Here is a 56,247-nt window from a genome sequence, read left to right on the forward strand (position 1 = left end):
GCTGCAACGCCTGCCCACGCACAAGGCCAGTCAGATTAGCGAGTTGCTGCCGCATCGCTGGGTGCCCGCGAGAAGCTGAATCCGGCGTGTTGACTGCGCGTCAACATGTGTTCGCCGGACGCATACTGAGAGCCTGTGCGCGCACGGCGAGATCTGCGCGGGGGCGGGCTATGGCGTCTACGCGGGCCTGAGCGTGCAGGTGGACAGTTGGGCGGCCAGTGCCCAGGTCATGGCTGCGGCCAAGCCCGAGGGCTTGATGAGCGGTTGCTGGGCGGGGCCGTCGCCGCTGGCGTGAGTGGCGGCGAGCGCGCCCGTGTGGGTGCTCAGCGCGCCTGCAGGAAGGGGTTGTAGCGCCGCTCTTCGCCGAAGGTGCTTTCCGGGCCGTGGCCGGGAGTGAAGGTCACGTCATCGCCCAGCGGCAGCAGCTTGGTCTTGATCGCGTTGATCAGGTCGGCATGGTTGCCTTGCGGGAAGTCGGTGCGGCCGATGCTGCCGGCAAACAGCACATCGCCCACGAAGGCGTGGCGTGTGCCCTCGTGGAAGAACACGACGTGGCCGGGGGTGTGGCCGGGGCAATGCAGCACCTTGAGGGTGTGCTCACCGATGCTCACCTCGTCGCCATCTTTCAGCCAGCGGGTGGGCGTGAACAGCTCGGCCTGCGGGAAGCCGAACATCTGGCTCTGCTTGGGCAGGCCATCGATCCAGAACTGGTCGCCGGGGTGCGGGCCGATGATGGGCAGGTCGAGCTCGCGCGCCAGCGTGCCGGTGCCGCCTGCGTGGTCGATGTGCGCGTGCGTGAGCCACAGGGCCTTGAGGACCAGGCCACGCTCTTCCACCGCTTCGAGCAGCTTGCCCAGGTCACCGCCCGGGTCGATCAGGGCCGCCTCGTGCGTGGCGTCGCACCAGACGAGGGAGCAATTCTGTTCGAACGGGGTGACGGGGATGGTGAGGCGTTGGAACATGGGGGCAGGCGAAGGATTTGGCTGACAAAGTCTCAAAACGCGTTGATCTGAAACGACTTTGGGGAGCGTAGCACCTTCGGACCTTGTGTTCACGTTTGCGTTGAGCGATCAGGGCTGGCTCGGCGCACGGCTTTGAACATTGTTCGCTTTGATGAGGATCTGCAGCGTGTTCATGAAGTCGTTGCGTTGCTCGGCGGTCAGGGGCGCCAACAAGCGCGATTGCGCCTTGTGCACGTGCGGAACCATTTCACGCAGCAGCGCCACACCTGCTGGTGTGATCTTGAGCAGACGGACCCGACGGTCGGAGGGGCGGTTGCTACGTACCACCAGCCCTCGCGCCTCGAGTCGGTCAATCACGCACCCCAACGTGGAGGTATCCAAGCCGATACGCTTGGCCAAGGTGCGTTGATCCAGGCCAGGTTCGCGTTGAATGGCGCTCAGGGTGGAGAACTGCACGGGGGTGATGCCGAACCCCTGTGTCTCTTCCAGGACGATGGCCACTGAAATCAACTGCAAGCGTCGAATGCAAAAGCCGGGCATTTCCTCCAGGCTCAAAGCGTCGAGGGATTCCGTGAGCAATGACATAAAGGGCTGAGCGGTGAGAGGTGGTGCTCCAATGCGTATGGCTGCGGCGGACACCCGCAGACGAGGCTGGGCGGCAGTCAGAATGCCTGGACCTTTAAGCCTCTTGGGCAAGCGTGACCAGACGGTCTGATCCGATCAATGATCTGCTGGTCTGGCGGGCACTGCGCCCCTGCGGAGCACCAAGGGGTGTGCATTCCATTGCTGTTTTGCCAGCCATTGCGCGAGTGACGAATCCAGATGCTGGACGTGGCCGGGGAACCAGTTCGTCAGGGCTTCGATGAGGTGGGGCAGGGCGCGATGGTCACCGTTGACAAGGCGACTGTGCACGTCCTCAAGCGAAGCGAGCACCTCGCCGTGTTCCTTGATGTGGCAGTCTCTGCCGTTGTATTGCGTCTCGCGCATCCAGCGGTCTTCTTGGCCAAAATGATCTTTGCAATGGACGATCAGGGCCATCAGGGCGGCTGCGGCGTCAGCTTGTGTTGACCGGCTCAGTTGCGTGAGCAGTTCATAGAACTCTTCATGGATCAGATCCATTTTCTGATGGCCAATGAGAAATTCATCCCGGGCCATGAATGTGTCTAAATCGGATTTCATGCAGTTTCCTGTTGGCTGCGCTTCATCTGGAAAGATGGCTTGATATATCAAGGCGCCTTTGTTTGAGACTGACATGGTTCCGCTTCTCGGAGCCAGGTGCGCAATAAATTCTACTCACGCGGCACGCTCATGTCGCCAGTGCTGGCGAGAATTGCATTTTCCTGATTGCAGTCTTGCGTGAAGTGGGGTTGCTGGCGTGGTTGGGTTTGATATAGCCGGATGCTTCAATTCAATACATCAGCAATAAATATGCAAAAGATACTCTTCGGCGACAAGGGAGGGCTTGTTGAAGAGGGGGGGGGCTGGGGGCGGCAAACCCCAGTTCATGGTGGGAGAGCGTTGAGCACCGTGGTGGTGGCCTTGCCGTCTCGGCGCGCCACATGGCATCACCATGCCATGCCCGTTTCAGCATCGCACTTTTGGTGTGGTCGGGGTGTCTGAAATGCATGCTGCGTATAGCAGCGTTGTCCGTTTGGCGGTTGCTTGGTGTGGTGGCAGCCATGATCATGGGGTGTTCCGACGCCTTTTCCGATAGGCAGTCTTGGCGACGTTGGAGTGCAAACCCGCTGTGCCGAGCCTCACCTGCGGCGGAGGTGGTTGTGCCGCGTGCGGAACGGCTGAACGGGCCGAGCTGCTTTCCCCGTACTGAGCAACAGATACCAGAAGACATATATGACCACCGACTCCCGAGTTCTCGCCTGGGCTGAGCGCCTTCGAGGCGCAGAAGAAACCCGTCAACCGATTCCACCGCTGCGCGATGAAATGCCTGCCGATGACGAGTCAGTGGCCTATGCCGTCCAGCTCGCCAACGTGCAGCATGCGCAGAGCCAGGGCCGTCGCATTGTCGGGCGCAAGATTGGCCTGACCTCGCCGGTGGTGCAGAAGCAGCTGGGGGTGAACCAGCCAGACTTCGGTACCTTGTTTGCCGACATGGTCTATGGCGACGACGAGACGGTGCCGTTGGCGCGCACCTTGCAGCCCAAGGTGGAAGCCGAGGTGGCACTGGTGCTCAAGCGTGACCTGAACGGTGCGGACACAACCTTGGTCGAGTTGATCAACGCCATCGACTATGTGTTGCCGGCCATCGAAATCGTCGGCAGCCGCATCGCCGACTGGAACATCCGCTTCGTCGACACGGTGGCGGACAACGCATCGAGCGGCCTGGTGGTGCTCGGTGCCGTCCCGGTACGCCTGGACGGTTTGGACCTGAAGCTGGTCGACATGAAGATGACGCGCAACGGCGAGCAGGTGTCCGCAGGCAGCGGTGCCGCGTGTCTGGGGCACCCGCTGAATGCGGCCGTGTGGCTGGCGCGCAAGCTGGCTGCGCTGGGGCAGCCTCTGCGCGCGGGTGATCTGGTGCTCACGGGTGCGTTGGGGCCCATGGTGTCGGTCAACGCGGGAGACCAATTCGAGGCCCACATCAGCGGCATTGGGTGCGTGCGCGCACGCTTCGAGGCGGCTTGATTTGGCCCAATCAAAGGAAGACTCATGACAAGAAAACTCAAAGCCGCCATCATCGGCAGCGGCAACATCGGCACGGACTTGATGATCAAGATCCTGCGCCACGGTCAGCACATTGAGATGGCCGCCATGGTCGGCATCGACCCGGCCTCGGATGGTCTGGCACGTGCGGCACGCATGGGCGTGGCCACCACACACGAAGGCGTCGAAGGCCTGCTGCGCATGCCCGAGTTTGCCGACATCGACTTCGTCTTTGATGCGACTTCGGCCGGCGCGCATGTGAAGAACGATGCCCTGCTGCGCGCTGCCAAGCCCGGCATCCGCATGATCGACCTGACGCCCGCAGCCATTGGTCCGTACTGCATTCCCGTGGTGAACGGTGATGCGCATCTGGACGCGCTGAACCTGAACATGGTGACCTGCGGGGGGCAGGCCACGATCCCGATGGTGGCGGCGGTGTCGCGAGTCGCCAAGGTGCATTACGGTGAGATCATCGCGTCCATCGCGAGCAAGAGTGCGGGTCCGGGTACGCGTGCCAACATCGACGAGTTCACCGAGACCACCTCCAAGGCGATCGAAGCCGTCGGCGGCGCCACCAAGGGCAAGGCCATCATCATCATGAACCCGGCCGAGCCGCCGCTGATCATGCGCGACACGGTCTACACGCTGAGCGACTTCGCCGACGAAGCCGCGATTGCCGAATCGGTCGAGCGCATGGCGGCCGCGGTGCAGTCGTATGTGCCCGGCTACCGGCTCAAGCAAAAGGTGCAGTTCGATCGCATCGAGCAGCCGATCCGCATTCCCGGTGTGGGCAATGCACTCACCGGGCTGAAGACTTCGGTGTTCCTGGAGGTCGAGGGGGCGGCGCATTACCTGCCGGCTTATGCGGGCAACCTGGACATCATGACCAGCGCTGGCCTGCGCACGGCCGAGCAGATCGCCGCTCGCATGATTGCGGCCCAATCCGTTGTCACGGCCTGAGGAAAAGCACATGACCGCCAAGAAAATCTATATCTCTGACGTGACGCTGCGCGATGGCAGCCACGCCATCCGCCACCAGTACAGTGTCGAGCAGGCGCGCCAGATCGCACGGGCGCTCGATGAGGCCAAGGTGGATTCGATCGAAGTTGCGCACGGCGACGGTCTGCAAGGCTCGAGTTTCAACTACGGCTTTGGCGCGCACACCGATCTCGAATGGATCGAGGCCGTGGCCAGCGTGGTCAAGCACGCCAAGATCACCACGCTGTTGCTGCCGGGCATCGGCACCGTGCACGACCTCAAGGCCGCCTACGACGCCGGCGTGCGCGTGGTGCGCGTGGCCACACACTGTACCGAGGCCGACGTGTCGCGTCAGCACATCGAGTATGCGCGGCACCTGGGCATGGAGGCTGTGGGCTTCTTGATGATGAGCCACATGCAGACCCCTCAGGGCCTGGCACAGCAGGCCAAGCTGATGGAAAGCTACGGCGCCACCTGCTGCTACGTGGTCGACTCGGGCGGCGCCCTGAGCATGCAGGACGTGCGGGATCGCTTCCGCGCGTTCAAGGACGTGCTCAAGCCTGAAACGCAGACCGGCATGCATGCCCACCACAACCTGAGCCTGGGTGTGGCCAATTCGATCGTGGCTGTGGAAGAGGGCTGCGACCGCGTGGACGCGAGTTTGGCAGGCATGGGCGCGGGCGCCGGCAATGCGCCGTTGGAAGTGTTCATCGCTGCGGCCGAGCGCATGGGCTGGAACCACGGCACAGATCTGTACAAGCTGATGGACGCGGCCGACGACATCGTGCGTCCGCTGCAAGACCGTCCCGTGCGCGTGGACCGCGAGACCCTGGCGCTGGGCTATGCCGGCGTGTACAGCTCGTTCCTGCGCCATTCCGAAGTCGCCGCTGCCAAGTACGGTCTCAAGGCCGTGGACATCTTGGTCGAACTCGGCAAGCGCCGGATGGTGGGGGGGCAGGAGGACATGATCGTCGACGTTGCGCTCGACCTTCTCAAGAAAGTTGAACATGAGCGCATTCATGCCCAGCCCGTGATGAGCGAAGCGGGATGAGGCCACGATGGCCTGGTGCGGATGACGCACCGGGTCTCGAGCGCCCTCGACGGCTCTGCACGCAAAGCAAAAAACGCCCGGGTGGCGTTTTTTGCGTTTTGGGGGCTTGTTCTCCACCTCCGATATGGCCCCAGGACTGGCCCTGTCCGCCCCTTTGGCGACAGGGCCAGTCCTGGGGCGTTGCGTGCCCTGCAGTTCGCCGCAAAGCCATTCTGTTTTGGCATAGCAGCATTGAAGAACACCGGCTTGTTGCATTCCGGGATGTTGTCGAGAATGAATCCAACACTCAAAGCGACGCCGCTTTCCAAGCAATACAACGCAACACCACATCCATGGACAGACTCAAAGACAAAGTAGCCATCGTGTTTGGCGCGGGCCCCAACATCGGCGGCACGATTGCCCACTTTCTGGCCCGTGAAGGCGCCAAGGTGTGCGTCACGGACATCAAGCTGAGCGCAGCCGAAGAGACGGTGCAGTTCCTGCGCGATCGTGGCTTGGAGGCGTTTGCACTGCAGGCAAATGCGCGCGATCGCGAAGAGGTGGAGCAGGCCGTGGCGGAAACGGTGGCGCGATACGGACGCCTGGATGTTGCCGTCAACATGGCGGGTCGGGTGCACTGGAGCCATGTGCTGGACATGAAGATGGACGACTGGAGCGACTCGGTGTCGAGCTTCGCCACGGCCGGCCTGCTGACCACGCAATATGCGTCGCGCGCCATGATGGCCCACGGTCAGGGCGGCAGCATCGTGCACATCATGTCCACCGCCGCCCACTTCGGCGAAGCCGACGGCGCCGCCTACTGCGCGGCCAAGGCTGCGCTGCTGAACTTCGCGCGCTCTGCGGCGCTGGACCTGGCCCACCTCGGCATCCGCGTGAACACGGTCACACCGTGTTCGATGGAGCACCAACTTTGGACCACCATGCGCGATGAGATGTTTGATCCCAAGTGGCAAAAGCCGGCGCGGGCTGGCTTCTACTCGCGCCAGGAATATCTCGATCAGTTGCCACTGCGTCGTTTCCCGCGCGCTGCCGATCTGGCCTGGGCGACGGTGTTCCTTGCCTCCGATGAGTCGGCCTGCATGACGGGCGCCGACCTGGCTGTGGACGCCGGTTTGCGCCACAAGTACCCCACCTGGACGCCGGGTCGACACCACCCGAAGGACATCAACGATTTCGCACGAGAAGTGCAGTGGACCAAATACGGCGAGCCACAAGGTCCTTTGACCGAGCTTCTCGGTGAACCCATCAATCGCAACCCCCAATAACCCAGCAGGAGACACACATGAGCAATGTTGACGAACGCCGCCAGGAACGTGCGCGCCAGTTTGCGCGCCTGACAGAAACCGGTAAAGACACCGATATGGGCAAGCTCTTGCGCCAGTTCTGGCACCCCATCGAGTTGTCTGCCAACATCGACGTCAATGCCGCCATCCCCGTGAAGGTTTTGGGTGAAGAGCTCACCCTGTACCGCGGTGCGAGTGGTGCACTGCACCTGGTGGGTGGACGCTGTGCGCACCGCCGCACCTTGCTGCACACGGGTTGGGTGGTCGGTGAGGAAATCCGCTGCATCTACCACGGCTGGCAGTTCGATGCCGATGGCGCCTGTGTGAAGCGTCCCGCCGAGAACGACACCGGCATGCCGCGCACCAAGATTGCCGGCTATCCGGTCAAGGAGTACCAGGGTCTGGTCTTTGCCTACTTGGGCGAAGGCGAAGCCCCCGAGTTCGAGCTGCCCAGAAAGCTGCTCACCGAGCGCGAGGGTGCGCTGGTGGCCAATGGCATGGAGCGTTGGGACAACAACTGGTTCCAGCAGGTCGAGAACTCTCTGGATGCGGTGCACGTGAGCTTTGTGCACATGGCGCTGACGGTGGGGCCGTTCGGGCAGGCTGTGACCGCCGCCATTCCCGAGCTGAGCTACGAGGAGACCGACGCCGGCATTCGCCAGACGGCCAAGCGTGCGGAGAACAACATTCGCCAAAGCGATTGGACCTTCCCGAACAACAACCACATCACGGTGCCTGGCCTCACGCCGGAAGATCCCTGGATCGACACCTTCGTGTGGATGACGCCGAACGATGACCTCAACACCACGCGCTTCATGATCTATTGCATGCCGCCGGGTGCCAGCGAAGCGTCCAAGCTCCGCTTCCAGAGCTACTTCGCCAAGTACGGAAAGTACGACCCTGCCGAGCACCACGATGAGCTGTTCTCCTCGCGCACCTGGAAGAACCCGGAAGACACCTATGTGGGTCTGACCGCAGCTCAGGACTACCTGTCCATCCGTGGTCAGGAGCGACTCACCAAGCGCGAAGACGAAATCCTGGGCAAGTCCGACCTGGGCATCGTCACGCTGCGCAAGCTCTTCTGGCGCGAACTCGATCTGGTCAGGGATGGCCAGGCCACGAAGGGCTGGAAGAAGCTGCCGACGCCGCTGGAGTTGCCCCGTCAGCCCGGTGCACAGGCCGCCGCTTGAGCGCAGCGCGCTTTCCCGAACCTACCAGATGAAGGAACCGGTGAGCCGGCTGCTTGAGGCAGCCGTGCCCTCCGGCTCACACACAGACCGATTGTTGATTGGCCGTTCATGCTTGACCTGATCCCCCACGAGGCACTCTCCGAAGAGTTGCTGATGTTCCGCTCATCCATCCGGCGATTTGTCGAGAATGAGCTCATTCCACTGGAGCACGACCTGGGCCCGGACGGGATGCTGCCAGAGCAAAAGGCCGAAAAGCTGCGGGAACGTTCCCGGGAGGCGGGCCTGTGGTTGATGGATGTGCCGGAGGAGCTGGGAGGCATGGGCTTGTCGCTGTTGCCGCTCACCGTGTTCTGGGAAGAAGTGGGGCGCAGCACGACGGCATCGCCGGTGCGCGACCACGGGCTGTTTGGACCCTCCGTCGGCCCCATCCTCTTGGGTCTGAACGAAGCGCAGCGCCAGGAGTATCTCTATCCGGTCGTCGAAGGCAAGAAGCGATTCTGCTTCGCTCAGACCGAACCTGATGCCGGCTCTGACCCCTCGGCCATGCGCACACGCGCTGTCAAGAACGGGAACAGCTACCGGATCAACGGCGTCAAGCGTTACATCACCCGGGCTGCGAAGGCGGACTTTGCCCTCGTCATGGCCGTGACCGATCCGGCCAAGGGCGCGCGCGGTGGCATCTCCTGCTTCCTCGTCGACATGAAGAGCCCGGGCGTCAAGCTGGCCAGCGCGGAGAAGACCATGATGGGGGATTCGCCCTACGAGATCCTCTTCGAAAACGTGGACGTCCCGGCGGAAAACCTCGTGGGAGAGGAAGGCCAGGGCTTCAGCCTGGGCCAGGGCTACATCAACCATGGCCGCGTGCGTCAGGGCGCGCATTCCATCGGCGCCGCCGAGCGCTGCCTGAACCTCACGGCCGCATACGCCCAGCAGCGCAAGACGTTCGGGGAATTCATGTCCGAGCGGCAAGGCGTGCAATGGATGCTGGCCGATGGCTATCGGGACATCTTTGCCAACCGCTTGATGGTCTATGACGCGGCACGCAAGGTCGATGCAGGGGTCGACGCGCGTCTGGAAACCTTCATGATCAAGACGACGACCACGGAAATGGGCTTCCGCGTCATCGACACCTGCATGCAGTTGCATGGCGGTATGGGCCTGACCCAGGACCTGCCCATCGAGCGCTTCTGGCGCGACATCCGCAGCTACCGCATCACCGAAGGTCCAACGGAGGTGCTGCGCACCACGCTGGCACGCAACATCCTCAAACGGCTCTCCTGAGGAGCTTGCAACATGAAGAATGCATTGCAAGGAATCACCGTCATCGAGCTCGGTACGGTGCTGACGGCCCCCCTGACCGGGATGATGCTCGCCGACCTCGGTGCCAGGGTGATCAAGGTCGAACACCCTGAGGGCGGGGACCCGTTCCGTCGTCACGATGGCCGGTATTACAGCCCGCACTTCGCAGCCTACAACCGCAACAAGGAAAGCATCCAGCTGGACCTGCAGTCCGAGGCAGGCAAGGCAGACCTGGCGACGCTGATCAGCCGTGCCGATGTGCTGCTCGACAACTTCCGCGCGGGGGTGCTGCCCCGTCTGGGCTTCACGCAGGATCGGCTCAAGACCCTCAATCCGCAACTGATTCATTGCTCGATCACGGGTTTTGGTGCGGATGGTCCTTATCACGACCGCCCCTGTTACGACGCGGTTGCGGTGGCCATCAGTGGTCTGGGCAGCCAGATGATCGACCCTGAACACCCGCGTGTCAGTGGTCCCTCTTTGTCGGACAACATCACCGGCATGTACGCCGCGTATGGGATCTTGGGCGCTTTGAATGCGCGCAACCGCAGCGGTGAGGGTTCACGTGTCGAGGTGAACATGCTGGAAGCGTCGATTGCCTTCTCGCCAGAAGGCTTCGCGCAGTACACCAGCAAGGGCATCATCCCCACGCCTCAATCGCGCGTGGCGATCTCGCAGTCTTACGCGTTCCGCTGTGCCGATGGCCGTTTGATCGCCATGCACTTGTCCTCGGTCGACAAGTTCTGGAAGGCCTTCATCAAGGCCATTGAGCGCGAGGATCTGCTGGAAGACGAGCGCTTTGCCACGGCACCGATGCGCACCCGCAACTACAGCGTCCTGACCGATGTGCTGGCGCAGACCATGTTGACGCGCCCCCGTGAAGAGTGGTGCCAGCGCCTCGCCACAAGCGACGTGCCGTTTGCCGCCGTCAACAACGTGCCAGAGGTCATGGAAGACCCACAGGTCGCCCATCTTGGCGTGTTCTACGAGGTCGACCATCACATCCAAGGTCGCCAGACGGCCATTCACCGCCCTGTCCGCATCAACGGAGACCGGGGTCCTTCGGACCGCGCTGCGCCCGCACTGGGTGAGCATTCCGACGCCATCCGTCGTGAGTTCGGCCTGAGCTGACACGTCTCCGTCACCCCTGAGGCCCTTCCGCAGAGACACATTCGAGCGAGAGCATGAACAAACTCAATCTTTCCATGGCCATTGGCAACTACGATCGTTGTCGGCCCCTCATCGATGGTGCCGTCCAGATCGACGGTGTCAATCCGGTCATCATGACCTTGTCTCCCGAGGAGATCTTCTTTCGCGCCTTCCGGGGGCAAGAGTTCGACATTTGTGAGCTCTCGCTGTCCAGCTCCACCTTGCAGGCAGCGAACGGTACCTTCCCTTATGTCGGCATCCCCGTGTTCCTCTCACGGGCCTTCCGTCACACGGCCATCTATTGCCGCACCGACCGCATCCAGAAACCTGAAGACCTGCGGGGCCGCAAGATCGGTCTGCCCGAGTATCAACTGACGGCCAATGTGTGGGTCCGCTCCATCCTGCAGGATGACTACGGCGTCGCCCCCTCTGATGTCACGTGGGTGCGTGGCGGCATCTCGCATGCCGGCCGGCCCGAGAAGCTGAAGATCAAGCTGCCGGACAACGTCAAGGTGGAAGATGCGCCGGAAGGTGAAACCATCTCCAGCCTGCTGGCCAAGGGCGAGATCGATGGTTACGTGGCACCGCGCCCCCCTGACGTCCCCAAGGGCACGCCCAACATCGGCTGGCTCTTCCGCGACCCCACGGAAGCCGCCAAGGATTACTACCGCCGCACCCGCATCTTCCCGATCATGCACATCCTGGGCGTGCGGCGCGAGCTGGCCGAGCAGCATCCATGGTTGCCAGGCGCCATCTACAAGGCCTTTGTGGAATCCAAGCAAAAGGCGCTCGACCACCTGGCCGACACCTCCGCTACCAAGATCACGCTGCCCTTCGTGGAAGAGCGCCTGAAGGAAGCCCGCGACCTGATGGGCGATGACCACTGGTCCTATGGCATCGCTCAGAACCGACACGTGCTGGAGCATTTCTTCCGCCATCACCATGAACAGGGTCTGTCGCCCCGCTTGGTGACGCCTGAAGACCTCTTCCATCCCGGCACCTTCGAGAGCTACAGCCTGTAAAGGGGACGAGCATGTCACTCAGCAGTGAAGAGATCCGTCGCCAGTGGCATGGTGCCCAACTGGCACCGCTGTGGGAAAGTCCCAACGCTCACAAGGCGTTGGAAGACCGGGTACCCAGCCACATCTGGCGTTGGAGCGAGATGCGCCCCCTCATCGAGCTGGCGTTCCAGGAGACCTCTCCGGCAGCGGTCCAGCGTCGGGTGCTGCAGATGCTCAGCCCGAAGGCCACGTCCATCGCGGATGAACATACCTGTGGCAGCGTGCTGGCGGCTTTCCAGTGCCTGTTGCCCGGTGAAACCGCGCGCCCGCACCGCCACACCATGAATGCCTTGCGCTTCATGCTGGAGGGCTCGGGCGTGGTCACCCTCGTGGATGGCAAGGAATGCCCCATGGCCTACGGCGATCTGGTCCTGACGCCGGGCATGACGTGGCATGAGCACCGCCATGACGGCGACGTGCCCGTGGTGTGGCTGGACGTGCTGGACGTGCCCTTGCACATGCACCTGGGTTCGGCCATCTTCCAGCCCGGTCCGATCGATCCGCCGCCCGTGACGATGCCCGATGCGGCATTCGCCTCGCCCAACATCGTGCCCTGTGTGACCTTCGGCAGAAACGACCATTCGCCGGTGTTCCGCTATCCCTATGCCGATGCCGTTCGCGCGCTGGCGAGCGCACCGGTATCGCCTGACGGCTTGCGTCGCGTGCGCTACGCCAACCCTCTGACCGGCCGCAATGCCCTGCCGTTGCTGGACTGCGGCATGGTGCAGATCGACGCCAACGTGCAGTCCCTGCCACAACGAACCAATGCGAACTTGCTGGTGGCCGTGGTGGAAGGCGAGGGCGCAAGTGTGGTCGGTGACCAGGTCATCCGCTGGTCCGCCCGTGATGTCTTCACGGTGCCCCAGCACCACTGGGCCCAGCATCAAGCCGTTGGCGGTGATGCCCGCCTGTTTGTGGTGTCCGACGCAGACATCTATCGCCGCCTCAACTTGCTCACCGAAGACGTCCAAGCCGCCAGCGCATCAGGAAAGAAACAGTCATGAAAATTTGTTGGTTCAACGAAGACCGTCTGGGTGTGATCGTCGACGGTGCCCTGCGCGATGTCAGCGCCGCCCTGACCGTGTTGCCCGCCCGCTCATACCCCGCCTATGTGGGCGATCTGCTCATTGCGCACCTCGACGCCGTCCGCAGTGAGATCGAGCGTGTCTTGCCACAAGCCCCCGTGGTCGATCTTCAGTCCGTGCGACTGGGCAGCCCCGTCGCCCAAACCGGCAAGATCATTGGTGTGCCCGTCAACTACCAGAAGCATGTGGAAGAGGCGAACGCTGACGTTGCCACGTTCACAGGCCGCTACACGGGCGGCATCCTGGAGCAAGGTCTGTTCATCAAGGCCAGCAGCTCGCTCATCGGCTGCAGCGAGGCGGTTCGTCTGACCATGCCGGATCGTTTGACGCACCACGAGCTCGAGTTGGGCGTGATCATCGGCAAGAAGACCCGAAACGTGTCTGCCAGCGAGGCCCTGGGCTGCATTGCCGGCTACGCCATCGCATTGGACATGACGGTGCGCGGCCCTGAAGATCGTTCGCTGCGCAAGTCCTTGGACACCTACTCGGTACTGGGTCCCTGGCTGGTCACGGCCGATGAGATCGCGGACCCGCAGGCGCTGAACATGAAGCTGACGGTCAACGGCGAAACCCGCCAGGAGACCAACACGTCGCAGATGATCCTGTACATCGCGGAGCAGATCGAATGGGCATCGCGCTTTTACACGCTCTACCCGGGTGACATCATCATGACCGGTACCTGCGAAGGCGTCGGCCCCGTGGTCGCAGGCGATCTCATGCACGCCGAGATCGAAGGTGTGGGCGCCATGGACGTGCGCGTGCTGTCCGCGGAGGCTTGAGGCGATGACCGCTCATACCCAGCCTGCTGCCAATGAGTTGTTGACACTGCGTGTGCAGTCCATCGCGTTCGCTGCCCGAGATATCCATTTGGTTGAGCTCGTCCGCCCCGAGGGCGGCACACTGCCCGCCGTGACACCCGGCAGCCATGTCGACCTGCACCTGGGCAATGGCATCACACGTTCCTATTCGCTGGTGCATGCCGGCGAGCAACTCGACTCCTACGTGGTGGGTGTCAAGCTCGACCCCAAGAGCCGTGGCGGCTCGCGGTATGTGCACGAGCAACTGCGTGTCGGCACGACGCTGCAGGTGTCCGCACCACGCAACCACTTCCCCTTGCTGGAATCGGCAGCTCACACCGTCCTCATCGCTGGCGGCATCGGCATCACGCCGATCTGGTGCATGGCCCAGCGCCTGGAAGCCATGGGTGCTTCCTGGGAGCTGTGGTACAGCGCCCGTTCGCACGAGGACATGGCCTTTGTGCGTGAGCTCGGCGCGCTGGGTGACAAGGTGCATCTGCATTTTGATGACCAGGCCGGCAGCGTCCTGAATCTGGCCGCCATCATTGAAGCGGCCCCCGAGGGGGCGCATTTCTATTGCTGCGGCCCCGCCCCGATGCTGGATGCCTATGAGGCAGCCGCAGCGGCAGCGGGTCGATCTCCCGAGTGCGTCCATCTGGAGCGCTTTGCTGCGCAGCAGGCCGCCGCAGTCGACGGGGGATTTGTGATTTCGCTGGCCCGTACCGGTGTCGACCTCACGGTGCCCCAGGGCGCCTCGGTCCTCAAGGTCTTGCTTGACCACGGGATTTCTGTGGACTCCTCTTGTCAGGAAGGCATCTGTGGATGCTGCGAAGTCAACGTCCTGGAAGGTGAAGTGGACCACCGGGACGCCGTTCTGACCGACAAGGAAAAGGCCGCCAACAAATCCATGATGGTGTGCTGCTCCGGTGCCAAAAGCTCACGCCTGGTGCTGGACCTCTGATCTGCTCTGCCAACCAATCAGGCCTGTGAACACGCGCTGACGTGTCACTGCCATCCTAGGAGACCCCATGAAACTATTGCGATACGGAGCCCCCGGATCCGAGCGCCCCGCCATGCTCGACGATCAGGGCCGGATCCGCGATCTGAGCGCGCATCTGCCCGATATCGACGGCAGCGCTTTGACGCCCGCCTCTTTGGCGCGCCTGCGTGACATTCCCGTGGACACACTGCCCTTGGTCGAGGGGCAGCCTCGCATTGGTGCCTGTGTGGGCCGTGTGGGCAAGTTGGTCTGCTCGGGTCTCAATTATGCGGACCATGCCGCGGAGTCCAACATGGAGGTGCCCAGCGAACCCTTGCTCTTCATGAAGGCCACCTCAGCCCTGTGTGGTGCCTACGACGACATCCTTCGCCCCCCAGGTGCCGAGAAGCTCGATTGGGAAATTGAGCTCGCCATCGTGATCGGTTCACGTGCCAAGCGCGTCACGGAATCCGAAGCGCTCTCCCACGTCGCGGGGTATTGCGTCATCAACGACGTCTCCGAACGCAGCTATCAGCTGGAGCGTGGCGGTCAGTGGATGAAGGGCAAGAGCAGCGACACGTTTGCCCCGCTCGGCCCGTGGCTGGTCACGGCTGACGAGGTCGGCTCGCCCAATGCCTTGGACCTGTGGCTCGATGTGGACGACGTTCGTCGCCAAACCGGCAACACGCGCACCATGGTGTTTCCGGTGGCCACGCTCGTCTCCTATGTGAGTCATTTCATGACGCTGGAGCCGGGCGATGTGATTGCCACGGGGACGCCACCGGGCGTGGGCATGGGCATCAAGCCGGAGCCTGTGTACCTGAAAGACGGGCAATGGATCCGAGCAGGCATTCGCGGACTGGGCGAGCAGCACCAGCGAGTGGTGAGCGCTTAAGAAGAAGCCGTAATCACTTAATGAGAGTGAGGAGACAAACATGATGAACGACGCAACCAACTTCGCGCCGCCGAAGGTCACTTTGCACGGCATTCACCGGAGCTTCGATCTTGGGCGCAAAAGCGTTGTCGCTGTGGCACCCATCGATCTGGAGATTCGCCAGGGCGAGTTCCTCTGCATCGTCGGTCCTTCCGGCTGTGGCAAAACGACTTTGCTGCGCATTCTGGCCGGGCTTGAAATGGAGTCGGGTGGCCAGATAGATTTTGTGCACGATGGCCGTCTCAGCACCACAGGGAGACCGCGCCGTGAGAACTCAATGGTTTTCCAGGAGCACGGCATTTTCCCCTGGATGTCTGTTCGCGATAACGTGGCCTTCGGCCTCAAGTCCCAGGGCGTGGACAAGAAAACGCGTTATGCGGTCGCGGAGCAGTACATCAACAAAGTGGGTCTGGGCAACTTCATGGATGCATACCCGAATCAACTCTCGGGTGGCATGAAGCAGCGTGTCAGCATTGCCCGCGCCTTTGCCAACGACCCGGAAATTCTGTTGATGGACGAACCGTTTGCGGCGCTGGACGAGCAGACCAAGATCCTCCTCCAGGAGGAATTGCTGCGCATCTGGGAAGAAACGCAGAAGACGGTCGTCTATGTGACGCACTCCATTGACGAGGCCATTGTGCTGTCGGACCGCGTGATGATCATGACCGCACGACCAGGTCGGATCAAGGAGATCATCGACATCTCCCAGTACTTCCCGCGTCCTCGCAATGTGGAGGAGATCAAGGGCTCGGCCACCTACGGCGAGGTTTACGGCCGCATCTGGAGTGCGTTGAAGGAAGAAGTGTTTGCGCATGAGGGCGAAGTCGGAGGTGCCACGAAATGAACCAAGACAAGAAGGAAAAATTAGTCTCGATTGCATCGCCGATTGCGCTGTTGCTGATCTGGGAAGCCGCCGCACGTCTTGGCTGGATTGACACACGTTTCTTCCCGTCGCCTTCGGCCATCTCCGAGTCACTGATTCGCATGCTGGTCGATGGCGAGCTGTGGGCTCATGTGTCGGTGAGCCTGCAGCGCATCATCATCGGTTTCCTGCTGGGCGCGGTGCCGGGCGTGGCCATCGGTTTGTTGATGGGGACACAGCCCATGGTTCGCGCCGCACTGGAGCCGCTGGTTCATGCGACGTTTCCCATCCCGAAGATCGCCGTGTTGCCGTTGCTGATGCTGATCTTCGGCTTGGGCGAAGGCTCCAAATACGCCGTGATTGCGGTGACCGTGATCTACATGGCGCTCATCAATGCCTATGAAGGTGTGCGCGACATTCCACCGATCTACATGGACGTGGGGCACAACTACGGTGCCAATCGCTGGTTGATGTTCAAGGATGTGGCCCTGCCAGGCGCCATGCCGCAGATCATTGCCGGTCTTCGCATCAGCATGGGCGTTTCGCTCCTTGTCATCGTGGCTGCAGAGTTCGTGGGGGCCAGAACGGGGATAGGTTTCCTGATCTGGAACAGTTGGCAGTTGTTCGAGGTGGAGCGGATGTATGTCGGGCTGGCTGTCTCTGCCATCCTCGGTATCCTCAGTGCGTCCATGTTCAACTGGATCGAGAAGGCCGCCGTGCCCTGGCGCAAGCCTACAGGCCGTCGCCGTGCAGCTCGCCTGAAGAGGGCAAGTTGAGGGCGTACATCAGCTGACATGCACTGATGTCATCGTGCTCAAAGGCCGCTTTCACAAGCGGCCTTTTTCTTGTTTGAAGCTCCCCGGTGGCTCGGCGCAACCTGGCACGCCACCAAGGGGGGAATCGATCGAACCGCTTCCCTCACGCACGGGCGCAGCGCCATGCAGCAGAAGGCGCATGCCAGTGCGACATGTGATCAAAGGGCAGGGGGAAATGCTGGGGACAAGAATCGGCCAGAAGCCGTTGTCGCGCCAGTCTCAAGCGCGCGTGATGACGCGAGAGAAGTTGGTGCTGCTGAGCACAGAGGTCAAACGTGCCCGAGGACGCGGGGCCCCCAGGACATGCCAAAGCGCCAGTTGCTGGCGCACCGTGGCATCACATCCTTGCGCCGCACGAACCGCAGGCGCAAGAGGTTGCTTACGCCTCACGGCCCATCAGGATCTTTGCTGGCCAAGACTTCGATCAGCGTGTCTTTGACGATCGCCGAGGCATCTTCAGACAGTCTGCTGCGCGGCTGGCGAGACGGGGTGATGAGGCTGATCGTCGCCTCCAGGTGAGGGCGCACGATCTTTTGCCAAGAAAGATCGGGCAGCCGCCTCAACCTGCGCATGCTGCCAGGCATGATGGAGTAGCCCATACCTTGGGACACGAGCTCAATCGTCGAAAACGTCGCATCCACCTCGGCCACGATGTTGGGCCTGAGGCCCAGCCGGGCGGCCGCAGACTCCAGCGCGGGGCGGGTCCATTGGTTGCTGTGCGGCAGGATCAGGGGCAGCGTGGCCAGGTCCTGCAGGGTGATGGCTGAGCCACCATCGCCCGCAGGCTCACGACCAACGAGGTACAACTGCTCCGTTGCGAGTGGCTCAATGTCCAAACTGGGGGAGCTGGCGGGACTGAGCAAGAGTGCGAAATCAAGCTGGCCCAGGAGGACCCGCTCGTACAGCAAGCCAGACAGACCTTCCGCAATGCTGATGGTCGCCTTCGGAAACTGCTCCTTGAGACGCGGTATCAAGGTCGGGATCACGATGCGCCCGATGCTGGGGGTCATCCCGATCAGCAGGTGTCCGGTGTATTCCGCCTCTGTGTCACGCACCGACAGAATCGCGGTGTCGATCGTGTGCAGCACTGAGCGCGCGTACTCGATGAACTTTTTGCCTCGATCGGTCAGCAGCACGCCTCGTCCGTGACGGTGGAACAGGCTGGCGCGCAGCTCCACCTCCAGTGCACGGACCTGGCGACTCAGCGTCGGCTGTGAAATGAGCAGCAGGTCGGACGCTTTGATATAGCTGCCCGCCTCTGCGACGGCAACAAAGCTGCGAAGTTGAGAAATGTCCACGGAGAGGCTGCCTTGGCAAGAACGTTCGTCAATTTAGCAGAGGCCGCATTGTCCTGTGGACAGAGGGCTGAATGCCCGTTTCACGCGGGCGTGCGTTCAGCCTGTGCGGCGATCAGCTTTTCAATGCGTGAGGCGCAAGCCTCTAGGCGCTGCAGGTAGGCATGCAAGGTGCTGCCCGACAGTTTCGGCGGCAGTGCGCCCATGCGAAGCGTGAGAACGACTTTGCCGCAAGCCTGGCGCACCGGCACGGACAATTGCAGCACATCGTATTCCTCATCCGGACTCAACTGTTCGGGCTCGTGCATGTCGAACATCGCCGAGACACAGGACAGGAAGCTGCGCTCCTGCTCAGGTGTACGTTGGGGGTTGGAGTAAACAATGAGCGCCTGCTCCAACTCCGCGGGTGTCAGATTGCCCACCAGGGCGGCTGACCAGCCTCGGGCACGCACGCGTGCGAGTTTGGCCCTCGCCTGCTCATAGGTCTCGGGACTGGCCTTGCCCAGGCGCGAAAGCCAGGCCTCTTCAGACAGCCCATTGGGCTCGCCTACGAACAGCGTGCCCAAAGGCGGTGTCACCGGCACGCGGGCGCCCAATCGGCTGTTCGCGCGGCGTTGAGGCGAATGATCTGCCACGGCCACATAGACCGCATCATGGCCGACAGGGGCAACCAGACTGCACTCAAGTTGAGAGTCGCTCGCCAGCCTTTCAATCTCTTCGCGGGCGATTTCAGCCAGGCGCGCATAGTGCAGCGTTTCACGTTCGCTGCCGATGACCATCGGGCCGGTGGAAAAGCGGCCATAGCCGCGCTGGAAGAACAGCAGCGGCGTCGTGTCGCGCGACCGGTCCATGGCCTGTACGCTGCCGAGCACGATGTGATGGTCGCCGCCATCGACGACGCTGGCGTACTTGCAGTCGATCCATGCCACGACGCCGTCGATGATGGGATTGCCGCCAGGGCTCTTGTGCCAAGGGACCGTGGCAAATTTCTTGTCGCCTGGTGCGGCCAGCGTGCGGCAAATGTGCTCTTGATCGGCCGCCAGGATGTTGACGCAGAAGGTGTCGGAGTCCTCCCGCAGGGTCTGGAAGGTCCGTGAGGTCTTCATCGGCAAGAACGCCACCAGCGGAGGGTCGATTGACACGGAGGTGAAGGTGCCAACCACCATGCCGATCGGCTCACCTTGCTTGTCAATCCCCGTGACGACCGCCACACCGGTGGGGTAGCTGCCCAGCACGGAGCGGAATCGGTCGTTGTCGATGGGGGGGGGCGTTTGTGCCATGTTCAGGTCTCTAGGTGGGCAGTAAGGGTCGAGTGGGCGCTGATGGGACGCTTGGGCTGGGGGATGTGAAACGCACACCCCGAGGCCCAAGCGAATGAACCATCAGATGATCACGCCCTTGGGGGCAGGGATGCCAAACTGCAACCCTGCATAGGCGGCGTAGACCGGGTCCTCGACGTTGCACGCATGGCCCAGGGCGACCGACAGATCGCGCCATTGACGCTGGATCGGGTTGCTCAGACGGCTGGAGTTGCCCCCGGCGTGCTTGAACAACTGAGAAGCGGCAGCGGTCACGCGGTGAACGGAACGCACCTGGTGGACGCGGGCCTTGGCCTGCATCTCCGGCGTGATGTAGCCACCGCGCTTGACGAATTCGTAGGCCTCGGTGACGTCGTTCAGCACCTGCTGCTTGCAGGCATCGATGTCGGCCAGGGCTGCGCCCAGGTCTGCCATCACCCAGGGGTTCTGCGTGGACTTGACGCCCATGCGCGACACACGGTCACGGGTGTAGTCGGCAATGCATCGGACCACGCCTTCGGCAATACCGATGGACGTGGCGGCAATGGCGCCCGGGAAAATCAGTTCAAAGGGCAGCTGATACAGCGGATTGCCAGGACGATGCTTGGTGGCGTACTCGCGTGAAGTCAGGCGGCTGTATTCCAGGACGCGGTAATCCGGCACGAACGCGTTCGTGACACGCACGTCCTTGCTGCCGGTGCCCAGCAGCCCCATCACCTTCCAGGAGTCTTGCAGGATCTCGTAGTCGGCGCGCGGCAAGATGAAGTGGGTCATCTTCGTGAACGAGTCAGCGGGACCGCCTTCTTCTTCTGCCAGACCGGCGAGCACGACCCACTTGCAGTGGTCTGTGCCCGAAGAGAAGGGCCACTGACCATTGAGGATGTAGCCGCCATCCACACGCTTGGCGCGACCGATGAAGGCGTAGGGCGATGCGATCAGGGTGTCTGGATCGTCACCCCAGACTTCCTCCTGGACACGGCGTTCGCACTGGGCAAACTCGAAGGGGTGCACGCCGACCACGCCTGCCACCCAGGCAACGGACGGGGCGCGGCTGGCCAGGCCCATCAGGACTTCGAGGAACTCGCGCGGGTCTGCTTCCTCACCGCCAAAGTCCTTGGGTTGGAGCATGCGCATGACGCCTGCATCAACCAGCAGACGAATGCCTTCGTCGGAGACGCGGCCCAGTTGCTCGGATGGCTCAACTTCTTTGGCAGCCTGTTCAGTGAGGGTTGCAATGTTTTCGAGAGCGGAATGCATGGTTTTTCCTTGGGGAAAAAAGGGGGTTGTTCAAGTCAAGGAGGAGTGATCAGGCCTTGCTGCCTGCGTCACCCAGTTCCAGGAAGTGCGACAGATGCTTGTTCAGGTGGTGGTGACCCCAGGCGCTGGTGCGGTCGTAGTAGCGAGGCACCCAGAGGTCATCCACTTCCAGCCCGCCCCAGCCGTACTCGATGCGGAATTCGGCAGGCGAATGCAGGTAGAACGACGTCATGCGGTCATTGGTGTGTACGCCGAGCGAGCGGGTCATCGGAACCCCGTGTTGTTCACACAGGTCCATCGCGGTGCCGACATCGTCCAGAGAGTTGGCCTCGAACATGATGTGCAGGAACGAGGACTTGCCGCTGGGCGGACGGGCAATCGCCAGTGAATGGTGACGACCGTTGACGTGGTAGAAGTGAGCGTGGATCGGACCGTCCACCACCGTGTCGGACAGATGGAAGCCCAACACATCGCGGTAGAAGCGATCTGACTCGGCGACGTCCGGCACACCCAGCACCACATGGCCGAGCCCTTGGTCGCCGGTGCGGAAGCCGCTCATGGCGCGGCCGGGACGGAATGGGGTGCGTGGACGCAACTGACCCCAGATCAGCTCTTGCCTGAAGCCGGCCGGATCCAGGAACCAGAAGTAGCCGATGACCGCGCGCGAGGCAGCCTGTTCGGTGGTGGCGCGGTGTACCGCAATGCCTTGTGCCTTGACGCGTTCTGCCAGGGCCTCGGCATCTTTCTCACCCGTGGTGGTCCAACCGATGTAGGCCACGTCATTGCGTTCGCCCGGATGTATCGTAAGGCGGCATTCCATTTCGTCAAAGCGAAGGCGGACGGCGCCATCGGCGCCAGGCTGCACCAACTCGCACCCCAGGATCTCGGGGCCAAAGGTCTCCCAGTCCTTGTGGTTCGGAGAGGTCACGCCAAAGTAGGCAAGAGAGGTGATCACGGTGGTTACCTTATAAAAGTGTCAACGTCATTGACGAACATCAATACTAGAATGGTCGTTCATCAATGAGCGCGGGTCAAGCTAGGGTTCGCCCTAGCAAGGGGCCTTGTTGGGTCTGTAAAGGATCGCGCGATGGGGACGCACCTCGTGCTGAGGCGATGGCCCGCGGTGACTTCAGGAACAGGTGGCGAGCGCTCGCTGTGGCGCTGATCGGTCACATGCTGGGACGCCAGGGGGTGGCGTCGGGTCGGCTGACATCACGTCTGTCGCGGGAGGCGTGGTGTCGTGATGGCAGCTTGCAACACCGCTTCAAGCGCGGCGTCGCAAGCTGCGATGGGCCGATCAGTTGCCCTTGATGAACGAGGTCACCGAGCGGTTGAACTCGTCGGAGTGCTCGAGCTGCACCCAGTGACCGCAACGGTTCACGATCAGCACGCGCGAATTCGGAATCTGGCGTGACAGGTGCAATGCGGCCGTGAAGTTCACGGTGCGGTCATCGCGGCCATGGACATGCAAGGTCGGGATCTTGATCTCGGGCAGCTTGGTCTGATCGATGCGAACCATGGGCTTGCCGTGGCCGCTGATCCAGCCTTTGACATGGTCCATGCGGTCGGTGGTGGCCTTCACGCGCTCGGCGACGAACTCGTCGGTGACGTGGCGCGTGTCGAAAGCCATGGTCGCAATGAAGTTGCGCATGGATTCAGGGCCAGGATTGAAGTAAGCCGCTTCCAGTGCCTTGACACCTTCGGTCAGGCCGGCTGCATCGAACAGGCCTGGTGTGCCCGACGAAGAGCCCAGGGTGATCAGATGGCTGACCAGTTCCGGCCGTTCGTAGGCGAGTCGGATGCAGGACGAGCCGCCCATCGAGTTGCCGATGATCGCCACCTTGCCCAGACCCAGGGTCTCGATGAACTCGGCCAGCACGCCGCTGTTGTCGCGTTGGTCGTACATGACCGATTGCGACTGGCCCCAGCCTGGCAGGTCGATGGCAAACACATGGAAGTGTTCAGACAGGTAGGGAATGTTGGGGTGAAAGTTGCTCCAGCCGCAAGCGCCGGGGCCACCACCGTGAACGAGTACCAAGGGCTGACCTTGGCCGGACTCGTGATAGTGGATATCCCAATTCTTGGTCTTGATGCGCTTGCTGGTGTTTTCTTCGGTCAAAACGGCCATGTGAGTTCTCGTGAAGTGTGCGCCAGGGTAAGCAGGGCGCGGATGGAAAAAAGCAGGCAACGATCTGGCCGAACCCGCGCTGATGCACCAGGTCAGGCCAATCGGCGAAGCGATATTAGGCGAACACAGGTTCTAGAGTTAATGATCGTTAACCCTTGAGTGGCGGGCCGCTTGGCCGCTGTGTGGGCCGGGCCATGTGTCAGTGCGCGCGGCGCAATTCCCTCGATTGCCGCCCTGTTGTGTGTCGGCGCCGGGGTGAAATCACCCCGTTCGACTGTGGCGAACACAGGAAAACGATGCCCTCGGAACCTAGGACTTACGCTTAGAGCGAGGAAACTCGGGGGCGTCTGTCAGCGCCCTTCTCGCTGGGAGAAACGAATTTCGGACGCGAGGTATGCCTCTGCGCCATAGCTGACATGACATGTTCCGTGTTGCTGCGGTGTTGCGCCAACGCAAGAATTCAACAACACACCCGGACTCAAGCATCCAAAAATGGGGTGCCGATGCAGGTCATTTCACCGCCGACTTCACAACATGCCGTGTGGCCATGGTGATGGTGGTCAAGGCGAAATGCGTGCACAGTTGGTGATTCACACGCGACTGCGCGGATGTTCAGGTGTCAAGGTTTAACGCAATGACATCATTGCCTGCGCATGACAACAGTACACATTACAGCGAAGGCCGGCTCAGTTGAGGCAAAGTATGAAGCAAGCAGTAGAGAACATTGATCAGGCGACAAAGCGGCGCAGAGCGGTCTTGGCCAGCTACGTAGGGACCACGCTCGAGTATTACGACTTCCTGCTGTACGGCGTAGCCGCTGCGCTGGTCTTTCCTCACCTGTTTTTTGTCAGCATGGATCCGCTGGCTGCGACGCTTTCCGCGTTCGGGACGTTTGCGGTGGGCTACTTCGCACGCCCCTTGGGTGCTGTGGTGTTTGGGCATTACGGCGACAAGATCGGCCGCAAGAACATCCTGGTCACGACCTTGGTTCTCATGGGCACGGCCAGTGTGCTGATTGGTCTGCTGCCCACATACGCCCAGATCGGCATGATGGCCCCCGTCTTGCTCGTCGTGCTGCGCATCTTGCAGGGCTTCGCCATCGGCGGTGAATGGGGTGGGGCCACCCTGATGTCCATGGAGCATGCCAAACCCAAGGGGCGTGGCTTGGCCGTCAGCATCGTGGCCTCCGGTGGACCGACAGGCGCTGTGTTGGGCACCTTGGTGATGACGCCCTTCTCGATGCTGCCGAGTGAGGAGTTCCTGAGCTGGGGCTGGCGTGTGCCGTTCTTGATCAGTGCCTTGTTGATGGTGGTAGGGCTGATGATTCGCGCCAAGGTGAGCGAGTCCCCTGAGTACGAAGCGGCGCGTCAGGCGCGTGTGCAGCAGGCCAAAAAGGCAGGTATGCCCTTGATGACCATCATCCGGCACTGCAAGAAGCAGGTGTTTTCGGGTGTGGTGGGCGGTATTGCGCCCCTGGCATTCTCAACCTTTGCCGCAGCCTTCCTGCTGAGCTATGCCGTGACGGAGGGCCATACGCGCACCACAGCGTTGGTGGCGATGACGATTGCCAACGTGCTGCACATCTTCACCACGGCCCTGTTTGGCGGACTCTCCGATAAGACCGGTCGCCGTCCCATGATGATGGCGGGCGCCGTGGCTGGCATGGTCTTCATCTGGCCGGTGTTCCTGCTTGTCCAGCAAGGCAGCTTCTCTGCACTCCTGCTTGCCTTTGTTCTGGCGCTGCCGATCGTGCAGGGTCTGATGGGAGGCGCCATGGCAACCTGGATCAGCGAGAAGTTCGAAGCGGAAGTGCGTTACAGCGGTGTTGCCGTCACCTTCCAAATTGCCTCGACCTTGGGCGCCGGATTGTCCCCATTGATCGCATCCAGCTTGCTGGCGGCTTCCGGTGGCACCAGGCCTGAATGGGTCGCCCTCTTCTTTGGCGCTGTGTGCGCGGTGAGTCTGGCAGCGTATGTTTTCAGTCGAGAGCAATCCGGCAACGCCGTCGATGTCAGCGCGGACAAGGATGAGCTGAAAAGGGAACCTCACCGTGCCAATGGCCGAGACAAGCATGCTGGCGGTGGCATCACCGAACCCTTGCGGCCACATCGCAAGTCGCAGGCAGTGATTTGACTCTCACCAAAGGTCTTCCACCCTGATAACGCCGGCGAGCTCCAGCGGCTCCAGCGTTCATGCGTGTTCTGGGTTGACCGACGGTATCGATATCAGACCGCGGCATGTCTTGGTGCCGCACTTCAACCTGGCTCTCCACCCCTGAGGCCTGGTGAGTTGCGGCCATCTGAATGACTTTCGAGGCGAAACCAGCCTCGTGGAGCTTGGCGCAATCCGTGATGTGCGCTGGTGTGCCGATTTGTATCGCGATTGACAGTCAATCGTGACCTGATTCATCAGTAAAGGATATCAAGATGATCAAGGCGGATGATTCTCCGTGGAAATATCTGGTGTTGTGGCTGAGGCTGTACTTTGCCTTCCACTATCTGAAGTCGGGTCTTTACTACGTCATATTCGATTTCGTCCCTGATTTTAGTCGCGCGGGTGCCGTGGGTCCTTATTTGAGCGAGATGACGAATATTGGATTTTATCCGCTCGTGAAGTATCTTGAGGTGATTCTGGGAGCCATGCTTCTTTTCAACTTCATGGTGCCCCTGGCGCTGATCGTGATGGCGGGCATCACCTTTCAGATCGCCTATTTGAATTTGGTGGTATCGCCACATCCCCGGCAGAAGTTCACTGGCACGCAGGAGTTGATGCTGAACGGTAGTCTGCTGCTCGCCTACGGTGGGTATTACGTGGATTTCTTGCGTGCCAAGGTGAAACCCTATTCCTTGTGGGAAGGCTTTCACAAGCGCTCGCCATTGACGAAGACCTGAGAAGGTACTAACCGCTCCTGAGAGGTACTCAATGAAAGAAGCTATTGCCGGCAAGCACTATGTGCTGATTGCCGCGGTTGCGATCGTCTGGACATTGGTCGTGGTTGGGTTTTCCACATCCATGGGTGAGAGGCCATTGCGCATGTATGACTGGGGTCCGCCGGCCTTCGCTGGGCTGATCACGCTGATCGTGATGTTCGTAAGTAACAGGCGTCAGAAATAAGGTTCAGGCGCTGAGGTTGATAGGGACAAATTTCGCTTCACAACAGAGGATGACATAAATGACTGGAGACATGGCAAAAATGAAAAAGCACATGGCATTCGCGATCATGGCGTTGACCGGCAGTGCAATGGCGCAGTCGACCAACGGTGTGCAAATTTATGGGATTGCCGACGTGGCGCTGACCCACATCAGCAACACCGGCGGCAATTCGCGGACCGGTTTGGACTCAGGCGGCGCGTCATCATCACGCATCGGCTTGCGTGGGCGCGAGGACCTGGGGGGCGGGCTTCAGGTTGGCTTCACGCTCGAATCCACGGTGGACCTGACCAACGGCTCGGCCGGCAGATCGACCTCCTTCTTCAACCGTGAATCGACGGTCAGCCTGATCAGCAAAGACTGGGGGACCCTCAAGGTGGGCCGTCAGCTGGACTTCCTGAACGTGGACATCGGCGTCCCTGACGCGGCGCCGATCATTCAAGGTGGCCAGGCAGCCGGGTATGCGGGCATCGCTGGCGCACCCGTCGACGTGCACATCGGGGGCTACCAATTCGACAACACGGTCAAGTGGATGAAGACATTTGGTCGCGTGACGACAGGTCTGCTGTATGGCTTCGGAGCAGGGACAGAAACTAAAGGTAAATATGTCCACGGCGCGATGATCAATTACATCGACGGAGGCCTCTCGCTGGGGGCCGGGTACACCAAGGACAACTTCAGTCCCAGCAATGGCCCGTTTGCCCGTGAGGCGTTCGCTGTCAAGGGCATGTACGTCACAGGTCCGTGGATGTTCCTGGCGAACTACTACGTGGGGAAAGATCCAGAGTCGAAAGCGCAGATCAAGCCGATTGAACTGACGGTGGCCTACAACTTCAGCGAGAAGGTTCGTGTCGGTGGCGGTATCGGCGTCGCCCGTGCGACCAACAAAACAGGTGAAAAGGCCACTCTGACCCAGCCCTTCATCGGTGCGAAGTACAACCTCAGCAAGCGTACCCACCTTTACACGATGGCGTCGTTGAACACGACCAGCGACAAGGATGCCGCCCCATCGACTGTGGGCAAACCAGGCGGTGCGCTGTTCGGCACCTCCACCACAGACCAGCAGACCGTCATTCGCGTGGGTATCCACCACCGCTTCTGATTCCGGTGCAGTTTGCACACCTTTCAAGGCTGGGGCGGCGGGTGCCGCCTCGGCTGTGAAGACCTGTAAAGCCGAAGGAGACAATCATGCACAAGAAAACGAGCCAGTTCTTTTCCAAGACCAAGCGCACGCTGCTGATGGTGGGCGCACTGGCACTGGCCAATGTGGCTGGCGCGCAAGTTCAGAACGCACCGATCACGCTGCGGGTCAACACCGTCGGCCTGACCACGGAGGGCGGGCTCTACTTCGCGATCGAGAAGGGCTACTTTGCCGCAGAGGGTATCAAGATTCAGTTGGTGCCGGGTACGACCTCCAATTCCGACACCATCTCCCAACTCGCCTCGGGTGACATGGACATTGGGGTGATGAACCTGGGCGCAGCGTACATCAATGCCCGCTCGCGCAATGTGCCCATCAAGGCGATTGCGCCGATCTATGTGGTCAACGCCGGTGAGAAGACCACCGGCATCGTGATCCGCAAGGACCTGGTCGACAGCGGCCGTTACAAGAGCACGGCGGATCTGAAAGGCTTAAAGCTTGCTGTCTCGGCGCTGGGCAACACCAGCCATTACAGCCTCATGCGCGCAGCCGAGCGCGCCGGCCTCAAGCAATCGGATGTCGAGGTCATCAACATGCCGCTGCCGGACACCTTGGTGGCCATGGGCAACAAGGCCATCGATGGCTCCTTCCTGGTCGAGCCCTTCATCACCGTGGCGAAGCAACGAAAGATTGCAGACCTGAAGATTCCCGAAGTGGAGACCTCTCAGGGCCTGCCCTCCCTGATGTATGCGGCCAGCGGGAATGCCTGGAAGAACAAGGATGCCATGGTGCGCTTCCTGTCGGCCTTGTTGCGCGGTCAGCGGGACTTCCATGATTCGGTGGCCAATGGCACCAATGCGCAGGCCATGTACGAGATTCTGGCCAAGCATGGGCAAATCAAGGACGTGAACCGACTCAAGGAGATCAGCCTGCCGCTGGTATCCGTCAACGGCACGTTCAGCCCCAAGGTCGTGGAGGATCTGCAGGCCTTCCTCGTGAGCCAGAAGATCATCGCCCGTCCGGTGAAAACCAGCGATCTGATCGACCAGGAGTTTCTGAACGCCGCGCTGGCCAAGGTTGGCCGCGCCAAGGAATGAGCGTGTCACAACACGCTGACCTGAAACTCAAGCAAGGACACATTCAATGAAGATGGCATCTCAATCGCCGTGGTACTACGTCATCCACTGGCTCCGGCTCTATTTCGGCGCGCACCTGTTATTTTCCGGTCTCCGTTTTGCCTTCACCGGCTACGTGCCGGAGATTCCTGGGGTGGGTGGCGAATGGGTGCAGGCGAACGCCAACATCTATCTGTACCAGGCCATCAAGTATCTGGAAATTCTCACGGGCGCCATGCTGTTTTTCAACCGCTGGCCACTGTTGGGTCTGATTATTGAAATGCCGGCCACGGTGAATATTTTCTGGCTCAACACGTTCATCGTTGCCACGCCCCGCCAGTTGTTCACTGGTCCGCAGGAGCTGTTCCTGAACGGGGTGCTGCTGTTGGCCTACAGCGGTTGGATGTATGCCGCGCTCAAGCCCAAGCTGGAGCCCCTCTGGACCTGGGACGGCCAGGAAGCCTACAAGCCCAACATCGGTCGCCGCATTGAAGAGCGAACTGGGCCGCAATGACGGTTGTCATGACTGGAGATTGATCAATATGAACAGAAACAAATGGATCGCAGTGGTCATCTGTCTTTTCTTGACGGCAGCGGCTTACATCGGGTCAACCGGACTTTTCTATACGACCTTCAGGCCCATCCGAAATTACGATTTGGTGGCGTTCGCCGGTTCGTGGATTGGTCTGATTTACATGTTGATCCGCGACAAGAGTCGGAAAGACTGACCTGGCTGTAAAACCTTTTCCCTGACAGCCTGTGCCGGCTGGATGTTGTCTCGCATGGATCCTCGGATACCCATGTACTGGATGGCATCCAGCCGACTGCGCTTTTCGGGGCTCACTTTCTTCTCTTGCCCTGTCGCCCACGCGCTCAGGCACACCAAGTTATGGCTTCAAGCGACGCGATTTATCAACTTGCCGACTTTTGTGTTCGCACCCGTTTCGAACAACTCCCCGAGCAGGTCGTGCAGGTCACGAAGATCCAGATACTGGATACGTTGGGCGGCGCCTTGCCGGCGGCGCACCTGGATGGCATTGTCCAATTGCGCCAATGGACGCATGAAAACGGGGGCGCCGAGCATAGTCTGGTCTGGGGATCGAATCTGCGTGCTCCCGTGGAAAATGCGGCGCGCCTGAATGCCGCCATGGCGCATGCGCTGGAATTCGATGACACGTATGAGCGTTCCTTGCTGCATGCGTCGGTTGTGACTGTGGCCACGGCGCTGTCGGTCGCAGATTGGGTGGGGGGCATCAGCGGGCCGCAGCTCATCACGGCCGTGACCATCGGCACGGATATCGCCTGTCGCATGGCGCGGGCGGGCTCCCCGGGCGTGTCACCATTCGTGGTCGGTTGGGACCCTACGCCCATGTATGGCTATCTGTCGGCATCGTTTGTCGCAGGCAAGCTGCTGGGCTTGTCGCGTGAGCAATTGGTGTCTGCTGCCGGGCTGGCCTATCAGCAGATTGCAGGCAACGCGCAGGCGAGCATCCAGGGCACACATGCCAAGAGAATGGGGCCGGGCTATGCAGCGTCTGCGGGCATCATGGCCACCCGCATGGCACAGCATGGTGCGAAAGGCGAGTGTGACGTCCTGGGAGGCGTCAAGGGCCTGTATCAGCAATACCATAGCGGCCGCTATGAGGCAGAAGAACTCCTGGGTGGCCTGGGGGTTTCGTTTGCAGGCCCGGACATCGCCCCCAAACCCTACCCTTCATGCCGCGGCGGGCATTGCGGTATCGATGCCGCCTTGGCACTGCGCCAGATGGTTGGCATGCAGGTGGACGCCATCGACAAGGTCATCGTGCACTGCGCACCAGCAGAGCGGATGTTGTTGGGGATGCCGCTCGATAAGAAGCAGGCACCACGCAACGTCGTGGAGGCGCAATTCAGCTTGCCATGGGTGGTCGCGTCCGCGCTGCTCGATGGCGAGGTGACTTTGGCGCACTTTTCGACGGCGGCCCTGGAAAGGGCTGACCTGCAGGCGCTGGCAAAGCGCATCGAGACGGCGGAGGACAAATCCTTGGTGCGCAACGATGGCGGCCCCGGAGCGGTGCGCGTGGAGGTGTGGATGCGGGGCGAAGACCGGTGCCATGTGAAGCAAGTCAACCTTGCCAAGGGAGACCCGGCGCAGCCCATGACGCCTGCAGAATATCAGGCAAAGTTCCTCGCTTGCGCAGACGCGGCAGGCATGCCCAGAGTGAAGTCGGAAGTCGTCCTGCAACGTATCCTGAAGCTGGAGTCTGAGGCGGATGTGGCGTCTCTGAGTGCGTACCTTGCTGCGGATGCTTGCACCACCGCCATGGCCTCATCGGCCCGTTGAGGCCGCTGGCAGCGCAGCAAGTCGATGTGGCGTCTGCAACACCATGGGCGCGACCTTTTTGACGCAAGTCTGAAAAGTTGCCGTGCCCCCTCAATGCGTGATGCCCATCATCTTGATTTCGTATATGGTTGCGGCCGTACCATTCGCTGGCAGCCAGTTGGGCGTAAACCATGACTAAGACTATTGGCGCCGCAGCGCGCAAGCCTGGAGAGCACAGATCCAGCGCTGCGGTGAGAAAGCGGATTCTGGATGCCGCTTTCAAAATCATCTCGCAATATGGCTACAGTGGCACGACGATGGCCAAGGTGGCGGCGGAGTCCGGACTACCCGTCGGGAGTGCCTATTGGCATTTTGAGAGCAAAGACATGTTGCTCGCGGCAGTGATCGACGCCAGCTTCGAGAAGTGGCAAGTCGAAGCGGCCGAGCGCAACAAGCCCTTGCCCGGCGAGAGCTTCGAAGCGCATGTTGAGCGCATCTTCGGTGGTGCCAGCGTTCGGAAGTTCATCGCTGCGGATTTCTGGCGTCTGGGTGTGATCCTCAGTGTGGAGAAATCTGTCCCTGAACAGCTTGCGCGGCAGCGGTTCATGAAGGTGCGTGAGCGGCAGCGAGACGTGTTGACGCAGTGGGGGGAGCAGACCCTGTCCAAGGAGCTGCTCGAAAAGGATCCCTCCCTTCCGGCTCGGCTCAGCGCCTTCACCCTGGCCTTCCAGGACGGCAATGCCATTGCAGGGGCTTCAGGTGACATCGCTGAGGATTTTCACACCATGCTCGCATCCAGCCTGATCCACCTGGTGCGCCAGGCAGAGGCCCAGCTGCAGAAGAAATCACCTTCCTCCCGCACACGGGCCCGCCAGCGGGTGACAGACGCGCACCCTTGACGGCATCAGCCGTCGATGTTGCCCAGAACGCGCAGCGAGAAGTCGACCGCCTTGATGTCTTTGGTCAGTTTGCCGATGGCGATGCGGTCGATGCCTGTCGCGGCAATGTCCCGCAACTGTGCCATGGTGACCCCGCCCGACACTTCGAGCAGTGCCACACCTTGGGTCATCTCCTGATTGATGCGCACAGCCTCGCGCATCATCTCGACGTTGAAGTTGTCGAGTAGCACGCTGACCGCCCCAGCGTCCAAAGCCTCACGCAACTGCTCGAGCGTTTCCACTTCGACCTGAATCGTGATCTGCTCGCGCAGCGGTGAGGCTTGGGCGGCCACCAGGGCTTGAGCGTTCTTCAGCGCCACGGTCACGCTGCCTGCGGCGGCGATGTGGTTTTCCTTGATGAGGATGCCGTCGTAGAGCGCCAGACGCTGGTTGGCGCCGCCGCCCACGCACACCGCATATTTTTGCGCCAGACGCAGGCCGGGCAGGGTTTTACGGGTGTCGAGCACCTTGCAGCCGCGCGGGTTGGGCGAGGCGCCCTCGATGGCCTGCATGTGGCGGTGGGTGAGGGTGGCCACGGCCGACAAGGTTTGCAGGAAGTTGATGCCGGGGCGCTCGGCCGTCAGCATGGCGCGCGCATCGGCCTCGATCAGGCAGACCTCGGTGTTGGCCGCCATCAAGGCGCCTTCTTCGTAGGCCCACTGGACGCGGGCGCTGGGGTCGAGCTGGAACAGGCAGGCCTCGAACCAATCACGGCCGCACAGCACGGCCTCTTCGCGCACCAGCAAACGGGCTTTCACGCGCTGGTTGGCGGGCACCAGCTGCGCCGTCCAGTCGCACACGCCCACGTCCTCGAACAGGGCGTCGCGCACATTGCGCTCACGGGCTTCTTGCAGGGTTTCGTTGTGGTCAAACATGGGGAGGAATCGTTTCGTGTCGTGACGGGGGGAGTGTGCCTGACGATCTTAAGGTGCTCCCCGGCCATGGGGCGGCTGGACGATGGCGTCGCGGCACCCTCATCCCATTTCACCGTGGTGTTCGCGCCAACACAAACAAAAAGGGGAGTGCCGCACTGCAGCCCTCCCTCTTTCGTTGTGAAGCCATGTTTCGTCACCGGCGCGCGTGTGCGCGCGAGGCAAGTGTTACGGCTTGTCGCTTTCGAAGATGGATTTCGCCTTCTTCAAGTCACTCAGCTCACCCATGTCGGTCTTGTACTTCAGCAACGGCAGGAAGTTCTTGAGGTAGGCGAAGCACAGGATGATGTTCATGTACAGGCACCAGACCGACATGTAGGTGCTGAACAGGCGCTCATAACGAAGGTTGAGCACAATCGAGTTGTGAAAGACGATGTAGGACACCGGCAGTGATGCGGCGACGGCCAGTGGCACGAACCGGTTGAACACCAGGCAGATGCCAGCGAACACCTCAAGGATCTTCACAAGATCAAACAGGCCGACCTCAATGAGGGACACCATCATCACGTTGGACAGATGGAGGTTGCCCAAGGGCTGAGGGAAGACAAAGGGGAAGCCCAGCAGCGGCCCCACATGGTTCCACCCGCTGACAATCATCCACGCGCCCAGGAACAGGCGGAAGAACGTGATGATCAGTCGACCAATAAAGCGTAGATTGACTTCAATTTCACTCACATTTTCAGATGTGGAGGTAATACCGGACATTATTTGAACTCCTTCGAGATACCTTGAATTTGCATGTGGATTGCCTGGCGTGGGCAAGCCATTTCAGATTTACATGACCGACGACTCAAGAGGATTCTTGCGTGGCTTCGTCGGTTCGCAGCGCTCCACTGGTTGCGCAGCGGCCTGAATCCGCTCTGCCACTCGACCATTCCACGTGCGGAAAATGTCAACGATCTCCGCGGCCTGACCGGTTCGTTCGCCGCCCACGCAGTGGTAGACCATGACGACCATGCCTTCACCCAGAACTTTCCGGATGTGGTGGGTGACCGCCGGGCCATCCTGGCGATCCACGGCGGCCGGGCTCAGGTCTTTGGTCTTGGGCGTGAAATACAGTTTCTCTGCCTCCGCTGCACCGCCGGCTTGATAAGCCGTATCCAGGTAGCCAGCGACGATCTGCTTGGGCAATTTGCCAACGCCAGGACCGTTGTCACCGGCCCATCGCGGATTCGTGGCGAGGTCGTGTGCCAAATTGGCGGCGAGTGCCAAGCCCACCAGCACCGACGCTATTTCGAAGTGTTTTGTTTTGATCCGCATCTCTTTGTCACCTTTCGTTTTTGATCTGAAGACGGCTTAACGTTGCTTGGTTGTCAATGAGTCAGTCTTTGACGTGTTTCAACAATTCGGGATTCATCGAATTCTTGAATTTGGCTCGCATGAACTCGGTTTGGTTCTTCCATTTCGACAATTCTTCAGGCGGCATGGTGCTGATCAAAACCCCTTTGGATTGAAGCAGCTCCAGCACTTGTTGGTCGTGGTCTCGGGAGACTTTTCTCTGAAAATGGCTGGCGTCCCAAGCAGCCAGCTTGATGGCGTCCTTTTGCTTCGCCGACAAGCCATTCCAAAACGCCTCATTGGCAGCCATCACCAGCACGCCATAGCTGTGGTGCGTCAAGCTGAGATAGGGCTGCACCTCGTGCAGGCCGCCCACCCAGATTTGGGCGAGGAAGTTGTCCTGAGCTTCCAGCGATTTGTCTTCCAAGGCGCGGCGAAGGCGGGAAAACGGTAGCTGCGCCGTCTGGGCGCCGACGGCCTTGAACGTGTCTTCAAACACGGCATCTGGCGCCACCCGAAACTTCATGCCCGACAGGTCTTGGAGGGCCAGCAAGGGGGCGGTGGAGTTGGTCACATGGCGGAAGCCGTTTTCCCACAAGGCCAATCCGACCAGGCCCTTGCCTTTGAGTTGTGCCAGCAAGGCCTGCCCAAACGGGCCGGACAACTGCGCATCCGCATGTTGCGCGTCCCGCAAGACAAATGGCAAATCCAGGTATCCGATGTCTGGATGCAGGGAGGTGAGGCCCGTGCCGGCAAACAACATGAGTTGGGGCATGCCAACGTGCCCCTGCTGGAACTGCTCCAGTTGCTTCGATGGGGGGCCCTGAATGGCATCGGTGCGCACACGAACCTTCAGGGTGCCGCCGCTTCGTGTCTCGACGCTCTCTGCAAACTGTCGCAGTCCTTGCCGGACGGGATGGTCTTCCGCGAGATAGGCCCGATAGTCGGCGACGTCGATCTGCACGGGCGCCTTGTCCTGGAGGAGCGCACATCCCGATGTGAGCAGGGCCAAGGGCAATGCCAGGAACCTCAAGGATTGAAAACGCAGGCGCTTGAGCATTCAGGGCTTTCCAAGATGAGTGTGTTCAAAGGACGCTTTGACAGCACTATCGCGAGGTGGACGGGCTCCAGCAAGCGCTGTTTCGCCATTTCTTCTATGAGAGAGATGCATAGCTGTACTTGTGAATTTTCAAACCCCGTGCATCATCGCCTGCCATGCACTGCAACCTCGGCTGCCCGCCGTGCCCCAAGCGGTCTTTGCCCATGGCTTGCGCCGCGAACCGAGGTCGCCGCATACTCTCGCGCATGGGCACGCACATGCATCCGTTGAACCTCAATCAGGCGTTCACGCTGATCGAGTCAGGACCTGTGGTGCTGGTCACCACCCGTGACGGGGACCGGGCCAATGTCATGACCATTTCCTGGACCATGGTGGTGGACTTCACGCCGGTGTTTGCGATCACCACGGGGGAGTGGAATCACTCCTTCGCCGCCTTGCGCAAGCATCGGGAGTGCGTCATTGCCATTCCCACGGTGGACCTGCTGGACAAGGTGGTGGGCATCGGGACGTGCACGGGGGCCGACACCGACAAGTTTGCCCAGTTCGCGCTCACCCCGGTGCCGGCCCAGCTCGTGGGTGCGCCCTTGATCAAGGAGTGCCTGGCCAACATCGAGTGCAAGGTCATCGACATCATCGAAAAGCACCACATCGTGGTGTTGAGCGGGGTGGCCGCCCATGTCGATGCTGCACGCCAGGAGCGACGCATGGTGCACGCGGTGGGCGATGGCACCTTCATCGTCGATGGGCGCAAGCTGGACCGCCGGGCGATGATGGCGGCCAAGCTCCCGCCAGGTGTCTAGGAAGGGCCTACGCGACGCCAGCTCAGGGCACAAGCCGGTGAGCGTGGCCTGTCAGTCCTGTCGCGTGAGTTCGAGCTTGTTCAGATCGAATCCCTTTTGGGCGAGTCTGGTCAGCAGGGCCTTGTAGGCGGTCGGGTCAACCTGCGGGGTTCTCGCCAGGATCCACAGGTATGCCTGACTCGGTTCGCTCACCGCCACCAGTTGATACGCCTCATCCAGGTCGATCACCCAGTAGTCGCCCCAGACGAAAGGCAGAAACGAGAGCCACGCGGGTGCGAAGCGCACCTTCAGTTTGGGGGACGTGGCCGAGCCCACCTGCCTGGCCGTGGCCATGGCCTCGTTCATGACCCCGTTCTCGAGCCGGCAGCGGTTGATGACCTGCACGGTGCCATCCGCTTGCTGACGGTATTCGGCTGTCGTGCCCCCGCCGGTACATTTTTTCTGAAACCAGGTCGGGTACTTGGCAATCTCGAACCAGGTGCCCATGTAGCGGGGCACATCCAGGGATGCAATCGTGCTCAGCTCGCCATGGCGGGGCTGTTCAGGGGCCGCGGGTGTGGCCTCGGCGGCCACGGCGGTCAGCGCACACAGGCCGAGCAAGGCGCCCATCAATGGCGCTTTCAAAGCGGACAAAGCGTTCATGGGGTGCTCCTTCAAGCGTGTCGACGTGATCGGGCGGTGCGGAGGCCTCAAATGGCTCCTGTGGCTGTTCGCGGTCGCGCGGCGGCTCAGGGCTGCTCTGACGTGGCTGCGTCTTGGCGCGCCTGCCACGCCCGCAAGGCTTGGCGATACTCGTCCATGGCCAGATCATGCAGGTCAAAAATGCAGGGATCGCAGCCGTTGCCGCAGCAGGCGTCGAGGTCAGGCGGCTCGGGGGCTTGGGGCTTCGGGTCCGGGTTGGCTGCAGGCGTGGACGAGGTGCTCATGCTCTCATTTTCGCGCAGAGGCCAAATCAGTACGCGACGTAGGGGCCACTCCCCAAGGGTGTGTTCGCACCGCTGATGGCTGTGTACACCTGGCGCCCGTAGAAGAAGGGCAGGCCGAAGTCGAAGGAGTCATCGTCGCCGATGGGGCCGCCCAGGTTGCTCATGGCGTAGTTGCTGGCATCGCTGAACAGCGCAATCGCGTTGGCAATCGAGAAGTTGACCGTGCTGGTCTGGCCATTGACACTGCTGTTGACGGCCTGCAGGGTCAGTGTGCTGGTGGGGCAATACCAATCCGTGGCGATCCCCACGCACGTGGGAAAGGCCGGATCGTTGTCCAAGCCAAAGAACCAGCCATTGGAGCCGGAGTCGACAAAGCCCTGGATCAGCGTGCTGCCGTCGAACGTGGTGGTGAAGTAGCCGCTGGCGTTCGGGGCCATCTTGCTGACCGTGCCTGGGACGTTGTTCGCCTGGGTGCCGATGCCGAAGATCATGACGCCCGTGGCACTGGCCGCCCCCGTAGATGGAATGGCGGGCAAGCTGATGAGGGTGCCATTGTTGTTCACGGCAAACTGGCTGACAGGTTGCAGCAGTTGCTCGGCTCGGCTGATCGCGATGCCTGTGAGGGCTCCGCCACCCTGGTCGAGGTGGTAGTAACCATTGTTCGTGATGAATTCGCACCCAATCCCGCAGTCTTCGCGGTCGGGCCCGATCCCCAGGATGCCATTGGCGCCCAGGTCGCTGACCGCGGTGATGGGTGTGAAGCCGGTCGAGGCACACACCGACGGTGCAGCGGCGGCGCCTGCCGTGCCTGCCAGCTGGATCCGCAAGCTGGCGGCTTTTTCACCGTCCAGCGCAGTGCCGCCCAGGTACACGTCGGCAGTGGCGACGGGGCCCCACATATAGTTTTGGTCAATGAACTGCGCGCAGTTGTACAGCTGCTTGTCGCTCACCTTCACCAGAGGCAAGGGCAGGCTGACGGCGGCGCTCAACAGTCGCAGGCCTGTGGAGCCCGTGTCCACCAGAACGTTGTCGATCGTCTGGCAGCTGGTGGTGGAGCCTGGCAAGCACAGGCGCACGCTGGTGTAGAGCAGATTGACCACCCGTCCCGAACCGGCTGGCCCGGGCCCGACGCGCAGCGCCTGGACATTGGCCCCGGGTGGGACGGTCACGGCAGGCGAGAGCGGTGTTTTGGATGAGCCGCCGCCCCCGCAGCTGGCGAGCAGCCACACCAGGCTCGCCATCAGGGCGCGTCTGAGCTGTTGGAAGGTCGGCGAATGTGTCATGGCCGCAGTGTGTGAATGTCGACGCCGTGCGGCACCAGGGCTGGGAGGTAGGCATAGCCTTCGAAGTGCCCCATGCGGCCACGCGACACCATCACCAGGTCGGCTTTGCGAGCGTGCACGACTCCCCCACGCTGACCCGCCGCACGCTTTTGCTGAACGGCTTGCTGGTAGGCGGTGAAATGATCCCCAAAGAACGCCGCCAGATCAGGCAGCACCGGCCCTTGCCAGACGACCGCAAACACCACCTGTTGGGCGTTGACGAACTCCCTCACCACCGTGCCGGTGGGCGCCACGGTGGTGGACACCGTGTACGCCTCGCTCGGCGGCACAGCACGCATTTGCCGGGCGACAGGCGCGCTTTCGGTGGCCAGGGTGGCCGCTTCGGCGGGCTGGGCTTGCGGCGCCCGTCCCAGGGCCGCCTGCGCCTGGGGGCACAGCAGCAAGGAGGCGAGCAGGGCCCCTGAGGCCATTCGCCATGTCGTGACGAGCGAGGATTTCATGGAGAGTGTGACGTCGTGGTGAACTGCGCTGGCCACGCGATGGTTCCAAATGGAAGCACGCGGTGTCGGAAGCACGCAGTGTCCTAATTTATCAGCCTATCGCATCTCACGCGTCCATGTACTCACCGCCGTTGGATGACCCTGGAGTGACGCGGTTTGCGCTCGCCAGGACACGTCGCGGCGAGCCTCACTCCATCAAGGCCACCGACTTCATCTGCACCCAGATCTCCTGCTCCGGCGCCACGCCCAGGTCGGCGGCGGCGCGCCGGGTGAGTTGAGCCAGCACGCTCGCCTCACCGATGTGCAGCCGCACCAGCATCAGACCCGGGTGGGTGTCGTCGCCGATGGCGTCCACGCGACCGCGCATCACGTTCTGGATGCTGGTGTGGCCAGGCTGCACGGCCAGGCTCACATCGCGAGCCAGCACGCGCACGCGCACGCGCTGGCCCACTTGCAGGGCATGGTCGCGGATCCACAGCTGGCCGCCGCCAAAGTCCACTCGGGCCAGGTGCCAGGCAGCATCCAGCTCGCTCACCGTGGCGGCCAGGATGACGCCAGCGTCCTCGCCCAGGCGGATGGGGGCGTCCACCCGGGTCAGAATCTCTGTCAGGGCACCGCTGGCGGTCACGCGGCCCTGGTCCAGCATCACGAGGTGATCGGCCAGGCGCGTCACCTCGTCGGGCGCGTGGCTGACGTAGAGCATGGGGATGTCGAGCTCGTCGCGCAGGCGCTCCAGGTAGGGCAGGATCTCCTGCTTGCGGCGCAGGTCGAGTGCGGCCAGCGGCTCGTCCATCAGCAGCACGCGTGGGGCAACGGCCAGGGCGCGGGCCATGCCGACGCGCTGACGCTCGCCCCCCGACAGGCGATCGGGTTTCCGATCGAGCAGGGGCCGGATGCCCAGCAGGTCGATGACGTGGTCCAGCTGCACGGTGGCCGCCTCGGTGCTGCGGTGCAGGCCATAGTGCAGGTTGCCCAGCACGCTGAGGTGCGGAAAGAGGCTGGCCTCCTGGAACACATAGCCGATGGGGCGGCGATGGGGAGGCAGCCATGCGCGACCGTCCTGCCAGGTCTGGCCTTGCACGCGCAGTCGTCCTTGCGGCGCGCGCTCCAGCCCGGCGATGCAGCGCAGCAGCGTCGTCTTGCCCGACCCCGAGGGGCCGAACAGGGCGGTGACGCCACGACCCGGAAGGCGCAGGTCCACGTCGAGCGTGAACCCGGGCCAGTCGAGCTGAAACCGTGCCTCGATGTCGCTCATCTCAGCGCCTCCGGCCGGGTTGGGCGCGCCAGGCATACAGGCTCAGCAACACCATGAAGGAGAACACCAGCATCACAGCGGCGAGGCGGTGGGCCTGGCCGTAGTCCAGCGATTCGACATGATCGTAGATCTGCACCGAGGCGACGCGGCTGATGCCCGGCAGGTTGCCCCCGATCATCAGCACCACGCCGAACTCGCCCACCGTGTGCGCGAAGGTCAGGATGGACGCCGTCAGGAAGCCGGGCGCGGCCAGCGGCACGGCCACGGTGAAGAAGGCGTCCAGCGGCGAGGCGCGCAGGGTGGCGGCCACCTCCATGGGGCGCTCGCCCATGGCCTCGAAGGCGCTTTGCAGGGGCTGCACCATGAAGGGCAGGGAGTAGAACACCGAGGCCACCACCAGCCCGGTGAAGGTGAAGGGCAGGGGGGGCAGGCCGATCGCCTGGGTCAGTTGCCCGAGGGGGCCGTCCGGCCCCATGGCCAGCAGCAGGTAAAAGCCCAGCACAGACGGAGGCAGCACCAGGGGCAGGGCCACCACGGCACCGATGGGGGCCTTCCAGCGAGAGCGGCTGCGCGCCAGCCACCAGGCGACGGGCGTGCCCAGCACCAGCAAGATGAGCGTGACCACGCCGGCCAGGCGGGCGGTCAGCCACAGGGCCTGCCAGTCACTGTCAGAGAGCATGGGGCGTCTTCCTGGGCTCGGGCATCATTTCTCTGCCGCCTCACCGGGCAGGACGAAACCGTAGCGGCTCATCACGGCGCGGGCCTGGGGGCTGCGCATGTGGTCCGCGAAGCGCCGGGCGAGCGCGCTGCCTTGTGCCCGTTTCGTGATGATGAAGCCCTGCTCCAGCGGGGAGTGAAGCTGCTCGGGAATCAGACCGTAGCCGCCTTGGCGCGACAGCGTCGGGTTCACGGCCAGGGCCAGCGCGATGATGCCGACCTGGGCGTTGCCGGTCTGCACGAACTGGGCGGTTTGCGCGATGTTGTCGCCGTAGACGAGCTTGGGCTCGACCTGCGACCAGACGCCGGCGGCCCGCAAGGCCTCCACGGCGCGCTGGCCATAGGGCGCGTGCTTGGGATTGGCGATGGCGATGCGGGTGATCTTCGGATCGGCGAGCTGGCTCAGGCGCAGCTGGCGGGCATCGAGCGAGGCGCTCCACAGCACGAGGCGGCCCACGGCATAAGGCTGGACCGGCGAGGCCGCGAAACCTGCCTGGGCCAGCGCACGCGGGTAGGCGATGTCGGCCGAGAAGTACAGATCGTAGGGCGCACCCTGCTGGATCTGGGTGTGGAACTTGCCCGAGGAGCCGTAGACGACGTGGACCTCATGACCGGGCTCGCGTGCCTGAAAGGCCGTCACGATCTCGTCGAGGGCGAACTTCAGGTCTGAGGCCGCGGCCATCATGATCTTGTCGGCATGGGCACTGGGGCCGGCGAGCAGCAGACCGAGGCAGAGCAGGTGGGCGAGCAGGCGTGTCATGGCTGGGGCTGGGCGGCGTCGCAAGCGACTCAGCGGGAGCATACCCCAGCCCGCTCAGCCCCTGGGCGCAGTGGGTCGACACGCGTGGCCCACGCGCCCCGGCTGATCAACCGAACAGCTTGTTGGCGGTCTCGGCCACGGTCTTGCCCTGGAAGCGCGCGCCGTCCAGCTCGATTGCGCTGGGCTGGCGCTCACCCTTGCCGCCGGCAATCGTGGTGGCACCATAGGGACTGCCGCCAACGATCTCGTCCAGCGTCATCTGGCCTGCAAAGCTGTAGGGCAGGCCCACGATGACCATGCCAAAGTGCATCAGGTTGGTGAGGATGGAGAACAGCGTCACCTCCTGGCCGCCGTGCTGCGTGGCGGTGGACGAGAAGGCCGCGCCCACCTTGCCGTTGAGGGCCCCGCGCGCCCACAGCCCGCCCGCCTGGTCGAGAAAGGCGGCCATCTGCGACGGCATGCGACCGAAGCGGGTGGGCGCGCCCACGATGATCGCGTCGTAATTGACCAGCTCGGCCACGGTGGCGACGGGGGCGGCCTGGTCGAGCTTGAAGTGCGCCGACTGGGCGATCTCCTGCGGCACGGTTTCCGGGACACGCTTCACATCGACGGTGGCGCCAGTGCTGCGCGCGCCTTCCGCCACGGCCTGGGCCATGGCTTCAATGTGGCCATAGGTGGAATAGTACAGAACGAGGACTTTGGACATGGGAGCTCCTGGTGGGTGACGAGGATGTGGCGAGGGCGCACTGCTCAGCCCGGAAGGCTCATTCTGCGCGGGTGTCGGGGCGTTGGCAATGAGGCGCGGCTCGGCACACTTTGTGAACAAAGTGTTCACGTTTGGCTGTGTTCATGGGAGGGGAGTCGTGCGGGTCTGTCCGCGCAATCTGTGGGCAGAGCTTTAAAAAATACTTCTGAATCAATGGCTTGAGAGGAGTTTGAGGGGGCTGCGCACATCTGGCACACCCCTTGCAATGTAGACATTGCCAAGCAGACATTCTTTCTTTCCCTTGTTCAGGAGCTTCCATGTCCACCGTCATCGCCCCAGCCGCTGCCCCTTCGACTGCCGCCGCCCCCACCACGGTGAAGGCCTATCTGCGTCCCATCGACCGCGATGGCCTGATGGCCTTTGCCGAGAAGGGCCGCAACAACCCCGCCTCCCGCGGCACCAACAAAGTGCACACCGTGATGGAGGGGCAGTACCGCTCGCTGAGCTACGTGGGCAACCACACCCCGGTGTTGGTGGACGAGCCGCTGCACCTGTTCGGGCAGGACACGGCGCCTGCCCCCGGTGAGATCGTGCTGTCGGGGCTGGGCGGCTGCCTGGCGGTGGGCATCACGGCCGTGGCCACCTGGAAGCAGGTCAAGCTGACCCGCCTGGAGGTCTTCATGGAGGGCGACATCGGCAACCCCGCAGCCTGGGGCGCCGGTGGTGCCCTGGAGAAGACCCCGCCGGAGATGGGCTTTCAGGCCATCCGCGTGAAGGTGCTCGTCGAGGGCGATGCCCCCCGTGAGGTGCTCGACGAGATCGTGCAGCACGCCAACTTCTATTCGCCGGTGGCCAACACGATGCGCAACCCTATCCCCTTCACCATCAGTCTGGTTGACTGAGGTTCGACCGCTTGCTGCAGGAAGGAGTCCTTCATGAACCCCGCTGACATTCCCCCGGCGATGACGTGTGACCCGGCGAGCTCGGCTGAGACACTGATGGTCGCCGTTCAGGCCATCGCCCGAGGCCCTTTGAGGCAGCAAGTCGAGGCCATCGACCGCGGGCTGTACCCGGCGTCGATCTTGCGAGGCCTGGCCCAGGTGGGCGCCATGAGTGCCCACCTGGGCGCCGCCGGGCAGCCCGGTGACTACGGTCTGGCCATCCGGGCGATGGCCGAGGTGTCCCGCGTGTGCGGCGCCACCGGCTTCATGATGTGGTGCCAGGCAGTGTGCGGTTTGTACCTGCAGCACAGCGGCAATCCGGCGCTCACAGGCGAGGTGCTGCAGGCACACCTGCGTGGCGAGGGCCTGGGCGGGACGGCACTGTCCAACCCGATGAAGAGCTATGCGCAGATCGAGCACATGCTGCTGCGCGCCCGCGCGGTAGACGGTGGCTATCTGGTCAGCGGCACCTTGCCCTGGGTGAGCAACCTCGGCCCCCATCAGTACTGCGGCGCGATCGCTTCGGTCGATGAGGGCTCATCCAATGAGCCTCATGAGCTCATGTTCCTGCTGCGCTGTGACGCACCGGGCGTGGAAATGCGCGAGTGCCCCAGCTTCTCCGGCATGGAGGGCACCGGGACCTACGCCTTGCGCCTGAGCGATCACTTCGTGGGAGCCGATCAGATCATCGCCGACCCCACGCGACCGTTCATTGCCAGCATCCGCGCGGCGTTTGTGATGCTGCAGTGCGGGATGGCGGTGGGCGTCACGCAAGGGGCCATCGATTCCATGTGGGCGGTGGAAGGACAGTTGGGCCATGTGAACCAGTTCCTGGAAGACCGCCCCGATGCCTTGCAGGCCGAGCTGGACGAACTCACGGCGCGGGTCATGAAGCTGGCCGAAACGCCCTTCGACACGCGCAAGGAGTTTTTCATCGATGTGCTGGACGCACGTGCCCACGGCGCGGAGTTGTGCCTGCGGGCGGCGCAGTCAGCCTTGATGCACCAGGGCGCACGCGGCTATCTCTTGAGCTCCGATGTCCAGAGGCGGGTACGTGAGTCGCATTTCGTCGCCATCGTGACCCCTGCGATCAAGCACCTGCGCAAGGAGATCGCACGCCTGAGCGAAGAGGAGATGCCAGCATGAGCATCGACCTGCCCTTTGCGCAGTACATCTGCGAAGCCTGCGGCTACGTTTACGACGAAGCCCTGGGGGATCCCGACGGGGGCTTGCCGCCCGGCACCCGTCTGGCCGACATTCCGGATGACTGGGCCTGTCCGCTGTGCGGCGTGAGCAAGCACGACTTCGTGCCTTACGTGGCGCCGGACATGGGGCGGTTGCGCGCCCTGGCCTGCAGTGCGGCGCTGCCCCGTCGGCGTGCGGCATCCGCGGCGGGTGTGGTCATCGTGGGGGCGGGGCGTGCCGGGTGGCAAATGGCTGAGGCCTTGCGTGCGCGGGACGCCAAGATCCCCATCACCCTGGTGAGCGCCTGCGCCGGCGATGTGTACGACAAGCCACTGCTGTCGGTGGCGATGGCACGCGGCTTGAGCGCTACGCAGTTGGTCAAAGAGTCGGGGGCGCAGGCCGCGCTTCGCCTGGGCGTGACGCTGATGGCGCACACCCATGCGGTGCGTGTGTGCGAGGCCGCGCGCCAGCTGCGCACCACACGTGGGACGCTGCCTTATCGACACCTCATCCTGGCACATGGCGCACAAGCCGGTCTGCCAGCAGCGCTCCCGGAACGGCTGTGCTGGCGGGTGAATCACCTGTCGGCGTATCAGAAACTGCGCGAAGTCATTGCAGGCTCATCACATGAGCTGGTGATCGTCGGGGCTGGGCTCATTGGCTCCGAGCTGGCGAACGACCTGGCCTTGGGTGGGCACCGCATCACCTTGCTGGACACGCAGCAAGAGCCCTTGTCGCGTTGGCAGGCCGAGCAGGCGGGGTCGAAGGTGCTGCAAGCCTGGCGCGATCTGCCCATCCAGTTTGTGGGCGGCGTCGAGGTCGCGGCGGTGGAGAAAGTGGGCGATCGCATCCGCGTGACCACCCGATGCGATCAGGTGTTCGAGGCCGATCAGCTGATCGCGGCCACGGGCTTGCGCACCCCTTCTCGCCTGGCGCAGTCCGCCGGTCTGAACTGGTGCGATGGCATTGCCGTGGAGGCACGAACCTTGCGTACCAATCGAGCAGGCATCTATGCATTGGGTGACTGCATCACCGTCGATGGACAGGCCAGCCGCTACATCGAACCGATTGCCCGGCAGGCACGCACCATCGCTTCGCAGATCTGTGGAAACGAGCCGGAGCTTTATCAGGTCCGCCCCATGGTGGTGCGAGTCAAGACGACGTCGATGCCTCTCACCCTGCATTGAGGCGGACACCGCAGCGCCCTTTCTTTCATCTTTGACCGAGGCCACGCCATGACGAAATCTGATGACAACATCTATCGCCCGTATTCGCCGGTATCCCGACTGGGCGGCTGCCCATGCGGGCAACATGCCAGCGGGGCCGAGCATGACGCCGCCACGCTGGCCGCGACCGAGGCCCGTGCCACCGATGTGGAGGCCCTGTCGCGTGATTTCATTGAAGCGGCTGCGGTGAAAGCGCTCTTCCCGGTCGAAGCGACCCGCCGCGCCTTCCTCAATGCCGTCGGTCAGCGCACGGCCATGGCGGCCATCGCGAGCGTGCTGCCCCTGGCCAGCCTGCAGGCCATGGCTCAGGACAAGGGCGCGCTGGAGAAGAAGGACCTGAAGATCGGCTTCATCCCCATCACTTGTGCCACCCCTTTGATCATGGCGCACCCCCTGGGCTTCTACAAGCAGCAAGGGCTGAATGTGGAACTCAGCAAGACCGCAGGATGGGCCCTGGTGCGCGACAAGATGCTCAACAACGAGTACGACGCCTCGCACTTCCTCAGCCCGATGCCCCTGGCGATCTCCTTGGGCCTGGGTTCGAGCGCCAAGCCCATGCAGGTGGCCACGATCCAGAACGTCAATGGCCAGGCCATCACGCTCGCGCTCAAGCACAAGAACAACCGCGATCCGAAGAACTGGAAGGGCTTCAAGTTCGCCATTCCCTTCGAGTTCAGCATGCACAACTTCCTGTTGCGCTACTACCTGGCCGAGGCGGGCCTGAACCCCGACACCGATGTGCAGTTGCGCGTGGTGCCGCCTGCCGAGATGGTGGCCAACCTGCGCGCGGGCAACATCGACGGCTTCCTCGGCCCGGATCCCTTCAACCAGCGTGCGGTCTACGAGGAAGTGGGCTTCATCCACCTGCTCACCAAGGACATCTGGGACGGCCACCCTTGCTGCGCCTTCGGCACCAGTGCCGAGTTCGTGCAGAAGAACCCCAACACCTTTGCCGCGCTCTACCGTGCCGTACTGACGGCCGCCGCGATGGCCCGGGGTCCCAAGAACCGGGAGTTGATCGCGGGCGTCATCTCCAAGCCGCAGTACCTGAACCAGCCTGAGGTGGTGGTCAAGCAGGTGCTGACCGGGCGCTTCGCCGATGGCCTGGGCAATGTGAAGAACGTGCCCTCGCGCGCGGACTTCGACCCGATGCCCTGGGACAGCATGGCGGTCTGGATGCTCACGCAGATGCAGCGCTGGGGCTACCTCAAGGGCGATGTGAACTATCGCCAGATCGCCGAGAAGGTGTTCCTGATGACCGATGCCCGCAAGCGCATGAAGGAGCTGGGACAACCGGCCCCGCTTGCCGCCGCCCCCAAGTTCAAGGTGATGGGCAAGGAGTTCGATGCCGCCAAGGCCGATGCCTACCTGAAGAGCTTTGCCATCCGAAAGGCGGTGTGAGATGAGTGTCGCCAAGAGCCTCAAAGTGCGCGCCGGTTTGCTGTCAGGCTTGATCCTGGTGGCCATCCTCGGCATCTGGTATGTCGCCACCGCGAGCGCGGGTGGCACCTCTGCCGGGGCCAATCTGACGCCCGAGCAGATCGAGTACGCGCAGATGATGGGACAGGACCCCTCAGCCAAGAAAGCCGATGGCTTCCCCACGCTGGGCCAGATGGGCGAGACGGTGTGGTCGCATCTCTCGCAGCCGTTCTATGACAACGGCCCCAATGACAAGGGCGTGGGCATCCAGTTGGCGCACTCGTTGGGGCGCGTGGCGCTGGGCTTCGGGCTGGCCTGCCTGGTGGCGATCCCGCTGGGCTTCGTGATCGGGATGTCGCCCCTGTTGAACCGGGCGCTGGACCCCTTCATCCAGGTTCTCAAGCCCATCAGCCCCCTGGCCTGGATGCCGCTGGCGCTCTACACCATCAAGGACTCGACGCTCAGCGGGATCTTCGTGATCTTCATCTGCTCGATCTGGCCGATGCTGGTGAACACCGCCTTCGGTGTGGCGGCGGTGAAGAAGGAATGGCTCAACGTCGCCGCCACGCTGGAGGTCAGCCCCTTGCGCAAGGCCTTGCAGGTGATCCTGCCGGCTGCGGCCCCCACCATCCTCACCGGCATGCGCATCAGCATGGGCATTGCCTGGCTGGTGATCGTGGCGGCCGAGATGCTGGTGGGTGGCACGGGCATCGGCTACTTCGTCTGGAACGAGTGGAACAACCTCTCCCTGAGCAATGTGATCTTTGCCGTGCTGGTCATCGGTGTGGTGGGCATGTTGCTGGACCTGGCCTTTGGCCGACTGCAAAAGGCGGTGACCTATGTGGATTGACACCTCGGCCCTCGATGGCCTCAAGACCGCGCCGCCGGCGGCTGCGCCCGACCGCACAGGATGCGCAGGAAAGGCTGCCGTGAAGACCCCTCTGCTTCAGATCGAACGTCTCGGCAAGGCCTATGTGGTTGACAAGCCCGTGTTTGCCGATGTCTCCTTCACGCTGGATCGTGGCGAGTTCGTCTGTGTCATCGGCCGCTCGGGATGCGGCAAGACCACCATCTTGAACGTGCTGGCCGGGCTGGACACCGCCACCGCAGGCCATGTGTTCATGGAGTCGCGGGAGATGGTCGGGCCCAGTCTGGAACGCGGCGTGGTGTTCCAGGGGCACGCCCTGATGCCATGGCTGACGGTGCGCCAGAACATCGCATTCGCCGTCAAGTCTCGCTGGCCGGATTGGTCGGTGGCGCAGACCAACGCGCATGTCGAGAAGTTCGTGCAACAGGTGGGCCTGACCCCTGCGATCGACAAGAAGCCCAGCCAGCTGTCGGGCGGCATGAAGCAGCGGGTGGGCATCGCCCGGGCCTTCTCCATCCAGCCCAAGATGCTCTTGCTGGACGAGCCGTTCGGCGCCCTGGATGCGTTGACGCGGGGCACCATCCAGGACGAGTTGATGGGCATCGTGCGCGAGACCCATCAGACGGTGTTCATGATCACCCACGATGTTGACGAGGCCATCTTGCTGGCCGATCGCATTCTGCTGATGAGCAATGGCGCCGAGACCGACCAGGGCTACAAGCCGGGCGGCATCGCCGAGGTGGTGGTCAACCCGCTGCCGCGAGAGCGCACGCGCGCCACCTTGCATCACCTCGATGGCTATTACGACCTGCGCAATCACATCGTTGACTTTCTGGTGTCGCGCGCCAAGGCTCACTGAGTGAGCCAGACATTGTTTCCACCCCTTTCCTTCCTCACATCAAGAATGGAGTTCTCATGAACCGCATGGACGTCACCGAAAAAATCATCAGCACCAAGGTGTCCAAGGGCATCAAGTGGGAAGAGGTCGCCCAAAAGCTCGGCCTCTCCAAGGAGTGGACGACGGCTGGCTGCCTGGGGCAAATGACCTTTGATGCCGCACAGGCGGCCATCGTGGGCGACATCTTTGACCTCAGCGACGAGGAGCGCAAGTGGCTGCAGGTGGTGCCTTACAAGGGCTCTCTGCCCACGCCGGTGCCCACCGATCCGCTGATCTACCGTTGGTATGAAGTGGTGAGTGTCTACGGCAGCACGATCAAGGAGCTGATCCACGAAGAGTTCGGTGATGGCATCATGAGCGCCATCGACTTCAGCATGGACATTCAGCGTCAGGCCGACCCCAAGGGCGATCGCGTCAACGTGGTGCTGTCGGGCAAGTTCCTGCCCTACAAGCAGTACTGAAAGACTGCGACGCACATGGCCCGTTCTCCCGCGCCCGCTGATCCGTCGGGGACGCCCAGTGCCGACGCCGCCTTAGGCGCCGGCAACTGGCACGCGCAGGAGATGCTCCTGATGCGGGAGGTGATGAAGCACATCGGCAAAAGCCTGGCGCCGGACGTGGTGCTGCACGAGATGCTGCACCTGTGCTCCGAACTGCTGGGCCTGAACCGGGGGCGGATCGTGCTGGCCGACAACCTCGAAGCCCTCATGGACCTGCCGCCCGGCAGCAGCCTGAAGGTGGCATCGGCCAGCATCCGCTATGCCTACGGGCTGACGCGGGACGAGCGCGAGCGGGGGCACTTCCGGCGTGGCGAGGGCATCACGGGCCGTGTGCTGGCCACAGGGCAGCTCATCCTCGTTCAGGACATCGACCGCGAGCCGACTTTCCTGTGCCGCACGGTGCAGCGGGATGACCTGCCGCCGGGGCCGGTGTCTTTCATCGCCATGCCGGTGCGGGTCGGGCTGTCCACCGTGGGGGTGCTGGCCTGCCATCGCATCCGCCATCGCTTTCGCTCACTGGCCGATGACCTGACCATTCTGGGCATCCTGGCCACGCTGATCGGTCAGTTGCTGGAGCTGCGCTTCACGGTGGAGCAACGCACCCGAACGCTGGAAGCGCACAACATGGCGCTGACGCAGGCGCTGGAGGCCTCGCCCGCGCGTTATGGCATCGTGGGGACCTCACCGGTGTTGCTGCGATCGATTGCCGAGCTGGAGCAGGTGGCTGCCACCAAGGCGAGTGTGCTGCTGCTGGGCGAGTCGGGCACCGGCAAGGAGATGTTCGCCCGTGCGCTGCATCTGGCCAGCCCGCGTCGGGACCACCCTTTCATCAAGGTCAACTGCGCGGCCATCCCCGAAACCCTGTTCGAGTCGGAGTTATTCGGCTACGAGAAGGGCGCCTTCACAGGGGCGGTGGGGGCGCGCGCCGGCTTGTTCGAGCAGGCGCATGGCGGCACGATCTTTCTGGACGAAATCGGCGAGCTGCCCCTGTCCATGCAGACCAAGCTCCTGCGCACCCTGCAGGAGGGCACCATCGTGCGCCTCGGCGGCAAGCGCGAGGTGCACATCGATGCCCGGCTGGTGGCCGCCACCAACCGCGATCTGGCTCATGAAGTGACCCTGGGCGCCTTCCGCGAAGACCTGTTCTACCGGCTCAACGTCATTCCCATTCGGCTACCGGCCTTGCGCGAGCGCAGCGCCGACGTGCATGAGCTCGCGATCCATTTCCTCAACCGATTCAACCAGGCCAACCAGCGCAACGTCAACCTCAGTGCGCGTGCGCTGCAGCGCCTGGAAGCACACCCCTGGCCCGGCAACATCCGCGAGCTGGCCAACCTGATCGAGCGCATGGTGTTGCTGGGGGACAAGAGCGTGCTGGACGTGGGGGACATTGAGCGCTTTTTGCCCCGCACGTCTGCGCCAGACACACCGCGGCCGCGTTGGTTGGCCGACGAGCGCCCCATGCGGGCGCCCGCCATGGAGATGTCCGCGGTGCGACCTTATCTGCCCGCAGGCTCCCATGCGCTGGCGGACCTCACCGAGGCCTTGCGCCAGCATGGTGGCAACCGCTCCCGTGCCGCCCAGGCTTTGGGGCTGACCTTGCGGCAGTTCAACTACCGGATGCTCAAGCTGGGCGGTGCGCCGCGTGATGCGGTGCCGTGACGGTCAATCCAGGTCTGGCGCTCGGTACACCAGCACCTTCAACGCCCGCTCTTCAGACACATCCGCAAACGCCGCCGGGTTGGCCACGCGCTCCACAAAGCGTAGGTCCGGCGCCTCCACCGCCATCAGGTCCTGCAAGAAGCCCGGCCCCAGCTTGGGCGAGTTCAGGCACAGCAGCGCGTGCCCACCGGGCATCAGCAGGTCGGGCAAGCGGCGCATCAGGCGCGCGTAGTCCTTCTCGGCCACGAAGCTGCCCTTCTGGTAGGTGGGCGGGTCGAGGATGATGAGATCGTAGGGGCCACTGCGGTTGATCTTGCCCCAGGAGCTGAAGATGTCGTGCGGCAGGAAGCTCACGTCCGACGTGATGCCGTTGAGGTGGTGGTTCTGCTTGCCAATCGACAAGGCGCCGGCGGCCATGTCCACATTGATGACCTGGCGGGCGCCGGCCTGCATGGCCACGACCGAGAAGGCACAGGTGTAGGCAAACAGGTTGAGGACCTTGAAGCGCGGGTTGCTGGCGCTGGCCTGGGCCACGTGTTCGCGCACCCAGCGTCGTCCCTCGGCCATGTCCAGAAACAGGCCGTGGTTGAAGCCGCGCATCAGGTGCACCTTGAACTGCGCGCCCTGTTCGCTGACCACATGCGGGTCCGGCACGGCACCGCACAGCAGGCGGGTGTCGGCACGCACCTCGTCGCGGTGCTGGAAGACCAGGTTCAAGGGCTGGCCCGGCATCTGTTCCGCCCAGCGGGCCGTCAGCGCAGCCTGAATGGGCGCCAGCTCATCCTCGCTCACCGCTTGGTAGCAGGTCAGCAGCAGGACCGGGGGATACCAGTCCAGCGCCCAGGGCTCGCTGCCGGGGTACACGCCACCGCGACCGTGGAACAGGCGTTGGGCATCGGAGGGCAGCGTCATCGTGGCGATGGCGTCGAGCAGGGCTTGTGGGGTCACGGCGGGGCAGGGAGGCAAAAATTGGGGGAGACAAGGCAGGTGTGCATTGTCGGCCATGGCGGTTGGCGGCAGGGTGGGCCGATGACCTTGTGCCTCACCCGGCGTCTGCAGCTTTGCTAACCTGCCAGCTTGCGCACCTCGTGCGCCGCCTGACACCGATTCTCTGGAGCGCCTGACATGAGCGACACACGCGACGATGCCCCCGGCTACACCCCTCCCGCCATCTGGACCTGGACCCCAGGCCACGGCGGCCGTTTCGCCAACATCAACCGCCCCATCGCCGGCCCCACCCACGAGCAGGCCCTGCCCGTGGGCCAGCACCCGCTGCAGCTCTACTCGCTGGGCACGCCCAATGGCGTGAAGGTCACGGTGATGCTCGAAGAGCTGCTGGAAGCGGGCCACACCGGGGCCGAGTACGACGCCTGGCTGATCCGCATCAACGAGGGCGCGCAGTTCAGCTCCGGCTTCTTTGAGGTCAACCCCAACTCCAAGATCCCGGCGCTGATGGACCGCAGTGGCCCCGAACCGATCCGCGTGTTCGAGTCCGGCGCCATCCTGATGTACCTGGCCGAGAAGTTCGGCGCCTTCCTGCCCACCGAGCCCGCCCAGCGGGCCGAGTGCCTGTCGTGGCTGTTCTGGCAGGTGGGCAGCGCGCCCTTCCTGGGCGGCGGCTTCGGCCATTTCTACGCCTACGCGCCGGTCAAGCTCGAGTACCCCATCGACCGCTACGCCATGGAGGTCAAGCGCCAGATGGACGTGCTCAACCGCCACCTGGCCATGCACCGCTACATGGTGGGCGACACTTACACCATCGCCGACATGGCCATCTGGCCCTGGTACGGCGCCTTGTCCAAGGGGCAGCTGTACGAAGCTGGGGAATTCCTGCAGGTTCACGAGTACAACCATGTCGTACGCTGGGCAGACGAGATCGCACAACGCCCGGCTGTGCGGCGCGGCCGCATGGTCAACCGCGTGATGGGTGACCCGGCCAGCCAGCTGCACGAGCGGCACAACGCCCGCGATTTCGAGACGAACACGCAGGACAAGTTGGCATGCCCCTGATCCTCTACGACTGCGCGACGGCGCCCAGCCCGCGCCGCGCCCGCATCCTGCTGGCCGAGAAGGGCATTCCCCACGAGACGGTGCAGGTGGACCTGCGCACCGGCGAGCAGCTGAGCGAGGCCTTCCGCGCGGTGAACCCGCTGTGCACGGTGCCCGTCTTGCGCACCGAGTGCGGCCTGCTGTTGACCGACAACGCCGCGATCGCGGCCTACGTCGAGGCGCAGTATCCCCAACATCGCCTGCTGGGCGTGAGCCCGGCCGAGAAGGCCGAGGTGGCGAGCTGGAACTGGCGCATGGAGTTCGAGGGCCTGATGGCCGTGGCCGAGGCCTTTCGCAACGGCAGCCCGGCCATGGCCAACCGTGCCTTGCCGGGGCCGCAAGACTTCCCGCAGATCCCGGCGCTGGCCGAGCGGGGCCTGCTGCGCACGCAGCAGTTTTTCGACATGCTCGATGCGCGCCTGGCCGACCGGGCCTTCATCGCCACCGAGCGTTTCAGCATCGCCGACATCACGGCGGTGGTGGCGGTGGACTTTGCGCGGGTCGTCAAGGTGCGCGTCACCGAGGCGCATCCGCACCTGATGCGCTGGCGGGCCGAGATGGCCGAGCGACCGTCCATGTCACTGTGAGGGCACAATGGGCGCGGCGTAGGTTTCCGTGCCGCAAGGCCTTGTTTGAGACGTGAGTGTTGCCAGTCCCCTTCCTTTGTTGATCGTGGTGGTCTTGGCCGGGCTGTGGGTGGTCTGGCTGTGGCGCCAGCCCCGTCGCCAGGCGCACCGTCGCCAGCGCTTGCAGGCGGCGCCTTTCCCCGAAGCCTGGGAGCGCATCCTGCGCCGGCGGGTGCCGATGACCCGCAGCATGCCGCCCGACTTGCTGGCGCAGCTCAAGCGGCACATCCAGGTCTTCGTCGCAGAAAAAGCCTTCATCGGCTGCGAAGGCCAGCCCATCACCGACGAGGTGCGCATCACGGTGGCGGCCCAGGCCTGCATGCTGCTGCTCAACCGGCCCACTGACTACTACCCGCGTCTGCGCCAGATCCTGGTTTATCCCCGCGCCTTCTGGGTGTCCCACACCCAGCCCGATGAGCACGGCCTCGTGCACGCCGACGACGAGTTGCGCGCCGGCGAGTCGTGGGACGAGGGGCAGGTGATCCTGGCCTGGGACGAGGCGCGTGACGGGGCCCGCGTCCCCGACGACGCCTTCAACGTGGTGCTGCATGAGTTTGCCCACCAGCTGGATGCCGAGAATGGCCTGAGCAACGGCGCGCCCGAGCTGGGCAGCGTGCAGCGCCATGAGCGCTGGGCCGAGGTGATGCGGGCGGCGTTCGCCGAGTTGCAGGCCCAGGTGGCGCGTGGCGAGGAAACCGTGCTCGACCCCTATGGGGCCAGCGAGCCGGTGGAGTTCTTCGCGGTGGCCACCGAGGCCTTCTTCGAGCGCGGCCAGGACCTCAAGCTGGCGCAGCCGGCGCTGTACGCCGAGCTGGCGGGCTTCTACCGGGTGGACCCAGCCGCCTGGTGAGCCGGTTCGGCGCCACGCGGCTCGCCCATGAAAAACGGCCTCTTGCGAGGCCGTTGGGCGTGACGCGCGGGGCGCGCGTCAGGTCAGCGGGTCAGGCGCCGATCAGGCCGCCAGCACGCTTGCCAGGGCGGCGTTCAGCGTGGCGCTGGGGCGCATCACGGCGTCCAGCTTGGTGGCATCGGGCATGTAGTAGCCGCCGATGTCGGCCGGCTTGCCTTGCACCGCCGCCAGTTCGGCCACGATGGTGGCTTCCTGCGCGCTCAGGGCCTGGGCCAGCGGGGCGAACTTGGCAGCCAGGGCCGCGTCGTCCGTCTGTGCAGCCAGCTCCTGCGCCCAGTACATGGCCAGGTAGAACTGGCTGCCGCGGTTGTCCAGCTGGCCGGTCTTGGGCGACGGGTTCTTGTTGTTCTCCAGCAGCTTGCCGGTGGCCGCGTCCAGCGTCTTGGCCAGGATCTTGGCCTGGTTGTTGCCGGTCTTGATGCCCAGGTCTTCCAGCGACACAGCCAGGGCCAGGAACTCACCCAGCGAGTCCCAGCGCAGGTGGTTTTCTTCCACCAGTTGCTTGACGTGCTTCGGAGCCGAGCCGCCCGCGCCGGTTTCGTACATGCCGCCACCGGCCATCAGCGGGACGATGGACAGCATCTTGGCGCTGGTGCCCAGTTCCATGATGGGGAACAGGTCGGTCAGGTAGTCGCGCAGGATGTTGCCGGTCACCGAGATGGTGTCCTTGCCGCGGATCACGCGCTCCAGGGTGTAACGCATCGCGCGCACCTGCGACATGATCTGGATGTCCAGACCGGTCGTGTCGTGGTCCTTGAGGTACTTGACGACCTTCTTGCGCAACTCGGCTTCGTGCGGACGGAACTCGTCCAGCCAGAACACGGCGGTCATGCCGGAGTTGCGGGCGCGGTTGACGGCCAGCTTGACCCAGTCGCGGATTGGCGCGTCCTTGACCTGGCACATGCGCCAGATGTCGCCTTCTTCCACGTTCTGCGACAGCAGGATCTCGCCGGTGGCGATGTCGACGATGTTGGCAACGCCGGCTTCCGGGATCTCGAAGGTCTTGTCATGCGAGCCGTACTCTTCGGCCTGCTGGGCCATCAGGCCGACGTTGGGCACGGTGCCCATGGTGCGCGGGTCGAAGTTGCCGTTGGTCTTGCAGAAGTTGATCATCTCCTGGTAGATGCGGGCGAAGGTCGACTCGGGGATCACGGCCTTGGTGTCCTTCGGACGGCCGTCGGCGCCCCACATCTTGCCGCCGATGCGGATCATGGCGGGCATCGAGGCGTCCACGATCACGTCGTTGGGGGCGTGCAGGTTGGAGATGCCCTTGGCCGAGTCCACCATGGCCAGCTCGGGGCGGTGCTCGTGGCAGGCGTGCATGTCCTGAATGATTTCATCGCGCTGCGAGCTGGGCAGGGTGGCCAGCTTGTCGTACAGGTTGACCAGACCGTTGTTGACGTTGACGCCCAGTTCCTCGAACAGCTTGCCGTGCTTCTCGAACGCTTCCTTGTAGAAGATGCGTACGGCGTGACCGAACACGATGGGGTGCGAGACCTTCATCATCGTGGCCTTGACGTGCAGCGACAGCATCACGCCGGTCTTGCGGGCGTCTTCGAACTGCTCTTCGTAGAAGGCGCACAGGGCCTTCTTGCTCATGAACATGCTGTCGATGATCTCGCCTTCGAGCAGCGACACCTTCGGTTTCAGCACGATGGTCTTGCCGCTGGCGGTCACCAGCTCCATCTTCACGTCACGGGCCTTGTCCAGGGTCATGGACTTTTCACCGTGGTAGAAGTCGCCGTGCTTCATGGTGGCCACGTGGGTGCGCGAAGCCTGGCTCCACTCGCCCATGCTGTGCGGGTTCTTGCGGGCGTAGTTCTTGACGGCCGCGGGGGCGCGGCGGTCGGAGTTGCCTTCACGCAGCACGGGGTTCACGGCGCTGCCCAGGCACTTGGCGTAGCGGGCGCGGATGGCCTTTTCCTCGTCAGTCTTGGGGTCTTCGGGGAAGTCGGGGACGGCGTAGCCCTTGCCCTGCAGTTCCTTGATGGCGCTGACCAGCTGGTGCACCGAGGC

General features: G+C 62.9%; 57 protein-coding genes (1 of these 57 only partly in view). 35 read left to right on the top strand and 22 right to left on the bottom strand.

Annotated elements, in window-relative coordinates:
* Positions 1–323 precede the first annotated feature (323 nt).
* From RBT42_RS09265 to RBT42_RS09275, 3 genes are all read right to left on the bottom strand, one after another.
* The gene (locus tag RBT42_RS09265; protein WP_320364390.1) at positions 324–962 is read right to left on the bottom strand and encodes an MBL fold metallo-hydrolase; all 639 of its coding nucleotides are present in this window, start codon (positions 960–962) and stop codon (positions 324–326) included.
* Between the two features lie 108 nt (positions 963–1,070).
* Positions 1,071–1,601, bottom strand: coding sequence for a MarR family transcriptional regulator (locus RBT42_RS09270; RefSeq protein ID WP_320364391.1), 531 nt, complete (start codon positions 1,599–1,601; stop codon positions 1,071–1,073).
* Between the two features lie 81 nt (positions 1,602–1,682).
* On the bottom strand, positions 1,683–2,216 hold the full coding sequence (locus tag RBT42_RS09275; protein WP_320364392.1) for a hemerythrin domain-containing protein: 534 nt from the start codon (positions 2,214–2,216) through the stop codon (positions 1,683–1,685).
* Between the two features lie 597 nt (positions 2,217–2,813).
* Between RBT42_RS09275 and mhpD the strand changes: the two genes are divergently transcribed.
* The 14 genes from mhpD (at position 2,814) to RBT42_RS09345 (ending at position 17,067) form a co-directional block, all read left to right on the top strand.
* Positions 2,814–3,605 (top strand): 2-keto-4-pentenoate hydratase, encoded by a 792-nt coding sequence (gene mhpD / locus RBT42_RS09280; RefSeq protein WP_320364393.1) that lies wholly within the window; start codon positions 2,814–2,816, stop codon positions 3,603–3,605.
* A 24-nt stretch (positions 3,606–3,629) separates the two neighbouring features.
* Complete coding sequence (locus RBT42_RS09285) at positions 3,630–4,583, top strand: acetaldehyde dehydrogenase (acetylating) (RefSeq protein WP_320364394.1); 954 nt, start codon at positions 3,630–3,632, stop codon at positions 4,581–4,583.
* A gap of 10 nt (positions 4,584–4,593) precedes the next feature.
* Complete coding sequence (gene dmpG, locus RBT42_RS09290) at positions 4,594–5,652, top strand: 4-hydroxy-2-oxovalerate aldolase (protein ID WP_320364396.1); 1,059 nt, start codon at positions 4,594–4,596, stop codon at positions 5,650–5,652.
* A 332-nt stretch (positions 5,653–5,984) separates the two neighbouring features.
* Positions 5,985–6,917, top strand: coding sequence for an SDR family NAD(P)-dependent oxidoreductase (locus RBT42_RS09295; protein ID WP_320364398.1), 933 nt, complete (start codon positions 5,985–5,987; stop codon positions 6,915–6,917).
* A 17-nt stretch (positions 6,918–6,934) separates the two neighbouring features.
* Positions 6,935–8,125, top strand: coding sequence for a Rieske 2Fe-2S domain-containing protein (locus RBT42_RS09300; protein ID WP_320364401.1), 1,191 nt, complete (start codon positions 6,935–6,937; stop codon positions 8,123–8,125).
* Positions 8,126–8,233: 108 nt separating this feature from the next.
* Positions 8,234–9,406: an acyl-CoA dehydrogenase family protein gene (locus RBT42_RS09305; protein WP_320364403.1), complete on the top strand. Its 1,173-nt coding sequence runs from the start codon at positions 8,234–8,236 to the stop codon at positions 9,404–9,406.
* A 12-nt stretch (positions 9,407–9,418) separates the two neighbouring features.
* Positions 9,419–10,555 (top strand): CaiB/BaiF CoA-transferase family protein, encoded by a 1,137-nt coding sequence (locus tag RBT42_RS09310; protein WP_320364405.1) that lies wholly within the window; start codon positions 9,419–9,421, stop codon positions 10,553–10,555.
* A 53-nt stretch (positions 10,556–10,608) separates the two neighbouring features.
* The gene (locus tag RBT42_RS09315; protein WP_320364407.1) at positions 10,609–11,595 is read left to right on the top strand and encodes an ABC transporter substrate-binding protein; all 987 of its coding nucleotides are present in this window, start codon (positions 10,609–10,611) and stop codon (positions 11,593–11,595) included.
* An 11-nt stretch (positions 11,596–11,606) separates the two neighbouring features.
* The gene (locus tag RBT42_RS09320; protein WP_320364408.1) at positions 11,607–12,638 is read left to right on the top strand and encodes a cupin domain-containing protein; all 1,032 of its coding nucleotides are present in this window, start codon (positions 11,607–11,609) and stop codon (positions 12,636–12,638) included.
* Entirely contained in the window at positions 12,635–13,498 is an 864-nt protein-coding gene (locus RBT42_RS09325; protein WP_320364409.1) for a fumarylacetoacetate hydrolase family protein, read from the top strand. The genes RBT42_RS09320 and RBT42_RS09325 overlap by 4 nt, the downstream gene beginning before the upstream one ends.
* A gap of 4 nt (positions 13,499–13,502) precedes the next feature.
* Entirely contained in the window at positions 13,503–14,477 is a 975-nt protein-coding gene (locus RBT42_RS09330; RefSeq protein ID WP_320364417.1) for a PDR/VanB family oxidoreductase, read from the top strand.
* 67 nt (positions 14,478–14,544) lie between these two features.
* Positions 14,545–15,390, top strand: coding sequence for a fumarylacetoacetate hydrolase family protein (locus RBT42_RS09335; protein WP_320364418.1), 846 nt, complete (start codon positions 14,545–14,547; stop codon positions 15,388–15,390).
* A gap of 40 nt (positions 15,391–15,430) precedes the next feature.
* Positions 15,431–16,273 carry an ABC transporter ATP-binding protein gene (locus RBT42_RS09340; protein WP_320364419.1) on the top strand — a complete coding sequence of 281 codons (843 nt, stop codon included), beginning with the start codon at positions 15,431–15,433 and terminating at the stop codon, positions 16,271–16,273.
* Positions 16,270–17,067, top strand: a complete 798-nt coding sequence (locus RBT42_RS09345) for an ABC transporter permease (RefSeq protein ID WP_320364421.1) — start codon at positions 16,270–16,272, stop codon at positions 17,065–17,067. Before RBT42_RS09340 ends, RBT42_RS09345 begins: the two co-directional genes overlap by 4 nt.
* Before the next feature lie 425 nt (positions 17,068–17,492).
* On the opposite strand, the gene RBT42_RS09350 is transcribed toward RBT42_RS09345, so the two are convergent.
* From RBT42_RS09350 to RBT42_RS09370, 5 genes are all read right to left on the bottom strand, one after another.
* Entirely contained in the window at positions 17,493–18,404 is a 912-nt protein-coding gene (locus RBT42_RS09350) for a LysR family transcriptional regulator (protein WP_320364423.1), read from the bottom strand.
* A gap of 80 nt (positions 18,405–18,484) precedes the next feature.
* Complete coding sequence (locus RBT42_RS09355; protein WP_320364425.1) at positions 18,485–19,681, bottom strand: flavin reductase; 1,197 nt, start codon at positions 19,679–19,681, stop codon at positions 18,485–18,487.
* 102 nt (positions 19,682–19,783) lie between these two features.
* Complete coding sequence (locus tag RBT42_RS09360; protein ID WP_320364427.1) at positions 19,784–20,956, bottom strand: acyl-CoA dehydrogenase family protein; 1,173 nt, start codon at positions 20,954–20,956, stop codon at positions 19,784–19,786.
* 49 nt (positions 20,957–21,005) lie between these two features.
* On the bottom strand, positions 21,006–21,911 hold the full coding sequence (locus RBT42_RS09365; RefSeq protein WP_320364429.1) for a VOC family protein: 906 nt from the start codon (positions 21,909–21,911) through the stop codon (positions 21,006–21,008).
* A gap of 342 nt (positions 21,912–22,253) precedes the next feature.
* Entirely contained in the window at positions 22,254–23,084 is an 831-nt protein-coding gene (locus RBT42_RS09370; RefSeq protein ID WP_320364431.1) for an alpha/beta hydrolase, read from the bottom strand.
* A gap of 421 nt (positions 23,085–23,505) precedes the next feature.
* On the opposite strand from RBT42_RS09370, the gene RBT42_RS09375 reads away from it, so the two are divergent.
* The 9 genes from RBT42_RS09375 (at position 23,506) to RBT42_RS09415 (ending at position 31,691) form a co-directional block, all read left to right on the top strand.
* The gene (locus RBT42_RS09375; RefSeq protein WP_320364433.1) at positions 23,506–23,673 is read left to right on the top strand and encodes a hypothetical protein; all 168 of its coding nucleotides are present in this window, start codon (positions 23,506–23,508) and stop codon (positions 23,671–23,673) included.
* Between the two features lie 167 nt (positions 23,674–23,840).
* A complete protein-coding gene (locus RBT42_RS09380) occupies positions 23,841–25,217 on the top strand; it encodes an MFS transporter (protein WP_320364435.1) in 1,377 nt (458 codons plus the stop codon).
* Between the two features lie 293 nt (positions 25,218–25,510).
* On the top strand, positions 25,511–25,975 hold the full coding sequence (locus RBT42_RS09385; RefSeq protein ID WP_320364437.1) for a hypothetical protein: 465 nt from the start codon (positions 25,511–25,513) through the stop codon (positions 25,973–25,975).
* A 31-nt stretch (positions 25,976–26,006) separates the two neighbouring features.
* Positions 26,007–26,198, top strand: coding sequence for a hypothetical protein (locus RBT42_RS09390; RefSeq protein ID WP_320364439.1), 192 nt, complete (start codon positions 26,007–26,009; stop codon positions 26,196–26,198).
* 70 nt (positions 26,199–26,268) lie between these two features.
* A complete protein-coding gene (locus RBT42_RS09395) occupies positions 26,269–27,336 on the top strand; it encodes a porin (protein ID WP_320364441.1) in 1,068 nt (355 codons plus the stop codon).
* Between the two features lie 86 nt (positions 27,337–27,422).
* The gene (locus tag RBT42_RS09400) at positions 27,423–28,472 is read left to right on the top strand and encodes an ABC transporter substrate-binding protein (RefSeq protein WP_320364443.1); all 1,050 of its coding nucleotides are present in this window, start codon (positions 27,423–27,425) and stop codon (positions 28,470–28,472) included.
* Between the two features lie 46 nt (positions 28,473–28,518).
* On the top strand, positions 28,519–29,004 hold the full coding sequence (locus tag RBT42_RS09405; RefSeq protein WP_320364446.1) for a hypothetical protein: 486 nt from the start codon (positions 28,519–28,521) through the stop codon (positions 29,002–29,004).
* 375 nt (positions 29,005–29,379) lie between these two features.
* A complete protein-coding gene (locus tag RBT42_RS09410; protein ID WP_320364448.1) occupies positions 29,380–30,813 on the top strand; it encodes an MmgE/PrpD family protein in 1,434 nt (477 codons plus the stop codon).
* Between the two features lie 170 nt (positions 30,814–30,983).
* Complete coding sequence (locus tag RBT42_RS09415; RefSeq protein WP_320364450.1) at positions 30,984–31,691, top strand: TetR/AcrR family transcriptional regulator; 708 nt, start codon at positions 30,984–30,986, stop codon at positions 31,689–31,691.
* Between the two features lie 5 nt (positions 31,692–31,696).
* On the opposite strand, the gene nadC is transcribed toward RBT42_RS09415, so the two are convergent.
* From nadC to RBT42_RS09435, 4 genes are all read right to left on the bottom strand, one after another.
* On the bottom strand, positions 31,697–32,605 hold the full coding sequence (nadC, locus tag RBT42_RS09420) for a carboxylating nicotinate-nucleotide diphosphorylase (RefSeq protein ID WP_320364453.1): 909 nt from the start codon (positions 32,603–32,605) through the stop codon (positions 31,697–31,699).
* Between the two features lie 225 nt (positions 32,606–32,830).
* On the bottom strand, positions 32,831–33,337 hold the full coding sequence (locus RBT42_RS09425; RefSeq protein ID WP_320364455.1) for a DoxX family protein: 507 nt from the start codon (positions 33,335–33,337) through the stop codon (positions 32,831–32,833).
* Positions 33,338–33,436: 99 nt separating this feature from the next.
* Entirely contained in the window at positions 33,437–33,922 is a 486-nt protein-coding gene (locus tag RBT42_RS09430; RefSeq protein WP_320364457.1) for a hypothetical protein, read from the bottom strand.
* Between the two features lie 61 nt (positions 33,923–33,983).
* Positions 33,984–35,000 (bottom strand): DctP family TRAP transporter solute-binding subunit, encoded by a 1,017-nt coding sequence (locus tag RBT42_RS09435; protein ID WP_320364459.1) that lies wholly within the window; start codon positions 34,998–35,000, stop codon positions 33,984–33,986.
* Positions 35,001–35,257: 257 nt separating this feature from the next.
* Between RBT42_RS09435 and RBT42_RS09440 the strand changes: the two genes are divergently transcribed.
* Complete coding sequence (locus tag RBT42_RS09440) at positions 35,258–35,800, top strand: flavin reductase family protein (protein ID WP_320364461.1); 543 nt, start codon at positions 35,258–35,260, stop codon at positions 35,798–35,800.
* Positions 35,801–35,851: 51 nt separating this feature from the next.
* Here RBT42_RS09440 and RBT42_RS09445 read toward each other — a convergent pair whose 3' ends face one another.
* The 8 genes from RBT42_RS09445 to wrbA form a co-directional block, all read right to left on the bottom strand.
* A complete protein-coding gene (locus tag RBT42_RS09445; protein ID WP_320364463.1) occupies positions 35,852–36,442 on the bottom strand; it encodes a lipocalin family protein in 591 nt (196 codons plus the stop codon).
* Positions 36,443–36,528: 86 nt separating this feature from the next.
* Positions 36,529–36,726: an oxidoreductase-like domain-containing protein gene (locus RBT42_RS09450; RefSeq protein WP_320364465.1), complete on the bottom strand. Its 198-nt coding sequence runs from the start codon at positions 36,724–36,726 to the stop codon at positions 36,529–36,531.
* 26 nt (positions 36,727–36,752) lie between these two features.
* Entirely contained in the window at positions 36,753–38,009 is a 1,257-nt protein-coding gene (locus tag RBT42_RS09455) for a DUF3443 family protein (protein WP_320364467.1), read from the bottom strand.
* A complete protein-coding gene (locus tag RBT42_RS09460; RefSeq protein WP_320364469.1) occupies positions 38,006–38,509 on the bottom strand; it encodes a DUF2844 domain-containing protein in 504 nt (167 codons plus the stop codon). The genes RBT42_RS09455 and RBT42_RS09460 overlap by 4 nt, the downstream gene beginning before the upstream one ends.
* 187 nt (positions 38,510–38,696) lie before the next feature.
* Positions 38,697–39,764 (bottom strand): molybdenum ABC transporter ATP-binding protein, encoded by a 1,068-nt coding sequence (gene modC / locus RBT42_RS09465; protein ID WP_320364471.1) that lies wholly within the window; start codon positions 39,762–39,764, stop codon positions 38,697–38,699.
* A gap of 1 nt (position 39,765) precedes the next feature.
* Positions 39,766–40,443, bottom strand: a complete 678-nt coding sequence (modB, locus tag RBT42_RS09470) for a molybdate ABC transporter permease subunit (protein WP_320364473.1) — start codon at positions 40,441–40,443, stop codon at positions 39,766–39,768.
* A 24-nt stretch (positions 40,444–40,467) separates the two neighbouring features.
* Complete coding sequence (gene modA / locus RBT42_RS09475; protein WP_320364476.1) at positions 40,468–41,241, bottom strand: molybdate ABC transporter substrate-binding protein; 774 nt, start codon at positions 41,239–41,241, stop codon at positions 40,468–40,470.
* Positions 41,242–41,347: 106 nt separating this feature from the next.
* Complete coding sequence (gene wrbA, locus RBT42_RS09480; protein WP_320364478.1) at positions 41,348–41,947, bottom strand: NAD(P)H:quinone oxidoreductase; 600 nt, start codon at positions 41,945–41,947, stop codon at positions 41,348–41,350.
* A 317-nt stretch (positions 41,948–42,264) separates the two neighbouring features.
* Here wrbA and RBT42_RS09485 point away from each other — a divergent pair, with 317 nt between their 5' ends.
* From RBT42_RS09485 to RBT42_RS09520, 8 genes are read left to right on the top strand one after another with little or no spacing between them, the layout of a single operon-like run.
* Positions 42,265–42,849 carry an OsmC family protein gene (locus RBT42_RS09485; RefSeq protein WP_320364480.1) on the top strand — a complete coding sequence of 195 codons (585 nt, stop codon included), beginning with the start codon at positions 42,265–42,267 and terminating at the stop codon, positions 42,847–42,849.
* A gap of 33 nt (positions 42,850–42,882) precedes the next feature.
* Positions 42,883–44,034: an acyl-CoA dehydrogenase family protein gene (locus RBT42_RS09490; RefSeq protein ID WP_320364482.1), complete on the top strand. Its 1,152-nt coding sequence runs from the start codon at positions 42,883–42,885 to the stop codon at positions 44,032–44,034.
* On the top strand, positions 44,031–45,260 hold the full coding sequence (locus tag RBT42_RS09495) for an FAD-dependent oxidoreductase (RefSeq protein WP_320364483.1): 1,230 nt from the start codon (positions 44,031–44,033) through the stop codon (positions 45,258–45,260). The genes RBT42_RS09490 and RBT42_RS09495 overlap by 4 nt, the downstream gene beginning before the upstream one ends.
* A gap of 48 nt (positions 45,261–45,308) precedes the next feature.
* Complete coding sequence (locus tag RBT42_RS09500; RefSeq protein WP_320364484.1) at positions 45,309–46,700, top strand: CmpA/NrtA family ABC transporter substrate-binding protein; 1,392 nt, start codon at positions 45,309–45,311, stop codon at positions 46,698–46,700.
* Position 46,701: 1 nt separating this feature from the next.
* Positions 46,702–47,568 (top strand): nitrate ABC transporter permease, encoded by an 867-nt coding sequence (gene ntrB / locus RBT42_RS09505; protein WP_320364485.1) that lies wholly within the window; start codon positions 46,702–46,704, stop codon positions 47,566–47,568.
* Positions 47,558–48,445 carry an ABC transporter ATP-binding protein gene (locus RBT42_RS09510; protein ID WP_320364486.1) on the top strand — a complete coding sequence of 296 codons (888 nt, stop codon included), beginning with the start codon at positions 47,558–47,560 and terminating at the stop codon, positions 48,443–48,445. Before ntrB ends, RBT42_RS09510 begins: the two co-directional genes overlap by 11 nt.
* Before the next feature lie 56 nt (positions 48,446–48,501).
* A complete protein-coding gene (cynS, locus tag RBT42_RS09515; RefSeq protein WP_320364487.1) occupies positions 48,502–48,945 on the top strand; it encodes a cyanase in 444 nt (147 codons plus the stop codon).
* 15 nt (positions 48,946–48,960) lie between these two features.
* Entirely contained in the window at positions 48,961–50,646 is a 1,686-nt protein-coding gene (locus RBT42_RS09520) for a sigma 54-interacting transcriptional regulator (RefSeq protein ID WP_413785879.1), read from the top strand.
* A gap of 3 nt (positions 50,647–50,649) precedes the next feature.
* Here RBT42_RS09520 and RBT42_RS09525 read toward each other — a convergent pair whose 3' ends face one another.
* Positions 50,650–51,558 (bottom strand): class I SAM-dependent methyltransferase, encoded by a 909-nt coding sequence (locus RBT42_RS09525; RefSeq protein WP_320364561.1) that lies wholly within the window; start codon positions 51,556–51,558, stop codon positions 50,650–50,652.
* A 213-nt stretch (positions 51,559–51,771) separates the two neighbouring features.
* Between RBT42_RS09525 and yghU the strand changes: the two genes are divergently transcribed.
* From yghU to RBT42_RS09540, 3 genes are read left to right on the top strand one after another with little or no spacing between them, the layout of a single operon-like run.
* On the top strand, positions 51,772–52,656 hold the full coding sequence (yghU, locus tag RBT42_RS09530; RefSeq protein WP_320364489.1) for a glutathione-dependent disulfide-bond oxidoreductase: 885 nt from the start codon (positions 51,772–51,774) through the stop codon (positions 52,654–52,656).
* Entirely contained in the window at positions 52,647–53,282 is a 636-nt protein-coding gene (locus tag RBT42_RS09535) for a glutathione S-transferase (protein ID WP_320364492.1), read from the top strand. Before yghU ends, RBT42_RS09535 begins: the two co-directional genes overlap by 10 nt.
* Positions 53,283–53,334: 52 nt before the next feature.
* Complete coding sequence (locus RBT42_RS09540; protein WP_320364494.1) at positions 53,335–54,171, top strand: M90 family metallopeptidase; 837 nt, start codon at positions 53,335–53,337, stop codon at positions 54,169–54,171.
* Between the two features lie 102 nt (positions 54,172–54,273).
* On the opposite strand, the gene RBT42_RS09545 is transcribed toward RBT42_RS09540, so the two are convergent.
* Positions 54,274–56,247: the 3' portion of an NADP-dependent isocitrate dehydrogenase gene (locus RBT42_RS09545; protein ID WP_320364496.1), read on the bottom strand. Its footprint extends 267 nt past the window's final position; the window shows 1,974 of its 2,241 coding nt (coding positions 268–2,241); its start codon lies off the right edge, out of view; it ends in the stop codon at positions 54,274–54,276.

Source organism: Aquabacterium sp., assembly GCF_034003525.1.
Classification (GTDB): domain Bacteria; phylum Pseudomonadota; class Gammaproteobacteria; order Burkholderiales; family Burkholderiaceae_C; genus Aquabacterium.

Excerpts from the sequence above, each read along its gene's own strand:
- RBT42_RS09265 (WP_320364390.1), bottom strand. The coding sequence starts at position 962 with ATGTTCCAACGCCTCACCATCCCCGTCACCCCGTTCGAACAGAATTGC.
- RBT42_RS09275 (WP_320364392.1), bottom strand. The coding sequence starts at position 2,216 with ATGTCAGTCTCAAACAAAGGCGCCTTGATATATCAAGCCATCTTTCCA.
- mhpD (WP_320364393.1), top strand. The coding sequence starts at position 2,814 with ATGACCACCGACTCCCGAGTTCTCGCCTGGGCTGAGCGCCTTCGAGGC.
- RBT42_RS09285 (WP_320364394.1), top strand. The coding sequence starts at position 3,630 with ATGACAAGAAAACTCAAAGCCGCCATCATCGGCAGCGGCAACATCGGC.
- dmpG (WP_320364396.1), top strand. The coding sequence starts at position 4,594 with ATGACCGCCAAGAAAATCTATATCTCTGACGTGACGCTGCGCGATGGC.
- RBT42_RS09295 (WP_320364398.1), top strand. The coding sequence starts at position 5,985 with ATGGACAGACTCAAAGACAAAGTAGCCATCGTGTTTGGCGCGGGCCCC.
- RBT42_RS09300 (WP_320364401.1), top strand. The coding sequence starts at position 6,935 with ATGAGCAATGTTGACGAACGCCGCCAGGAACGTGCGCGCCAGTTTGCG.
- RBT42_RS09305 (WP_320364403.1), top strand. The coding sequence starts at position 8,234 with ATGCTTGACCTGATCCCCCACGAGGCACTCTCCGAAGAGTTGCTGATG.
- RBT42_RS09310 (WP_320364405.1), top strand. The coding sequence starts at position 9,419 with ATGAAGAATGCATTGCAAGGAATCACCGTCATCGAGCTCGGTACGGTG.
- RBT42_RS09315 (WP_320364407.1), top strand. The coding sequence starts at position 10,609 with ATGAACAAACTCAATCTTTCCATGGCCATTGGCAACTACGATCGTTGT.
- RBT42_RS09320 (WP_320364408.1), top strand. The coding sequence starts at position 11,607 with ATGTCACTCAGCAGTGAAGAGATCCGTCGCCAGTGGCATGGTGCCCAA.
- RBT42_RS09325 (WP_320364409.1), top strand. The coding sequence starts at position 12,635 with ATGAAAATTTGTTGGTTCAACGAAGACCGTCTGGGTGTGATCGTCGAC.
- RBT42_RS09330 (WP_320364417.1), top strand. The coding sequence starts at position 13,503 with ATGACCGCTCATACCCAGCCTGCTGCCAATGAGTTGTTGACACTGCGT.
- RBT42_RS09335 (WP_320364418.1), top strand. The coding sequence starts at position 14,545 with ATGAAACTATTGCGATACGGAGCCCCCGGATCCGAGCGCCCCGCCATG.
- RBT42_RS09340 (WP_320364419.1), top strand. The coding sequence starts at position 15,431 with ATGATGAACGACGCAACCAACTTCGCGCCGCCGAAGGTCACTTTGCAC.
- RBT42_RS09345 (WP_320364421.1), top strand. The coding sequence starts at position 16,270 with ATGAACCAAGACAAGAAGGAAAAATTAGTCTCGATTGCATCGCCGATT.
- RBT42_RS09355 (WP_320364425.1), bottom strand. The coding sequence starts at position 19,681 with ATGGCACAAACGCCCCCCCCCATCGACAACGACCGATTCCGCTCCGTG.
- RBT42_RS09360 (WP_320364427.1), bottom strand. The coding sequence starts at position 20,956 with ATGCATTCCGCTCTCGAAAACATTGCAACCCTCACTGAACAGGCTGCC.
- RBT42_RS09370 (WP_320364431.1), bottom strand. The coding sequence starts at position 23,084 with ATGGCCGTTTTGACCGAAGAAAACACCAGCAAGCGCATCAAGACCAAG.
- RBT42_RS09375 (WP_320364433.1), top strand. The coding sequence starts at position 23,506 with ATGTTCCGTGTTGCTGCGGTGTTGCGCCAACGCAAGAATTCAACAACA.
- RBT42_RS09385 (WP_320364437.1), top strand. The coding sequence starts at position 25,511 with ATGATCAAGGCGGATGATTCTCCGTGGAAATATCTGGTGTTGTGGCTG.
- RBT42_RS09390 (WP_320364439.1), top strand. The coding sequence starts at position 26,007 with ATGAAAGAAGCTATTGCCGGCAAGCACTATGTGCTGATTGCCGCGGTT.
- RBT42_RS09395 (WP_320364441.1), top strand. The coding sequence starts at position 26,269 with ATGGCAAAAATGAAAAAGCACATGGCATTCGCGATCATGGCGTTGACC.
- RBT42_RS09400 (WP_320364443.1), top strand. The coding sequence starts at position 27,423 with ATGCACAAGAAAACGAGCCAGTTCTTTTCCAAGACCAAGCGCACGCTG.
- RBT42_RS09405 (WP_320364446.1), top strand. The coding sequence starts at position 28,519 with ATGAAGATGGCATCTCAATCGCCGTGGTACTACGTCATCCACTGGCTC.
- RBT42_RS09410 (WP_320364448.1), top strand. The coding sequence starts at position 29,380 with ATGGCTTCAAGCGACGCGATTTATCAACTTGCCGACTTTTGTGTTCGC.
- RBT42_RS09415 (WP_320364450.1), top strand. The coding sequence starts at position 30,984 with ATGACTAAGACTATTGGCGCCGCAGCGCGCAAGCCTGGAGAGCACAGA.
- nadC (WP_320364453.1), bottom strand. The coding sequence starts at position 32,605 with ATGTTTGACCACAACGAAACCCTGCAAGAAGCCCGTGAGCGCAATGTG.
- RBT42_RS09430 (WP_320364457.1), bottom strand. The coding sequence starts at position 33,922 with ATGCGGATCAAAACAAAACACTTCGAAATAGCGTCGGTGCTGGTGGGC.
- RBT42_RS09435 (WP_320364459.1), bottom strand. The coding sequence starts at position 35,000 with ATGCTCAAGCGCCTGCGTTTTCAATCCTTGAGGTTCCTGGCATTGCCC.
- RBT42_RS09440 (WP_320364461.1), top strand. The coding sequence starts at position 35,258 with ATGCATCCGTTGAACCTCAATCAGGCGTTCACGCTGATCGAGTCAGGA.
- RBT42_RS09445 (WP_320364463.1), bottom strand. The coding sequence starts at position 36,442 with ATGAACGCTTTGTCCGCTTTGAAAGCGCCATTGATGGGCGCCTTGCTC.
- RBT42_RS09450 (WP_320364465.1), bottom strand. The coding sequence starts at position 36,726 with ATGAGCACCTCGTCCACGCCTGCAGCCAACCCGGACCCGAAGCCCCAA.
- RBT42_RS09455 (WP_320364467.1), bottom strand. The coding sequence starts at position 38,009 with ATGACACATTCGCCGACCTTCCAACAGCTCAGACGCGCCCTGATGGCG.
- RBT42_RS09460 (WP_320364469.1), bottom strand. The coding sequence starts at position 38,509 with ATGAAATCCTCGCTCGTCACGACATGGCGAATGGCCTCAGGGGCCCTG.
- modC (WP_320364471.1), bottom strand. The coding sequence starts at position 39,764 with ATGAGCGACATCGAGGCACGGTTTCAGCTCGACTGGCCCGGGTTCACG.
- modB (WP_320364473.1), bottom strand. The coding sequence starts at position 40,443 with ATGCTCTCTGACAGTGACTGGCAGGCCCTGTGGCTGACCGCCCGCCTG.
- modA (WP_320364476.1), bottom strand. The coding sequence starts at position 41,241 with ATGACACGCCTGCTCGCCCACCTGCTCTGCCTCGGTCTGCTGCTCGCC.
- wrbA (WP_320364478.1), bottom strand. The coding sequence starts at position 41,947 with ATGTCCAAAGTCCTCGTTCTGTACTATTCCACCTATGGCCACATTGAA.
- RBT42_RS09485 (WP_320364480.1), top strand. The coding sequence starts at position 42,265 with ATGTCCACCGTCATCGCCCCAGCCGCTGCCCCTTCGACTGCCGCCGCC.
- RBT42_RS09490 (WP_320364482.1), top strand. The coding sequence starts at position 42,883 with ATGAACCCCGCTGACATTCCCCCGGCGATGACGTGTGACCCGGCGAGC.
- RBT42_RS09495 (WP_320364483.1), top strand. The coding sequence starts at position 44,031 with ATGAGCATCGACCTGCCCTTTGCGCAGTACATCTGCGAAGCCTGCGGC.
- RBT42_RS09500 (WP_320364484.1), top strand. The coding sequence starts at position 45,309 with ATGACGAAATCTGATGACAACATCTATCGCCCGTATTCGCCGGTATCC.
- ntrB (WP_320364485.1), top strand. The coding sequence starts at position 46,702 with ATGAGTGTCGCCAAGAGCCTCAAAGTGCGCGCCGGTTTGCTGTCAGGC.
- RBT42_RS09510 (WP_320364486.1), top strand. The coding sequence starts at position 47,558 with ATGTGGATTGACACCTCGGCCCTCGATGGCCTCAAGACCGCGCCGCCG.
- cynS (WP_320364487.1), top strand. The coding sequence starts at position 48,502 with ATGAACCGCATGGACGTCACCGAAAAAATCATCAGCACCAAGGTGTCC.
- RBT42_RS09520 (WP_413785879.1), top strand. The coding sequence starts at position 48,961 with ATGGCCCGTTCTCCCGCGCCCGCTGATCCGTCGGGGACGCCCAGTGCC.
- RBT42_RS09525 (WP_320364561.1), bottom strand. The coding sequence starts at position 51,558 with ATGACGCTGCCCTCCGATGCCCAACGCCTGTTCCACGGTCGCGGTGGC.
- yghU (WP_320364489.1), top strand. The coding sequence starts at position 51,772 with ATGAGCGACACACGCGACGATGCCCCCGGCTACACCCCTCCCGCCATC.
- RBT42_RS09535 (WP_320364492.1), top strand. The coding sequence starts at position 52,647 with ATGCCCCTGATCCTCTACGACTGCGCGACGGCGCCCAGCCCGCGCCGC.